This is a genomic window from Psychrobacter immobilis (genome assembly GCF_904846235.1).
Taxonomy (GTDB): Bacteria; Pseudomonadota; Gammaproteobacteria; order Pseudomonadales; family Moraxellaceae; genus Psychrobacter; species Psychrobacter immobilis_C.
Window position 1 is genome coordinate 57,672 of record NZ_CAJGZN010000012.1, and the last position, 57,671, is coordinate 115,342.

Sequence of the window (57,671 nt, forward strand, 5' to 3'; positions counted from 1 at the left end):
TCGTCGTTAGAGGCTAAGAGCAGTCTCTATGAGTGGCCAATAACGCGCTGACATCATGGCTTTGCTTGGCCTTGGCACCGCGAGAGACAGTGGCGATACCAACACCTAATTGCTCTGAGATATCACGCTGGGTGATGCCACGATCTAGTAAGTCAAAAATGCGAATACGATTGGCAATGTCATGCTGTTCTTTATCGGTCAGCAGGGCACTGAGCAGCTTTTCGATATCTGCGCTATCAGTACAGTTGGTCAAATGTTTCACTAAACTTTGATAAGGATCGGTAGTCATAATAGGTAATTTTAGCCAAAGAAAATAGATAGGTCGCTTGTTGAGCGATTTTTCGCTGAGAGCTATCTTGTTTCAGTATTCTAGTACAGTAGTACAAGAAAAACAAGTGATGAGTTAAGTTAATAGCAGGCTGCTGTAGAAGTGATGATTTTTAAGCCTTGTTTATACAGATTCAACTCGTAGTCATTGTCATATTTGATAGCATATTTATAGTTGGTACCAAGCGTTGCTGTGTTTCCTTGGCATACTAAGCACTAGAATTGAGAATGTATAATATTAATTATTGCCAAATTGTTAATACTTAGTTATTATGCCTCTCATTATTTAAACGCTAATTATTATCATTAACATTAATCATGTTATTCGCACGATGAGTTAAGTGTTTTAAGGTATTTAATCTTCTGGTAGGCACTATGTTAAGGGTTGTTTGACGACAATTTTTAAAAATAATTCTAAAACTTCTAATTTCTGACAGTAAACAAAGTGAGTAAATGTGTTATGCGCGAAGTAAAGTTATCTAGTCAATTGACAGTATTGTCTATCGGTGTCGCCGCTGTATTGTGGACGCAAGCTGCCAGTGCTGCAACGGCGGCAGATATGCCAAACACGACATTACAGACTATCACTGTAACAGCGAATAGCTCAGTACGTGACGCTGTACAAGAAGACTCTGTCTACATAGATGACTACACCCCAGCTGCACAAGCCAGCCATTTGAGCGATTTTCTGGACGTTGTGCCAGGGGTAAGCGTGGGCGGTACCTCATCGGTCAACCAACGTATTCGTGTACGTGGTCTTGATGATACCAACCTAAAAGTTACGATTGATGGCGCACGTCAAGAAGGCGCGTTGTTCTACCATATGGGTGATGTCACTATTGATCCAGATCTGCTAAAACAAGCAGAAGTATCAGTGGGCAATAACTCAGTGACGCTAGGCAATGATGCTATCGGCGGTGCGGTTGCTTTTGAGACAGTCGACGCGGCAGATTTACTCAAGCCAGGTCAAAAGGTAGGTGCTAAGCTGCATACAGGTTATGCTAGCAACAATGATGAACTGCTAACTTCAGCTACTGTGTATGGTGCGCCAACAGAAAATATTGATTTACTGGCTTATTATGGCAAACGCAATGCGGACGCTGGTGAAGACGGTAAAGGCCGTAAAATCCAAACGGAAGATAGCGAAGGCGAAAACATTCTATTAAAAGCCGGTGCTTATGTCGGTAGTGACCATCATGTAGGCGCTAGCTTTAGCCGTACCGAAAACAAAGGCAAGTTCCCATTACGTCCAGATTTTCCTGCTGGTGGCTGGAACCCAATCATCCCGCAGGAAGTCAAACGCGATACCTATGCGCTTGACTACGCTTACAGTCCTGCCAACCAATTGGTCAATGTAGACGCCAATGTATATCAGACCAGCACGCAGATTTTGCGTAACTCTGATGGCGTACCTGGGTTTGAGTTTGATGCAGAAGTCCAAACCACAGGCGCAAAAGTACAAAACACCAGTATTATCGATAGCAGTATCATTAACGGTGTACCAGGGGTTCATAAGTTAATCGCTGGGGTTGAGCATTACAAAAAAGAATCTGACTATAGCAGTGTTCAACGAGGTACAACTATACCAGTTGCTGGTACAGATGAAGCAACCAATACTTCTGTGTATCTAGAAGACCAATGGCAAATGGGTAAGCTTAGCTTAACGCCAGGCATCCGTTATGACCGTTATGAGTCTCCAGAGTATGTATCAGCTGGCAAGACTTATGACAATGTCGTTGGCGCATTGGCTGCTAGCTATGAGATTGCACCGCGCACCCAGCTATTTGCAAGCTATACTCAGTTATTTAATGGTCCAGATCTTAGCCAAACGATTTTTAACACTGATGGCGCTGATACGTATGTGAACAATGACCTAAAAGCAGAAGAAGGTGACAATGCAGAAGTCGGTATTGCTACAACGCTGCGTGGTCTGACTATGGCTGATGACTCTTTAAAATTAAGTGCTAAGTACTTTGAAACCAATATCGAAAACTATATTGAGTTTGTACGTGCAGGTGGTAGTAGAACTGGCATGAATTGCACAACTGGGCAACTAGGTACAAGTGCTGCCCCTGAAGCCTGCCAAGGTGTCATCAATAATGATGAAGATTTCAAAATCAAAGGTGTAGAGCTATCAGCCGATTATCGCGCAGATAACTTCAACATGGGTCTAAGCTATGCTCGTGCACGTAGCAAAGGCGAAGATACAGGTTACAATATCTCTTCTGTCAGTGGCAGTGGCTCTGAGTCTGGCGATAAGTACATGGTCAACTTGGGTTACGCTCCAACCAATACTACTGAGCTTGGCTGGCGCAGTACTTATGTCGCCGATGTGACACTGAATACCGCTGGTGATGACAACGAAAAACCAGGCTATGATGTGCACGATATCTTCATGACTTACACGCCAACTCAAATCGAAGGTTTGAAGGCCACGCTAGGTGTATACAACATCTTTGATGAGACTTATGCAAGCCATGCGTCACGTAACTCTATCGATGATGCCTATACTGATTTTGAAATGGGACGTAATATCAAAACGTCTTTAACTTATCAGTTCTAATCTAGCTTATCGAATTTAAGTCTAATCGTACTTATAAAGTCAGCTGTCTTATACGGGAGCTGGCTTTTTTTACGAGATTTTTGAGAGTGCGATTTATCTAAGAGTAGATGTTAAGTTGCTCGTTTGGTAGAAGGTGAAGCTACCGTATAAATAGCATATGAGTTAAATCGTATGCGAGTCGTATGCGAGCACTATGCCAATACTCTAAACAACAGCGAGCTATCATCGAAGCTCATTTATATCTTTCAAATTATCAGGAAATGATTGTGAATGAATACGGGCATAGAGTAATCAAACGTCGAAATTCTGAAGCTGACGCATAATGTTTTTAACTGGCCGAATTATCATATTGGAAATATCGACAAGGTTTGACAGTGTAGCGCTTATACAACTGAAACTAACAGGCATTTCTATAAATATATTGAGCATCCATTAAACCGTTAACTGAACCACATATAAGAATGCAAACATTAATGATAATAATTATCATTAATGTTTGCATTCTTATATGTATCTTGCTAAAGTGTGTTTCGTTCATTACAGAACAGTTAATAGCTCTTTGCTCTATTCTATTTATAGAGACTTTTTTACGCTAAATATTTAATTCGTTGACTAATGACAGTTACAGCGTCATCAAACTTTTAACCCTACTCAGTACATACCCTTATTCGTTTACTCTCAATAGCTAAGCCTCTTGGCGATATTTTAGTCATGTTTTTATAACACATATATTTACGGACACGTCTATCCGACAATCGTATGTCAATTTTAGACGTTTATTTATGTGTACTTGCACCGAGAATGCATCCGAAGCATTGCATAAAAAGTGGCTAAAACCATTCACTGACGATGAGATAAACAGGTATTAACGAAATTGTACGCTTCAAGGAATATTACTTATGTCAAACCAATCAGGTTGCTCTGATTTCTCAGTCATCACTTCTCCAAAAAAACTTCAACGCGTCGTGACTGGTAAGCTTTTACTAAGTATCGCTGTGACTTCTATTCTTAGTAGTACCGCTTTTGCTGCCGAGGGTGATGAGGTAGCTGTGCAAGGGGCGACCGACCAAGAAGCTGTGCCTACAGCTACATTGGATACAATTGTGGTGCGGGCAGCAAGGGACGAGCTAGAACAAGCGGCTGGGCTGTCTATTATTAGTGAAGAAGCCATCGAAAAAGCATCAGTTTCTAATGATATTTCAGAGATTGTACGTAAGATGCCAGGTGTGAATTTGTCGGGTTCATCAACGTCAGGTCAGCGTGGTAACCAACGTCAAATTGATTTGCGCGGTATGGGGCCAAACAATACACTTATCTTAATCGACGGTCGTCCTGTCACTTCTCGCAATTCCTCACGACCTAGTCGTGGGAGTGAGCAAGACACGCGTGGTGACTCGCAGTGGGTACCACCAGGCGCTATCGAAAGCATCGAAGTATTGCGTGGTCCAGCAGCAGCCCGTTATGGCTCTGGTAGTATGGGCGGTGTGGTAAATATCATTACTAAGAGTCCGACTGAGCCAGAGTTTTCTATCAGTGGTCACTATGAGGCACCAGAGAGCGATCTAGAAGGCAGTAGCTGGCGTACCAATATCAATATGGCAGGTGCATTGACGGATAAACTGTCCTCGCGTACCACTCTTGGTTATCACGATAGTGAAGGCGATGATCCTTATATCAATGCCAAAGATGCACAGATTGTTGACGGGCGCAGTGGTCCGGCTGCCTCGGTAGCGGCAGGTACTGAAGGTGTCGAAAATATCGATGTGCGCCAATTGTTTGAATACGCGATGGATGCGATGAATACGGTCGGTTTTGAAGTGAATTATAGCCGTCAAGAAAACCGCTGGGCGGGTGATTCATTGTTCCAAACCGTGAACCAAAATTTGTTAGATGAGTTAGAAGGTGAAACAACGAGCAAAATGCAACGCTATGGCGCGGCGATCACGCATCGCGGTGAGTATGATGACGCTAGTAGTAACAGTTTCATTGAGTATACTCGGACAGTTAATGAGCGTTTGGGTGAAGGTAGTGCGGGTGGTGGCGAAGGACAGATTGTCATACCTGACGATGGCGAAGATTTTGAGTGGACAGAGGCGACTTACGATACGCTAAATGCCAAATCAGAATGGGATATTTACTTTGATCGTCATACCTTGACTGCTGGTGCAGAGTTTCGCGGCGAAAAGCTAGATAACCCCGTGGTATCTGATTTGGCATTTGCAGATGGTTTTGATTTTGGTGATGTAGAGACCGATCCTGAACAGCGTGATCCAACTTCAGATGCTTACCTCATAGGTGCATATCTAGAAGATAACTACGAGATCACACCTGACTGGTATGTGACTCCAGGTCTACGCTTCGACTATCATAGCGAGGCTGGTAGTAATTGGTCGCCTAGTATCAATACTACTTGGCACTTTAGTCCTGATTGGTCAGTGAAAGGCGGCGTCAGTCGTGCGTTTAAAGCCCCTTCATTATATCAGCTTGATCCAAACTATATTTACTATACTGGTGGCAATGGTTGTCCATCTTGGGTACCTGCTGATGAAAGAGGTTGCCATGTATTAGGGAACCCTGACCTAGAAAATGAGACATCTTGGAATAAAGAGATCACCTTTACTTATGATGATGGTACTGGGCTAAATGCTGGTTTGACTTATTACCACAATACCTATGATAACCGCATTGGCGCTGGTACAGATCGTGTGGCGGTAGATACAGCGACAAATCGTTCTATCTTTCAATGGGACAATCAAGGTGAAGCAATTGTCGAAGGTTTAGAAGGTTTTGTACAAGTACCAGTCACTGACAATGTTTCATGGTCTACCAATATCACCGGTAACATCCGCTCAGAGCGAAAAGACAATGGCGAGCCATTATCGCTCATTCCTAAGTTCACTGTGAACACGGGTGTGGATTGGGATATTACGCCTCGCTGGAATGCCGACTTTGATGTGAGCTACTATGGCACGATTGAAGCCCCTACGATTTCAGTTACGACTGGAGAAGATAGTGGTGACCCGTTGCTTGATCGCGAACCGTATGCCATTGCCAATGTGAGCACTCGCTATGATCTGACAAAATCGATTACTGTTGGTGCTGGTATCAAAAACTTGTTTGATGAGGGTGTTTATCGTGAGGGTACCGCTACGAACGCAGGTGCACGTACGTTCAATGAACCTGGTCGTACTTATGTGTTCGACGTTAGCGTTGATTTTTAGGAGGTAGACGCAGAGTTTGTTAAGTTAGAAAAAGGTCTGAGCTATTTGCTTAGACCTTTTGTGTTGTTAGGGCAGGTTCTCATGTTCAAAATAAGCCCATGTCCCCGTAAATATTTTTAATAATTCAATAACTTACTATCACAATATAACAGCAGATTTATTTATGTCATTTAATTTTCGCTATAGCTGTCTTTGGATTCACCGTTATACGGGGCTCGCCATGGCAGTTTTTTTAATTATCACTGGTATTACTGGCACATTATTGGCATTTCATGACGAGCTAGACGATGTCTTCAACCATAAACTGGCTCAGGTTGAGAAACAAAACGCATCACATCTGCCTATTGCCGAGCTTCATGACAAGGTCATCAGTGCGTACCCTCAATATGCTTTTTCTAGCATGCCAACCTCGATAACAGCAGAGAGGTCAGCCGTATTTTCGGTAGATAGAGCACGAGGAAAAGCCGCCCAAAACCAACCAAAAGCACCGTTTCAACAAGTTTATGTCCATCCTTATACTGGCGATATTATTGGTACTCGTGATAGAGATGAGTGGGCATGGCACAACACCATGTGGAAAGTGTTTTGGTTACATCGCGATTTATTACTGGGTGATATTGGGAAATTGCTATTAGGGATTGTCGCGCTCGTGTGGACGATTAATTGCTTTATTGGCTTTTACTTAACGTTTCCTAGAGCGATCAAGAAAAAAGCACAGAACCAAACCTCGCCTAAAAAACGTGCCTCCTTTTTTAAACGCTGGTTACCAGCGTGGAAAATCCGTACCAAAAGTAATATGTTTAAATTGAATTATGATCTACATCATGCTTTTGGATTATGGCTTTGGGGGATCTTATTCGTCATCGCGTGGTCGAGTGTTGGTTTTAACCTAAGAGAGGTCTATCAACCTGTGATGCATGCTGTCGTAGGTCTTGAAGGCAGAGAGGAAAGACAGGAGAACTCAAGAAAACCATCAGAAAAAGCAGAGCAGGCGTCTGGTGCAGAAACAGCGACTAGGGTTAAGGCTGTAAACAATGAGGTTGTCGATGTCGAGTCTGTTGATGTGGTCAACAAAGCCAATAGCATTGCCTATTTAAGTGAGCAGGCAAACACCGCTGCCCAAAGCAAGGGTATGCTAGTACGAGAGTTTTTAGGCATACGTTGGATTGAGGATGAGGGTCAATGGCAGCTGCGCTTTAAGACAGATAAGGACATTGGTAAAAAAGGCGGTGCATCATCCATCACGGTCAATGCAAAAACGGGTAGCGTTGAACAGGTAAACTTCGGCTACCAGAACTCATCATTCGGTAGCAAAACCAACAATTGGTTGTTGACCTTACATATGGGTCATATTAGCCATGGCATCGGCCACTTACTGTATCAAATATTTTTAGCATTGGTAGGTTTGGCTGTGACAGTGTTGTCAGTTACGGGCGTCTATCTGTGGTGGAAAGGGCGTCAAAGTCGATTGAAGGCGTTGCAAAAGGGTAGGTAATATTGCCAGATTTCTAAGGTAGGCTTTTAATTCAGTAAATAGCTATGTACTGCATTAAAGGCATACCCTAGTTATCACTTGAATTGCAAAAATATTGTGTATGCTATCAGGACAGTAAAAATAAAGGAAGAAAATCTCTCACCTAGCATGACCCATTCATGCCATGTATTATTTTCATCGCAGTTCTTTGTGTAATCTACTGAAGAGATGTTTTGAGTAAAATCTATAGGAATAACCACCAATCTTAAAGCATATAAAGTGATTCCTAACCAAAAAAAGGTATTTGATATCTCCTTATTTAGAGCATAATAAATAAACAGGCAAAGGCTAATCGCTAAAATTAATAGAGATAGGTTCTTGTAGTTTATCCATCGATTATTTAATAGCGCTCTATGCATCTATAACTTCTTTTATTATTTGCAAAGTTCTTTATTTAAACCGTATCAACAATCACTGGACGACCCTGATGACTTAGGACAGTGACATCGACGTTGTATAAATCTTTCATCGTCTCTTTAGTAATAACATCAGCAGGGCGCCCTACAGCGGTCACTTGTCCTGCTTTCATCGTAACCACTGTATCCGCAAACTGTGCCGCTTGGTTGATATCATGCAGGACGATTACCACGGTTTTTTGCTGATTGTGGCTAAGCTGACGTAGCTCACGCATCAGCCGACCAGCATGATACATATCTAGGTTGTTCAGTGGCTCATCGAGCAATAGATAGGGTGTATCTTGGCAGACAATCATGGCGATCAGCACGCGCTGACGCTGTCCACCTGATAGCGTTGACAAGAAGCGCTCGGCAAGTGGCTCAAGCTCAAAGCGCTCGAGGATTGCCTGTACTTTTTGCTGATCGTCAGCGGTCGGTTGTCCTTGATGATAAGGGTAACGACCAAACATCAGTAGCTCATGTACGCGCAGTCGTCCTTGTACATGATTGTCTTGCCCAAGCATCGCGACCGTCTTGGCTAGTGTCCGCGCCTGACAGCTGACAATATCACGTTCCTCATTATCTACAGCGAAGCTCACATACCCAGATTGTAGCGGCTGCAGGCGAGCCATAACAGAAAACAACGTAGACTTCCCAGCACCATTAGGCCCAATCAAAGCAATCACCTGCGCCGTTGGTAGGGACAACGTAATGTCATGCAAGATTTGTTGTTTGCCAATATGGTGAGAGATATTATTCAGTTTAATCATAGTCAGTCTTATTTAAAAAAGTCTTAGGTTTTTCTTGATGAACAGCATCAGCTAAATAAACAATGTCAGCTAAGTAGTCATAACGAACGACGCTGAGACATAAATATCAATGCTAAGAACATCAATCCGCCCGCCAGCTCTATCACCACTGACAATACGCCTGCCATATCTAGCACTTGCTCAAAGATAGTCTGACCCAATACTAAGCAAATCATAGCGACCAAGCTGACCAATATCAGCCGCTCGGTGTGATACATATGTCGAGCGATACGATTGGTCAATGCACAAACCAATAAACCAAAGAAAGTCACTGGACCGACCAGTGCAGTGGCTGTGGCGACTAGCACTGCGATGACAGTTAATAGACCAAATGCTAAACGTTGATAGTTGATACCAAGGTTGAGGGCTTGTGCTTGTCCGAGCATCAATACATCGCACTGATAACGCCAGCGCCACACAAATATCGCAGTGATGGCACAGATAAATAAGCTGATGCCCAGCAGCTGAGGGTTGACCGTATTGAACTGCGCGTAGCTAGCGGACTGTACGACCACAAAATCGTCAGGGTTAATCAGCCGTGCAATGAGTGCGGATAAGCTGCGAAACAACACACCAAAGATAACGCCCACCAATATTAGCCGCGTCAGATCCTGACTACTTTTAGAAAATAATAGCTTAAATAATAATAAAGATGCCCCAAACATCAGGACAATCTCTAGCGTGAACTTGGCAATAGGATCGAGACTGGTAAAGCTAATCGCACCTAAAAAGAAAACCAGCAAGCTCTGCAACAGAACATAGAGTGAATCAAATCCAAGTAGGGAGGGCGTTAGAATTGGATTGTGAGTCAACGTCTGAAACAGTAGCGTCGACACGCCAATCGCATAGCCAACCACCATCAGTGCCAGCAGTTTTTTGCCGCGTAATGGTAGCGCAAAGTCCCAATAGCCATTGACATTGAGTGTCATAAACAAGGTCATTGAGATAAGTAGAATAATAGCTGCTATGGATTTCGGATGGGCAGCTATCCAGGCCCAAAGCTTTGCCAACTGACCTTGTGCAGCGGCTGAATACTGACCATCTGTTGAAGATGAGTTATCTACCGCTGTGCTGGTTCTGGTAGCGTCAGTCTTGGTGGAAGTAAGCTTAGTTGATGAGAACATACAAAAATCCTATGGTGCCAAGCTTATCTAATAAGGCAAAAAATGAACGACGGTAAGCGAGTGTTGAAAATTAATACATAGTTAGTGAACATGGTGCTACTGCTCAGCTGGCGCACGTAATAACAGCCATAAAAACAGCACCGTACCAACCACACCAAAAATAGTGGCGACCGGTACTTCAAATGGATAGCGAATAGAGCGCCCGATAATATCGCATAGCAGTACGGCTGAAGCACCAAGTAGGGCCACTGCTGGCAAGCTGCGACGCAACTTATCTCCCATTAGACGGCTCACAATGTTTGGTACGACCAGCCCAATAAAAGGAATCATGCCCACAGTCACGACCACGACAGCGCTCATCATGGCTACCATACCCACGCCAATCCAAGTGACTTGACGCTTACTAATACCCAAGTTTAAGGCGATATTGTCACCCAAACCAACGATGGTCAGCTTGTCAGCAATAATATAAGCCAGCACACACAGTCCACCCGTGAGCCACAACAGCTCATAGCGCCCTGCCAATACGCCCGAAAAATCTCCAAACTGCCAAACACTCAGCATCTGTAGTGATTCGGTTTGATAGGCGATAAAGGTAGTGACGGCTTCAATAATGCCGCCAAAGACAATGCCAATCAGTGGAATCATCAAAAAATCAGTGGGCGGAATGCGGTGAATGAGCAGCATAAATAGCATCATGCCAAAAACGGCAGCGATGGTTGCCACGCCCATTTTTACAATGAGCGCACTGGCAGGGAACAGCAGACTGACCACTAGCAAACCAAGTGCAGCGCTCTGAGTTGCACCAACCATAGATGGCTCTACAAAGCGATTTTTTAATACTACTTGGATAATCATCCCAGCCACTGCCATTGCAATACCAGTCAAAATAATGGCGATGGTACGCGGTATGCGGCTCACCAATAGCAGCGAGCTATCAGAATTAGCACTCTGAGTCAGAAGACTCTGCAAGATACCTGACCACGAAAAGTCGGCCACACCAATAGATAAGCTCAATAACACCAAAAGCCCCATAAGAATGAGGCTTGCTGTATTGATGAACCATGGTGGTATGACAGTACGTCGATGTAACGCATTGCCAGTACCGCTCTGCCAGCTTGACGCTGATGGAGCAGTACTGGATTTGAGCCTAGCATGAGTACGGGGTGAAAATAACGACATAATCTCTACTGGCTTAAAAATGAGCAGGGTTAACGGTAATAATTACCTACTTGTACAACAATCGTTTTTATCACTAACGACATTATTTAGCGTTAGTAAAAGCATCTTTAATCGTCGTTAGATCCTGCATCCACTGGTAGTAACCGCCAAATGCTAAGTAAGAATCTGGGCTCAAATAAACCACTTGCTGCTTGCTCCATGCATTGCTCTGGGCAACCAGTGGATTGTCCAATACGGCCTTGGCACCAATACCGTCTTCACCAATTGCGGCACTGCGGTCGATGACAAATAACCAATCTGGATTGGCTTTTTGGATGTATTCAAACGATATCGGCTGACCATGAGGCGCATCGGCAATTTTGTCATCTGCCATTGGCACACCTAACACAGTATGGATAAAACCATAGCGAGACTTGTCACCATAGGCTGACATTTTGTTGCCATTAACCATGACGACTAGGCCCGTGCCTTTATTTTCTTTTGTTAGACTCTTGGTCTCAGTGATGAGTCCATCGATGTTCTGTTGTAGCTTAGCGGCTTGATCGCTTTTACCAAACAATGCACCTAGATCATGCAGGCGCTGCTTGCTTGACTCATAGATATTTGCTGTATCAATACTCATATCCAATGTCGGCGCGATACTTGATAGCTCGTCGTATTTTTCTGCCATACGTGAACCGACCAAAATAGCTTGTGGCTGCATTGCATTCAACGCTTCAAGATCCGGCTCAAACACAGTACCTACCGATTTTGGATCAGGCTGTGTTTCTGAATGTAGATTCTTTAGTAATAGACCACCAGGCATACCATCGACCGCCACATCTAGTGCAGCCAAATCTTGCATCAATGTCATGTCATAAACGACAAGTGGCGATGGGTTCATAGCCAGCTCAACATCACCTTTTACGGTATTGACCATGATTTTTTCAGCAGATACAGCGTCGTTATTAGCAACGTTCTGTGATTCATCAGCCGTTGGGTTTTCGGTTTTAGCGTCTGCTGGTTCAGAGTCATTTGATTCAGGCGAGCTACATCCTGCCACTACCGTAGCTAATAACGCTGTCATGGCAGCAGTCAATAATGGACGTTTGAAAAAAGAGGCGGTAGATCTGCTAGATAATAAGGGTGTCGGCATAATGAACTCGGTCTATCAAAAAATGTTTAAGCAATTGTCTAAAATAATTGCAAATGAATAACGCTAAAAATATTAAGTCTGAAAGTTGCTTGAGATAAAAAGCATAAAATAAATAGTCTACTTAGTACCAATTACTAACTTTTTATACGAATAGTTTTTATAAAAATAGTATGGGTAGACAGTACAGCGGTTATAATAAAGTAGTTGAGACTCATTATCAATATAAATGATAATGGTTTTTATTAACAGCACTTGTTATATTAAACGCAACGTATCATTTGATGTAAAGATAAGATTCATAGTAGTGATGTATAAAAGTAGGTAACGTTCATAGAAATAAGCGTTCTGATAAATAAGGCTACTAAGCAATGTCACGTGTCAGAGATGTATTAAATAGCGAAAATATTGTAAATTATTATTGATAATAATTATCGTTTGCATTATTATCTACGCCATTCTACTCTGAGTAATAAACATTAGGCTGTTATGAGTTCAACGGATTTAGACGCGCCACCACTTAAGTCGTTATTGCTAGCTATTGTTGCAGTACTAGGACTCCATGTGCTTGCCGCAATTGCACTAGTGGCAATAAAAACGCCTGAACTCAAACCTGAGCCAAAAAAAGAGATGTCACCACTTGAGATAAAGTTTGTGTCATTACCGGCAAAAACGGTCTCAACTGAAGTAGAAAAACAAACAGTCACAGCCAAAAAAGAAGTACAGCCTGAGGTACAAGTTCAGCCAGCGCCGCAACCTGAACCAAAGCCTAAAGAGCCGGTTAAACAACCAACAGAGACACCAGTAAAACCAAAAGAGCCTATTGTAAAAAATGTAGAGCCGAAAGTGACGCCTGTGATAGCGTCAGAAAAGCCTCGTCCTGATACCAGTCAAAAAGTAGCCCCAAAAGAGCCGCTACCGAAACCAAAGGTTGATAACTCAGCAGCTGAAGCACAACGTCAAGCAGCTGCCCAAGCTGAATCAGAGCGTCAAGCTAGAAAAGCTGAGCAAGAGGCGCAAGCTAGGGCAGAGCAAGAAGCCAAAAGGGTCGCTGATGCCAAAGCTGCCGCTCAAGCGAAGGCTGCTGCAGAGGCCGCCGCTACACAAGCAAGAGCTGAGGCGGAAACAGCAGCTGCTTTAGCACAGAGCAATGAGCCTGTGAGCTTTACTGCTAGCTCAGCCAACTGGGCATCTGCGCCAAACTTTAGTTTCCCTGAGCGCGCCGCACGTAGAGCCCGTTCTGGTGATACGCTCAACGTTGTCTTGGTATTACGAGTCAACAAGCAAGGCGGTATCGATAACGTGCGAGTTGCTCAATCATCAGGTAATCCGCTAGTAGACAAAGAAGCCCGACGTCAAGTTCGATCTGGCAAGTTCAAACCCTTTACTAAGAATGGCGTACCCGTGGTAGGTGATGTAACTCTACCGATCAGTTACGCGGTTCCTTGATAGCTCACATTTTATAACAACGTATTTATTAATCATTTTTCATTATAAAACTAAACATGATATTTACCTCAGTATCATGTAATGGCATTACACATTAAGGAGTCTGACATGGACTTTATGCAATACTGGCAGATCAGCGACATGGTGACAAAAACGTTGTTCTTTTTGTTGCTTGCGTTATCTATTCTCTCTTGGGTGACAGGTATCGTCCGCGTATTGCAAAGCCGTAAGCTGGCGACCAATGTAGCAGATGATTTGAGTCAGCAATTACAAGCCAAACAGTCTGACTTGGCTGGTACTGATGCTGCCACTCGCCGCTTGGTGACTGAGCAGACTTTGCTCAAGCATATCGGTCGCTATCGCTTTGCTAGTGAGCGCGGTCTGCCTATTCTTGGTACGACGGCAGCGATTGCACCGTTCATTGGCTTGTTTGGTACGGTATGGGGTATTTTCCATGCCTTACACAACATCGGTATGAGTGGTCAGGCAGGATTGGGGCAGGTTGCAGGACCAGTCGGTGAAGCACTGATTATGACAGGTCTTGGCATTGCAGTAGCGATTCCAGCTGTGGTGTTTTATAACCTTGCAGTACGTATCAATCGTCGCATAATGTATCAAGCCAACGACAGAGCGCATGATCTATTGGCGCAATCAACGGGTCTTGTGGATACTACCAAGGTAACTGCGAGCCATGCTGCTAGTGCCTCACAAGTGCACGCTGCACCAAGCAGTCGTTCAACAACCAGCGAGACGCAGCATACCAGCAACTACAGTAATTCTGTACCAAAGCAGCTATAGATAGTATTAATTCTACAGATACTGATTCTGTAAACGCTAGGTCTGTAAAGGCTCAAACGACAAGTCGAAAAACCGTCAAAAAACGGCTTGGCTGTGTGAAAATAACCAAAAGCATTGAGAGTAACTATGGCATTTCAATTGGGTGATGATGACGTACGAAGCATGGATGAGATGAACCTCATTCCGCTTATCGATATCATGCTGGTATTGATGATTATATTTTTATTGACAGCGACCGTGCTGAATCCGACGGTGCCTTTAGATTTGCCAGAGACCAGTGCCGCGCTTAATGAGACGCCGCCAGAAGCGATCCAAGTCAGTATTGATAAAGATGCGGGGATATTCTGGGATAGCGACCCAATCAGCATGGAAGAATTAGAGACACGCTTGCAGCAACAAGGCGCGACTGGTAAGAATCCAGCGGTACAGTTACGTGCAGATAAAGAAGGTAAGTACGATACGGTCGCTCAAGTCTTAGCAGCGGCAAGTAACGCTGGACTGACCAAAATCGCATTTGTGAATGAATAGTTTAGTAGCTAAATACTGAAAAGCTTAAGCATTGAATAGTTTAAGCACTGTGAGTCAGTGCTAATAGGTTTAGCCCTATAGTAGAAAACTGGCTAGATAAACCAATAGCCCAACCAGTAAAACAACCAGAACCGCTATAATAAAAACAATTAAAATAATAAAATTTTCTCCAACCTCATTAACTACTTAAACCTCAAATTAAGTCGTTAGTGAGGTTTTCTTTTTTTACCAACCATAGCCAAACGGACGATAGCCATAACCGAAGCCTGCATGTCTGTAGCCAAATGGGTAAGGAGAGCGTAAGTAGTCGAGATCGCGCTGACGGAGATAGTAGTAGCGCCCTTGAGAGTAAGCTTCTTCTAACTTCTCAATACCTTCTAATGGACAAACAGGTTGCCAGTCATAGCCTTCGCGACCGAGCTTATAAGCGCTCAGCTCGGTACAGTAGTTTTTGAGACCTTGTTGGCGGCCTTGTTCCCATTGGATACGGTTAGGACTAGCTCCGCCAACACTGGCGCAGCTATTGGTATAGTGACCGAAGTAAGCACCTGAACGTCCTTGCGAGCCATCAGCATAGCCGACTTCTTGCCAATTACTGCTTTGACATTGCTGCGGCGTTAGGCTCTGAGTCGTGGCACAGCCTGATAATGTCAGTACGACCGCGCCAAGTAGCGATAGACTCATGCCTGTTTTGCTCGAGACTTTACTTGTCAGCTTGCGAGCGTGATAAGCGTCCGATGAGTTTGACTTAATAAGATAATTCATAATAAACCTGCGCGCGTTTAAAATTATGGTTTATCATAGCACTTTTTTGCGCTAACCACTTTTCGTATCTGGTTTTTATAGCGTGCTGTGTTCGGTAAATTTGTATACGCTAAATAACTGATTTAATAGCGTAACTTGCTAAATTGTCATATGCTTTAAAAGCACTCGTTGCACCGCGATTGGACGACAACGCTTGATTTTTAATGGTTCGTGCTCATTATAAGCCCCTATATATCGTTGTTTGTTATCGTGCTAATCGCAAATTTATATGTACTATTTATAAATAACGGTTCATTAGCGATATTTATCGCTATATCTCTTAGTATCTTTTTCATTTAGTCAAAAGGCCAGACCATCATGGGAACATTGATTGGCGTTATCATTGTACTATTCGTATTAGGGAGTATGATGGCGCTCAAACCGAACGGTATCGATCAGCGTTTAGATAAGCTGCGTATGACCGCGCGTCGTTTACAGCTCAATCCAAAACTCGTTTCGTGCCCTGATTGGATCAAAGGCCGTGATAATGAGTATGGCCGCGGTATGCTTGGACAATACTGCCTGATATTTGAAGACACTAAACTGCCGCATACCCGTTATCAAGTGATTGATGGACAGTGGCGACCAGACAGCAGTTTTGTTGATACCAGTACAGATGATAAGACGCTTACTATTCCCAGTGCGATTCGTTCTAGTCAAATCAGCAATAATCCAGTAGTCAAAAAGACTGATTTTAGCTTGGATCAAATGCCGTTAGAGCTACCAGTAAGTATCGAACCGTTTGTAAAAGGGCTATTGACCAAGGCCAATAGCATTATTATTTATTGGGAAGATATTGCTTATGTACGTCCAGCATCTAACCCAACGTACCATCAAAAACGGATCGAAGCGGACTTATTAGTGCTCAAAGAAAACCTTGAGAAATGGGCGCTACAGATGCAAAAACAAGCATAAACCTAGTAAAGCGTTTTTTCGTCTCCATTAAAGGGCAATATGCAAGCGGTTTGTCATATTCAAATTATTTAAAGTTGACAGTTTAACGCTTAGCAGTGTAACGTCTTTATAACTATATCTTTATTTTATGGTTATTATTTGTTTTATAACCTTTTTTATCAGCAGCGATTATTACTATAAATAGCTGAACCATGGTCAAACCGTGAGTATTAGCTTCCATAAATTGCCGTGCTGCTGAATTTAACCTTACTTTTAATTTACTTATATTATGGTGTCGTCAAACATGGCAAAAACCACAACCAAAAAAAGTCCAGCACCAGCTGCTGACAGCCCAAAGGGTAAGTCTTTGGTGATTGTAGAATCACCAGCCAAGGCAAAAACGATTAATAAATACCTTGGTGATGACTTTATCGTACGCTCAAGTATCGGTCACGTCCGTGATTTGCCGGTCAGTGCGAGCAAAAGCGCAAAGAAAGCAACAACCGCTAAAAAAGATGACAGTCTGACCAAAGAAGAAAAAGCGCAGCAAGCATTGGTACGCCGCATGGGTGTAGATCCAGAGCATGACTGGGCAGCAGTCTACGAAGTACTGCCAAACAAAACCAAAGTCATCAAAGAGCTTAAAGCATTAGCCAAAGACGCTGACAAAATCTATCTGGCAACGGATATGGATAGAGAAGGGGAAGCGATTGCTTGGCATTTAAAAGAAGTCATTGGCGGCCCTGATAGCAAGTATCAACGTGTGGTCTTTAACGAGATTACCAAGTCAGCTATTCAAAGTGCGTTTAAGCAGCCTTCGAAATTAGACATTGACCGCGTGAACGCGCAGCAAGCGCGTCGGTTCTTGGACCGTGTTGTCGGCTTTATGGTATCGCCACTATTATGGCAAAAGATTGCCCGAGGACTGTCGGCAGGTCGTGTACAGTCAGTCGCTATGCGCTTGGTCGTCGAGCGTGAGCATGAAATCCGAGCGTTCATCCCAGAAGAGTACTGGCAAATCCATGCGGACACGCACATTGCTAATGGAAAAAAAGACGCTGAGCAAATCGGTATACGCTTAGAGGCGACCAAACAAGGTGGCAAAACTCTAAAGCTTGGTAATAAAGAGCAGACCGATAAAGTCTTAGAGGTGCTCAAAGCAAGCGATTTTATCGTTAAAGAGCGTGAAGAGAAACCAACGCAATCACGTCCAAGCGCGCCCTTTATCACCTCAACTTTGCAGCAAGCCGCCAGTACGCGCTTAGGGTTCTCTGTTAAGAAAACCATGATCTTAGCGCAGCGTCTATACGAAGCAGGTCATATTACTTATATGCGTACTGACTCGACATTTTTATCAGGCGACGCGCTTGCTGCTGTCCGTGGTCATATCGAAGATAGCTATGGCGCAAAATATGTGCCAGAAAAACCAAATTTCTATGGTAACAAGCAGGGCGCACAAGAGGCGCATGAAGCGATTCGTCCTTCTAACGTCAATATGAAGTCAACACAGCTCAAAGGTGTTGAACGTGATGCAATACGTCTATACGAGCTAATCTGGCGTCAATTTGTGGCGTGTCAGATGTTACCTGCCAAATATCTATCAGTGAACCTGTTTGTAGGCGCAGATGATATCGAGCTAAAAGCCCGCGGTCGTACCATGGTATTTGATGGCTACACAAGAGTCATGCCACCAGCCAAAACTGATGATACCTTACTCCCTGATGTTAAAAAAGGCGATAAGTTAAACCTAGATAAGCTAGATCCAAGTCAGCATTTTACTAAGCCTGCGCCCCGCTATACTGAAGCAAGCCTAGTAAAAGAGCTTGAGAAGAAAGGCATTGGTCGTCCATCGACGTATGCTTCAATTATCTCAACCATTCAAGATCGCGGCTATGTGAAGCTTGAGAATAAGCGTCTGTTTGCCGAAAAAATGGGTGATATCGTTACTGATAGATTGACAGCTAGCTTTCCAGATTTAATGGATTATACCTTTACTGCTGCGTTAGAGGACAAGCTCGATCATGTGGCAGAAGGTGATCAAGATTGGAAAGATGTGCTTGATAATTTCTATGGCGAGTTTAAAACCACTCTAGAGCGTGCCAAAGAAAAAGACGGCATGCGTCCAAACGATCCGACCGATGTACCAGATGTCCACTGTGATATCTGTGATCGTCCGATGCAGCTGCGCACAGGCTCAACAGGTGTATTCTTAGGTTGTACTGGCTATAACTTACCACCAAAAGAGCGCTGTAAAGGCACCAAAAATCTAATGCCAGTCGAAGCATTCGCCAATCTAGATGATGCGGAAGGTGATGACGAAGCGGCAGAAGTTAAAGATTTGATGGAGAAAAAACGCTGTCCGAAATGTGGCACGGCGATGAATGGTTACATCGTAGATGGTGGCCTCAAACTACACATTTGCGGTAACAACCCTGATTGCGATGGTTATATCCTAGAAGAAGGTAAGTTTGAAGTTCCTGGCTCAGATGCACCAACCATTGACTGTAACAAGTGCGATGGGCAGATGGAGCTTAAAACAGGACGCTTTGGCCCGTATTTTGCTTGCCAGAACTGTGATAACACGCGCAAGGTACTAAAAACAGGCGAAGCAGCGCCGCCACGTATGGATCCAATCCATATGCCAGAGCTAAAGTCGACCAAGCATGATGATTATTTCATTTTGCGTGAAGGGGCGGCTGGGATGTTCTTAGCAGCGTCTAAGTTCCCGAAAGTGCGTGAGACACGTCCGCCAAAGCTGGCTGAGCTACGAGAAATTAAAGACAAGATGGAGGACAAGTTCCAGTATCTGTTTGCAGGACCAGATGAAGATCCTGAAGGTAACCACCCAACCATCTTGCGCTGGTCACGTAAGAAAAAAGAGCAGTATATCGGCTCTGAGAAAAACGGCAAGGCCACACGTTGGGGTGTTTACTGGCGTAATGGTGAATGGGTAGAGGAGTAACTATTAGTTAAAACTAATATAGTGCTTTTATAGCGTCAGACTCATTTAATGTACTATAGGTACAATTTACATTTGTCTTTCTTGTATTGGCTTCAACAAACCTAATAGTTACTTCCAATAAAAAACCCTCTTATAATTTAAGAGGGTTTTTTTGTGCTTATAATATTTCTTTTAAGCTATTTCTTTCAAACTATTTTACGTTTACAAACCTAGTCTAAGTTCATAAATTAGGACAGTATTAGTTTTTTACGATGATACCGCAACCAATACGATCGCCTGCATTACCTGAAGGCTGACTGGTATAGTCGTCAACGCCAGCATGTACGATAAAGGCCAAACGATTTACGCTGTATTTGCCTGCTTCAGTCGCTGCGATTTTCTTGTTCACATAGTTAATAGTAGCAACACCGTCTTCATTGGCAGTTAAGTTTGGCAAGTCACCAGCATGACCATTCATATCATCTGGATTAGAGTGTGGCTTGTTGTCTGGGTTGAAGTGACCGCCTGCTGCTTTACCCATAACGTCACAGCTGCCTGTTTCGTGGATATGTAATGAGACAGTTCTACCTGGCTGTAGGTTAGTAAGTTTACCGTAAACTTGGACGCCGCCATCAACTGGACGTAAGAAAACTTGACCAACTTCTTTCTTCTTGCCATCTACTGTTTGTATGGTTGATTTTAATGTCGGTTGTGCTAAAGGATTACCCGTTTGCATTTGACTTTCTACCGTTTGGCAACCAGTCATTGCTAACGCTGAACCGCATAATAGGGTACTTGCAAGTAATGTCTTATTCATCATTATCTCCAATTGTTTGAGTTGTTATTTTTAATCTTCATTAAAGCCACGAATATCTATCGTTATTGTTCTATAAAAATCGGCGTCAATATTCGTTAACATCGGAGTCAGTATAGCCAAGCTAACTCTATAGTTATTCATCAAATGCGCAACAATCAGTTAATAAATGTAAGTATCGTATGGGTTTGAAAAACGAACTAAGATAAATGATTTTCAAAATTAAATGGCTTTAAATGCGTGAGAAACCTACTAAGAAGGCTATGAACTGCAAGCAAATGAATAACAAACAGGTATAAAAAAGCCGCTCACCATAGTGATGAGCGGCTTCCTAATCTATAGAACTGGCTTAATAAAGGTTCAATTAATTGTGCAGTGCTTTACCAGAGGTTTTATCAACAGTCACTTTGGCAGGTTTGATTGGCGTTGGCATACTGACCAAAGCAACCTTTAAGATTTCTTCAATCGTCGCGACTGGCTGAATGGTTAGGCCTTCTTTCACGTTATCAGGGATATCAGCCAGATCACGCTCATTGGTCGCTGGAATCAAGACGTGCTTGATACCGCCACGATGTGCCGCCAGCAACTTCTCTTTGAGACCGCCGATACGTAGGATCTTACCGCGTAAGGTAATCTCACCTGTCATCGCAATATCTGGACGGATAGCGATACCTGTCAACGCAGAGACGAGCGCTGTCGTCAGTGCACCACCAGCAGATGGGCCGTCTTTTGGCGTGGCACCTTCTGGCATATGGACATGGACGTCTGTTGTTTTAAATGTCTCGTAGTCGATACCTAAGCTGTCACCGCGAGCACGAACCACGCTCATGGCTGCGCGAATCGACTCTTTCATTACATCGCCGAGTGAACCGGTAAAGCTAAGCTCGCCTTTACCTTTCATACCGACCGCTTCGATGGTCAATAGCTCGCCGCCGACTTGTGTCCAAGCAAGACCAGTAATACGACCAATCTCAGGCTCTTCTTCAGCCAGACCGTAGTCATACTGATGCACACCTAGATAGTCATCGATGTTTTTGTCATCGACGGTCACTAGCTGACGTTCTGCTTTTTTCGGAGCGCGAGCACCATGAGTTTCAACCGAACCGCGGACCACTTTACGGCAGATTTTGTTCACTTCACGTTCAAGGTTACGCACACCTGCTTCACGCGTATAGCTACGCACGATGCTGTGCAATGCTGCTTCAACAATCTCAATTTCGCCTTCTTTGAGACCATTTTGCTTAATCGCTTTTGGCACTAGGTATTTCTGTGCGATATTAACTTTTTCTTCTTCGGTATAACCAGGCAAGCGGATGACTTCCATACGGTCAAGCAGTGCAGGTGGAATATCCATACTATTAGCAGTACAGATAAACATTACTTGCGACAGATCTAAGTCCATATCTAAATAATGGTCGTTGAACGTATCGTTCTGTGATGGATCCAATACTTCAAGCAATGCTGACGCTGGATCACCGCGGAAGTCTTGCGCCATCTTATCGATTTCATCCAATAAAAACAGCGGGTTTTTGACTTCTACTTTTGCAAGTGACTGAACGATTTTACCTGGCATCGCACCGATATAGGTACGGCGATGACCACGAATCTCTGCTTCATCACGTACGCCACCAAGCGCCATACGCACAAACTTACGACCAGTGGCACGGGCGATAGATTCACCCAATGAGGTTTTACCGACACCTGGAGGACCGACGAGACATAGAATTGGACCACGAAGTTTCTTCACGCGTGATTGCACGGCGAGGTACTCTAAGATGCGGTCTTTTACATCTTGCAAACCATAATGGTCTTCGTCTAATACTGTTTTGGCTTTGTCTAGATTGATAGATACTTTGGTCGTCGCATTCCACGGCGTGTCCAAAATCCATTCAATATAGTTGCGCACCACTGATGATTCACTTGACGCAGGTGGCATCATTTTGAGCTTTTTGAATTCTTGCTCAGCTTTTTTGCGCACGTCTTCTGGCAAGTCAGCATCTTCTAAACGCTGCTCTAGCTCAGCCACATCATCTTCACCGTCGAACGCGCCGTCATTCATATCTGACAGCTCATTTTTGATGGCTTTCATCTTCTCATTTAAGAAGTATTCGCGCTGATTGTCTTCCATTTGCTGACGGACAGCATCTTGGATATCTTGTTCGATATTTTGCTCAGCACTTTGCTTGACTAGATATTCAGTCAAAGTATTGATATGCGTTTTGATATCGTCTTCTTCTAGGAAAGACTGCTTGATATCAAGATCCATCGACACACGAGTTGAGATGAAATAAACCAACTCAAGCAAGTCGTCAATACGTTTGGCCACACGAGTCAGCTCACGTGCATTACGAAGTCGCGCATCTGCATAGCTTTCGAATAATGTAGTTAATGCTTGAATGGTGTTTTTCTGTTGACTCTCATCCATGCTGACGTCAAGATCGGCACGCTCAAATCTCGCCATCAATAAATCATCATGGCCTTCTATATTATCGACACGAGCGCGGTATTGACCTTCGATCAATACTTTGATGCAGTTCTCATCGCTGTCATGTGGCATGGTGCTGACGATGCGGCACACCGTACCGTACTGATACAAGTTATCTTGATCAATATCTTCGGTCAGTGAGTCTTTTTGCGCGACTACCAATACTTTGTTGCCATACTCAGCCTGTGCCAACTCAACCGCTTTCACCGATGGTGCGCGTCCCACAAACAATGCAATCTGCATATGTGGATAGACGACAACGTCGCGTAATGCTAGCAGTGGCAGATAGCTTTCATCTTCATTGTCTTTGACAGCGTTAGACGAGGCATTTAACGCATCCGTAGATGCGCTTTCTGTCTCATTGTTCGCATCAGCACTGATGTTAGCGTCAGTGTCAGTATTTGCATCAGACGTCGTGTCAGTGTTAAGGGCAGATGATACATCGATGTCGATGTTGTCTTTATCAATATTATGTTCACTCATATGTTTTTCCTCGTTCCCCAGACTTGTAAAGTCAAGTTCGTGGTTCATGTTTAGATAAATGGTGCTCACGAAAAAAATTGCAAGGCTGAATGGTGAAGTCGTCTGCTTATCTTTGTTAAATAGTTATCTGAGTGCTCAGTTATTAATGCAATTAATCTCATCAATGATGTGTCTTCAGTGATGGCATTGGTCTATGAAGGATACGACAGTCAGCAAATATAAAGAGGATTTGGTCGATGTAGATGAAACTTGCGTGCTTGTGTGGATATCTACTCGGTTCTATACGTAGGCTTTATACCCAAAATAAGGTAAACTGGCGCGCGTCTAAAACAGGCTCTACTATTAAGATGTTTTAGACAACCGAGCGCTATTCATCAGTTTCAATATTCATAGGTCTCAATACGACCAAAGTATAAAGAACAAGGGGCAACACATGGCCATCAATGCAGTATTGCTAGCAGTTATTATCATGCTAGGACTGTCACTTTCGCGAGTGCACGTGGTGCTCAGTTTATTAATCGGGGCGCTGGCAGGTGGACTGCTAGCAGGGCTTGGTATTACTGATACGCTCAATGCTTTTCAAGAAGGCATCCGTAATGGCGCAGAGATTGCGTTGTCGTATGCACTGCTTGGGGCGTTTGCGGTAGCGATTGCTCATTCGGGATTACCACAATCGTTGGCAGGCGCGGTTATCAAGCGTATTGATGCTGCTGGTACGAGTGGCATGATTAAGTACATGCTATTTGCAGGCCTCATTACCATGAGCTGCTTTAGCCAAAACTTAATCCCTATTCATATTGCCTTTATTCCGCTACTGGTACCGCCATTACTACTAGCATTCAATCGCATGCAGATTGATAGACGCCTAATTGCTTGTCTGATTACGTTTGGACTGGTCACCACCTATATGTTTATTCCTTATGGTTTTGGTGATATCTACCTCAATCAGATTATGCTAAAAAACGTGGGTGAAGCGGGTATTGATGTTGCCAATATCTCTGTGGTGCAAGCCATGGCAATTCCTGCGTTGGGCATGCTAATTGGTTTGCTGGTTGCTGTATTTATCAGCTACCGTAAGCCACGTGCGTATCAGCAGATTGCGTTAGATCAGCAAGCGCATGATGCAGTAGTAGAAGGTGATGCATTAAGCAAAACGGCTGCTGGCGCACAGTCGCAAAGCAAGCTAAAGACGCTGGTTGCACTTGCTGCTATCGTGACTGCTTTTGTGGTGCAGCTATATACTGATTCGCTACTACTGGGCTCAATGTTTGGCTTCGGTGTGTTCATGGCCACGGGCGTGGTGAAGTGGCGTGATGCTGATGGCGTCTTTAATGACGGTATCAAACTGATGGCGATGATTGGCTTTATTATGATTACCGCGCAAGGCTTTGCTGAAGTAATGAAAGCGACTGAGCAGATTCAGCCATTGGTCGATGGAGCAGCGTCACTGTTTGCTGGTAATAAAGCGATGGCGGCATTTATTATGCTATTGATTGGTTTGATTGTGACTATGGGTATCGGTTCTTCATTTTCGACCATTCCTATTTTGGCTGCGATTTATGTACCGCTGTGTATTTCATTAGGGTTCTCGCCGTTGGCTACTGTGGCGATTATCGGTACGGCTGGCGCGCTAGGTGATGCGGGTTCGCCTGCGTCAGATTCGACATTGGGGCCAACCTCTGGTCTAAACATCGACGGTCAACATGACCATATCAAAGACAGTGTGATACCAACATTTTTGCATTACAATATTCCGCTACTGGCATTTGGTTGGATTGCAGCGATGGTGCTTTGATTAGTGTTAATAGAAAACATGCACCCAAAGCAAACTACCGACAAATAAAATCTCGCCAACAGTTGCTACTACTGAATCCTCTGTGAATGAGCCAAGTGTTAATACGATTAAGCTTAGCAGCAATAGAAACACTCCTAAAAAGAAGAAGCTGTTTTTAGTCCATGAGGTCTCTGGCTTATTGATAGGCAATCTTAGTAAAATAATTGCAAATATCAATAAGCCTATTAAGCAGACGACTAAGGCAAGATACAAAAGTTGTAGATCTGAAGTTAAAGGATAAATATATAAATACTGACCTATAAGTTGTGTCGCTGATAAGATGATGACAAGCATAGTCACTATAGAGAGTAATCTAAAGCGATATAACTGAAATCTTGAAACCAAATCGTATGAGCAATGCGGGCATCGATAACCGCCACTACTATGTTGATCAAGATGCATTACTATTTTGATGCGATTGGGTAGGTGTTGATTGCAATATGAGCAGTTCATTAATCACTATCACCCTCACCAAAATCCCCAATCTTACCACTTAAACTATCCAAAAAAGCATCACTGTCAGCCAGCAACTCATTTAAGCGTTTCTCATTAATTACCCTTGCCAACTCAACAGAACTAAAGGCTTGTTCTTGACTGTAGTACAGCATTTCCCTAGCGTTATCATTCCCTAATGCTTGCAAATACGTATCAACACTATCAGCGCTAGATGCTTTGTCGTTGGGTATTTTGATCTGATTTCTTTTAAACCACCTTATGCCGCTTGGCGTAATTAATCCGTCTAATGGCACATCCCATGGCTGACGCACTAATTGTTCAATCACTTGAAAGTCATAGCACCAGCCAATTTTTAACGGCCTTAAAGCCCCTGATCGATAGCTTTTGCCAAGCGTTGTATCATAAAAGCCGCCACCCATACCCATACGGTTGCCATGCTTATCGACCGCGACTAACGGGCAAATAATCAAGTCTAATTCTGTCGCCCATAGCAATGCGCGGCTGTGATTTTGTTTCATACCAAGCTGATGAACATGAGTAGGGATATTGACCAGTTTTGAATGATAGACAGGGACAAAACGCAATCGTTTATCATTATTGCCATTGCTGGTACGACCAAGAGAACCCACAACTGGTAAATAAGGTAAATAGCCTAAGCGCTTGCACCAATCTAACAGTGGCTGAGTGGGTAGCTCACCAAAGCCATCATAGTACAGTCCAACACGCGCATGTGCTGGCAATCGCTGCTGTAGCTTAGACAGATGAAAGCTTGCAGACTGAGCAAACTGTCTACGTTCACCATCAGTTAGTTGGCGGCGTTGGCGAGTAAAGTGCCGTCTAGGCGGGTTACTGATGACAGATTTAGATGTTTCAGCGTTTTTTGAGTCCGAATTATTTGGATCAAGGTTGTTTGAGTCAAAGTTATTTGGCTCAGGTCGTATTGGTTTAGGGTGCATAGTTTCAGAGTGCATAATTTTAGAGTGCATAGATATCTTATCCAATGAAGTATCAGATTGGTGGTGACAGACGTTTTTAGACATTCGTTTTTAGGCATCGCTCAAGGCTATTTGTGAATATTCAACACGCCTTAGTCATGCTATCATAACGCCACTTTACATCGTATTTCCGTTTATGTGCAGCAGCTGTTGCACTTTTTATCGTTCAGTTATTTAACAACAAACCAGTAAAGAGGGTAGTTATGTCGACACAGAATCAGGCAACTCGTACCGAAAAAGACACCATGGGCAACGTGGAAGTCCCAGCTGACGCTTATTGGGGTGCGCAAACTCAGCGTAGCCGCGAAAACTTCAAAATCGGTGGCGAGACATTGCCGCGTCCAATGATTGAAGCGATGGCACTGGTCAAAAAAGCCGCTGCGATTACCAATGCAAGCCTAGAGCGTATCGAAGGCGACAAGCGTGATCTCATCGTACAAGCCGCTGACGAAATCATCAATGGTGGTCTGGTCGATCAGTTCCCATTGGTCGTATGGCAGACAGGTTCTGGCACTCAGTCAAACATGAACATGAACGAAGTATTGGCCAACCGTGCCAACGAAATCGCTGGTTCTGAGCGCGGCAGCTACACGCCAATTCACCCAAATGACCATGTCAACCATGCACAGTCTACCAACGACAGCTTCCCAACGGCGATTCGTGTGGCTGCTGCTCGTCAGATCAACAGCTTATTGATCCCAGCGGTCCAAGCATTGCGCGATACTTTGGACAAAAAAGCAAAAGAATTCGATAGCATCGTAAAAATCGGTCGTACGCATTTGCAAGACGCCACGCCATTGACCCTAGGCCAAGAGTTCAGCGGCTATGTGAGCCAACTTGACCATGCATTGACTCGTATCGACAACGCGCTACAAGGTCTATATGAATTGCCACTAGGCGGTACTGCGGTTGGTACTGGTCTAAACGCCCACCCTGATTATGCGGTAAAATCAGCTGAGCAACTAGCGACTTTGACTGGCTTGCCATTCGTTACGTCACCAAACAAATTTGAAGCATTAGCGGCTCGTGATGCAGAAGTATTTGCGTCAGGCGCACTAAAAACACTAGCGGGCAGCTTAAACAAAATCGCTAACGACGTACGTTGGTTGGCATCTGGCCCTCGTTGTGGTCTGGGTGAGTTGACGATTCCTGAAAATGAGCCAGGCTCTTCTATCATGCCAGGCAAAGTAAACCCAACGCAGTCAGAAGCAATGACCATGGTTGTCGCTCAGGTTATGGGTAACGACACCACTATCAGTATGGCTGGCGCATCAGGCAACTTTGAGCTAAACGTGTATAAGCCAGTTATCGCGTTTAACTTGTTGCAATCTATCAAGCTGCTTGGCGATGCTTGCAACAGCTTCAACGAAAACTGTGCCGTTGGTATCGAGCCAGTAAAAGACAAAATTGATGATTTCTTGCACAATTCATTGATGCTAGTAACGTCATTGAACCGTCATGTTGGTTATGAAAATGCAGCTAAAATCGCTAAGACTGCTTATAAAGAAAACAAAACGTTGAAGCAAGTTGCGGTTGAGCTAGAGCTACTAACTGAAGCGCAGTTTGATGAGTGGGTCATTCCTGCTGATATGGTACATCCTAAGTAAGCAGTAGACCAAGTAGTGACCTGCTACGGCGTTAGGCTCGCTTAATGTACGATAAGTGCCATTTTCACTCGTCTTTCTGTTAGCAGCGTCATATTTATGCCACTAAAAGCTTAGAAATAAAAAGACCTTGTCACTTCTTATATGAGAATGTGGCAAGGTCTTTTTTTTGTTCTATAGATTTATTTTTGCAAATATTGAACATTCTTTCTAAGAAAGCCCTAAGAAATAATATTTAACTGAATACTAATGAAGTAAAATGAATACAAGCTCAAGCTCTTATACTATTAGTTTAAAGTTCATAGTAGATTTTATCTTTCTATCTAACAAAACCCCAATCTTTATATCATTACCTTCGTTAGTACAATCAATACTTACACTATCATGTTGAATCTCTTCAATATTTGCTAAAAAATACTTTGGAATATGGTTATCAGAATTAACTAGAATTTTTGAACTCTTATTAATTATTTTACCTTCTGTCTGGAAACATAAGACCTTATTTCTAAATATATCAATAACATCCAACTCTTCTAAGGTCTGGGCGTAGAAGGTACTCAAATAATTATCTTGTATTAATTCGCATAATGATTCGCAATATATTTTCATATAATCAATGTGTTCAAATAATATGGACTTGTCTATTAGTTCAATACTTCTGACACCATGAGCAATATCATTTCTTATTTCACATATATACTCTAATTTTTCAAAAATTACACTATTAGGTTTTGACGACGCATCAACTATATTATCTTTAATATATGTTTTTAAAGGTTCATAATTTCTTACTATAGTTGATACGTCTTTTATTCCAACCTCTGAGAAATAAGAATTAACTATAGCTATTTTGAAATTAGCATTATGATTTTTAAATGCATCAATATTAACTATTGAGAAGTCTTCATTTATATTTTTATGAAGTGTCTCAATTAAATCCTCTGCTTTAAAGTTTCTATTTTTTCTATAATCAATTTGCTTTATTATTTCTAAAGTCTTATTCAAATTACTTCTCTTGATGTCCTCTGGTAGTAGTTTATAATTTGAAATTAATGAGCAAATTAAGCTTAAGTATTTAGCAAGCAGCTGTTCGACAAAATTTTCATAAGCACCATATATAGATATTATATGTGAATTAAAGTCGAATTGTTTTATTTTGGAGGTAGTTAAGTATTTAAGAGTAGAGTGTGGCTCACCCTGTTCGATTTTTGCTTGATTTATATAGCTTCTATTCTGAAAGTCTATATATAGCTTGAGCAAATCCATTTCTTTATGGAATTCATTAAGTATACTAATCATTTATAAAGCTTTTAATATAATTATCCAAAATTTCAATTCGCGCTAAAACTTTAGTTTTATTTGTATCACGGCCTTTGAATGCATCATATTCTTGTTTATGAAAATCCTCTAACCCATTAATTATATCTTCCCTTTTATTCAATATCTTATCTTTGTTAGGTAAGTTTCTTGTAAGAACCTGCATTAAAGGATCATAGAGAATTTTAGTAGGTCTTTCATAATGAAACCACTTTGTCTCTCTTTTTCTATGGAGCCAAAATGCCTTCACATCGAATAACTCGTAGGCAAATCTAATAGTCTTTTGAAATACGTCTTCAAGATTAACAATAACTGAGTTATCAAATTGCTCATTTCCTTTCTTAAGAAAATCATCCAAAAACATTTCCATAGTATTGCCTTGCCATTGCTCAATTTGGCGATATGCAAAGAACCGTAATACTAATTCTGCATCAGACATATCTTTAAAATATTTATCATCAATTACTTCTTGACGAGCTTCTCCAGTCTCAATCTCTATTGTATCAGGTTCTGGTATGTCCCATAATCTACAGAAATACTTATTTCGGGATAAGCTAATTGTAAGATAATTCAGAGGGCCAGGGTATAATGCATTTCTAATTTCTTGAGGTTTTAATTTTTCACCACCGCTATTAATTCTTTCAAAAACAAGTTGCTTTAGTCTATTAGCTTCCGCTTCTGACTTAGCAGTTTCTTGTAATAAAATTATGGATGAAATATATCTTCTATCAATACCTTTTTTGATTTGTTCAGGTAGTTCAGAGTACTTTAAGTCATTAATCTCCTTCCATTCGACTAAGTTCTGAAGTTTAAATTCATCTTTGTAGAACTGGGAAATAGCTGTTAGTCGTTGGAGTCCATCCATTACTTCATACACAGAGTATTCTTTTTCATATAGAAAAATAGGTGGAATTGGGACGTTCATAATAAAAGATTCGATAAGTCTAGATTTTCTTGTTACATCCCATCTATGACGCCGTTGAAATTCAGGATTAAGTATATAGTCATCACTATTGACCATGTTAACGACTGCTGTAAGCGGGTATCGGGCTTGTTCAGTGACAATTCTAACCTCGCCTTTTATATATTTTTCATTAATAGCATCATGGCTAAAGATTAGATTATCATTCGTGCTCTTAGGAATTAAATCTACTTCTTCATTATTGTATAAGTTTGTAGTCATTTTTATATATTCCGCTTTAGCTTTTAAACAATGGATTTAATAGTAACTAATTTGCAACCGTAATAGCGTAACCTATTGAAAATTAATAATAAAACTAGTTAGGTGTATTTACTTGCTAATACTTATTAAAAATAACCTTATCACGTTAAAAAAGCCGAGAAAAATGCTCAGCCCTTTCATATGAAATCTATTAGAAACCTCAAAACTTATAAAGCAAACCAAGCGTTGTCGCTGCTTCAGTACGTGAGTCGACCATTGGGCTATCGTACTGCTCATTTGGTACATAGCTTACGCTTTGATTGGCAAATCCTGCCCAGCGCTCATTAAAGTCATAGTTGGCACTGATATTGATATACGGATTCAGGCTTGAGTTGGATTTATAAGCAGCAACACCTGTCTCTGCTGACTCTTCTTCACTGACGCCATAATAGTATTCGTTGTAGTCAGCATCATGATACTCAAAACCAATGCTTGGATAGACGGTGAGCTTGTCTTTGGTGATTCGAGCAAGATACGTCAAGCGAGCTGTATTGCCACCGCTACGATCGAGCACATCCGTACCGAACTGCGCGCGAAAGCCGCCGATAGGGGTGCGGCGTTGATAGCTAAGACCAGCCTCTGCTGATGCCTTACGTTCATCAAGCCCTTGAAGCGCGCCATTGGCATCATCAGGATCGAACTCGCTACCTGCTAGATTGGCATAGGCCGACAACTGATTGACGCCATCATTGATTGCATAGACACCTGCTTGCGCGCCGCGCAAATACACTCGATTGTTGTCATAAAACGCCCCTGGCAGCACACGCACTTCAGTGTTGTCTTCGAGATCGTAGGCTGAATTGACCGCCATGACATTGACCCCAACGCTGAACTCAGCGTCCTTGTCAGTCGGTAAGTTTTCATTAAAAATAGCAGCGTTAGACAAGCTAGCGACACTGAGTAGAGCAGTAGCGGTTAACGCACTAACCATAGTACGTGTAGTGATGTTAGGGAGCGCGGCAAGATTTAACATAATTGGGTCTCGTAAGTGAGTATAAATAACTGAGTGGTGCGATTAAGCAAAACGTGTTTAAAATGGGAAGCAATAAAACGAATCAGTATGCGGTTTTCGGCAGCTATATAGCAATGATAGATAACTATGAGCATTTACTCAATGGCTTTTAGTACTTGTAGTAATTGCTGGTGAATATCTTGCCACCACCAGACAAAACCAATACTGATAAGTAACATCGCAAGCCATGGTAAGAGCTGCCAAATAATGGAGGGTTTTTTAAGTGCTTCGGGTTCAATACTATTATGAACAGTGCCATTGTTTAACGGTGAATTGTTAGCAGTAACGCTTTCAGCATATATGTCTGCCGTATTCGTTTCATTGTTAGCAACCACAGTATCTTGCTCAGTCGAATCAGAATTAAGATAAGGCGATTGTTCGATAGGAGTGGCATTATACGGACTTTGATTATCATGTCGTTCACGATATTGACCGCTATACTGACTATCATAGGGTATGTTGTCGTGAGCACTGTATGAATATTTGGTTTGATAAGCATTTAATGTGCGCTGCTGCTGAATAGCCGCGTTTTGTATAGCAACGGCTAGACGCTGACGGTAGCCAATCGCAAAAGCCAATGCAATCACTAGTCCTGTGATCGCGCCGCCGATATGACCAGCATTATCGATACCCGGTACGGCAAAGCCATAAACCAAGTTGATCGCCATGATGATGATCAAGCTCTTGAGATTGAGTACCATGCCATTGACCGATATTTTAAACAGGGCAGCGATCAGTAACGCCGCACCGATACCCATGATACCACCAGAAGCTCCCGCTGATAGGCCGGGCTGTCCTGTTCCTTCTATGATACTTTGCCATGTGACATAGTTATTGAGCAAGTTGCCACCGATGGCTGCCAACAAAAACAATGCCAAAAACTTGGCTGAGCCAAACATCGGCTCGGCAATCTGCCCAAAGAAATACATGGCAAAGCCATTAAATAGTAGATGCATGAGACCAATGTGCAAAAACGCACTACTGGCCAAGCGCCATGGGTCATCCATCATCGTTAAGGGTAAGGCGTTGGCACCCCATTTAACTAACGCTTCAGTTGACGGGTTATTGGCATCGACGCCCGTGACTAGCTGCATGACAAATAGCCCGATAAAGCTGGCTAATAGCAGGGTAGTGACGGGCGCTGTTTTTAATAATTGTTGAATGGTCATAAAGGCTAACTGTCATCAAAAAGTTATAGAGACAGTATAAAGGGTATGAGCAAATTATGTTATGTGTAGCCGGTTTTAAACGTTGATTGTTCTACAATCAGCCGCTCTAAAAACGACCCACTTTGAGGTTTTCATACGTGCCTTTTACCAAGATATTATCCGTGACAGTATTGATATCGGTATGACCAGAGAATGCCATAGATATATCACACTCTTTATAGATAATCTCAAGCGCGCGGCGCACCCCGTCTTCACCATACGCTCCCAATCCGTAGAGAAAAGCGCGACCGATCATCGTGCCTTTTGCGCCCAATGCGATAGCCTTTAGTACATCTTGACCAGAGCGAACGCCACTGTCTAGCCATACCTCGATATCGCTGTTTTCGGCTTGTACTGCCTGTACGATGTCTGCGAGGGCAGAGATAGAAGATAACGCGCCATCCAATTGACGACCGCCATGGTTTGAGACGACTAAGGCATCCGCGCCACTGCGAGCCGCCATAATAGCATCTTCAGGCTCCATGATACCTTTTATGATAAGTTTACCGCCCCACATGTCTTTGATACGCGCCACATCGTCCCAGCTCAGACGCGGATCGAATTGCTCTGCCGTCCAAGCAGAGAGTGATGACAGATCCTCAACATTTTGTGCATGACCGACGATATTACCAAACGTGCGACGTTTGGTGCCCAGCATATTCATACACCATTGCGGCTTGGTCATGAGGTTGATCATATTGCTTAGTGTTGGCTTAGGCGGTGCGGATAGACCATTTTTGATGTCTTTGTGACGTTGTCCAAGCACTTGTAAGTCGGCGGTCAAGATAAGTGCTGAGCAATTGGCCTCTTTGGCACGGCGAATCAGATTGGCCATAAAGTCTTGATCGCGCATCACGTACAGCTGAAACCAAAACGGCTTACTAGTATGAGTGGCGACATCTTCGATAGAGCAAATGCTCATGGTCGATAGTGAAAAGGGCACGCCGAATTTTTCAGCGGCGCGTGCGGCATGTATCTCACCATCTGCCCACATCATGCCGGTAAACCCCGTTGGGGCGATGGCTACAGGCATCTTGACTGGCTCACCGATCATACTCGTTGCCAGACTGCGGTTATCCATATCGACCAATACGCGCTGGCGCAGCTTGATACGGTCAAAGTCAGTCTCGTTATTACGATAGGTGGTCTCAGTCCACGAGCCTGAATCGACATAGTCATAGAACATACGCGGCACTTTACGCTCAGCAACGCGGCGCAGATCTTCGATTTCGGTGATTTTAGTTAAGTCTTTCATAGGTTTATCTCTTATTGCTGTTATGTTTTAACTAGAAGGCAACCTTAACCTAACGCTACTAGATCTAGTTTAATAGCGTCAGCTTGCCTGATTATCGTCCATTCAGTTTTCTACGGGAAAATTTGCCACAAAAAGACATCAGTCCAAAGAATGTTATGGGCCAGAGAACGGCTAAAGCCCACCACCATATTTGACCGAAGATGATAGCCATACCGATCAAACCTGCTTGCACGACATAATAAATCATCGCTAGCAGTGTTTTGCGAATCACATAGCCTTCTTTATCCACCAAGCCGACTACTGCGCAAGCAGCTACCACATTATGCACCGAAATCATGTTACCAGCCGCACCACCCACAGCTTGCAAGGCTATTACTTGTGCTGCAAGGTCGCTATTGAGTCCGATCTGATTGGCTGTTGACCATTGAAAATATGAAAACATCATATTGCTAATAGTATTTGAACCGGCGATGAAAGCACCCATTGCCCCAATCCATGGAGACACTAGCGGCCACGCATTTTGAAAAGCATCGGCAGCACTTTCAGCCAGTAATATTGGCATAGCCGGTAGCGCAGTAGCGACTTCAGCGGCTGAGCCTGAATTAATGAATACTTGTACCATAGGCACCGAGAATAGCAAAGCTGGTGCGGCAGCAACCATGGTCTTTGCCGAGTTACTCCAACTGCGCTTTACCGCTTGGCTATTCATTTTGAACAGTAAAATACATAATAAAGAAGTAATAATTAGAATGCTACCAGGAGAATAGGCGAGCTGTATCTTACTAGAGATTGTTGTACCAAAAAGATTAGTAAGGCTAATGGTTGTTAAATCCCCTACCAGAAAAGCTTTGAGTGGTGCAATCACTCGAGTTATGACCAATAAGGCAATCACAATGAAATAGGGCGAAAATGCACGAATTAAAGAGAACTTTGGGGTTGCTGAATCATCATATTTTACCTCGTCTAAAGTACCCAGCCAGTCTTTGTCCCATTTTGCGCGAGGGGCAAAATCAAAAGTATCTTTAGGCATCAAAAAACCACGCTTAGCAGCGGGAAGTACAATTAACAACCCAATGAAACCGCCAATGAGTGAAGGGAACTCAGGCCCTAGAAATTTAGCAACCAAAAAATAAGGAATAGTAAAGCAAAGACCTGCAAAAATGGCAAATGGCCATACTTTAAGCCCTTCTATGAAGGAGCGTTTTTCACCAAAGAACCTTGTCAAAAAAGCACTTAAAATTAAAGGTATCAAAAACCCAATAAGCGCATGTACAAGGCCTACGTTAGCTGTAATCTGTAATAAATAATTTTCGGCAGTAGTAGGGGCAATGGACTGTGCTAAATCTTGTTTATCAGTAATACCAGACCAAACGCCAAGTAGTAGAGGCGTACCAACTGCACCGAATGATACGGGTGTAGATTGAATGATAAGAATAACCATGACCGATGCCATCGCTGGAAAGCCTAAAGCCAACAACAGCGGAGCACCCACTGCAGATGGTGTTCCGAATCCTGATGAACCTTCTACTAAAGAGCAGAACAACCATGCCACAATGATCGCTTGGACGCGCCTATCAGGTGAAATATCCATAAAGCCCTTACGTATGGCGACAAGAGCGCCGCTTTCTTTCAGCGTATTCAGCAGTAAAATAGCTGCGAATACAATGAATAAAATAGTAAGTGCCACAATAATCCCATTAACAGTAGCAGCCGCTACCTGAGCACCACTAGCGTGCCAAATGAAAAAGGCTAGCAGAGCTGTCACCAAATAGGCAATACTCATAGATATCTTAGCTGGCAGGCGCATAACTATGAGTAGTATGAATACAACGAGAATTGGCGCTAAGGCTAAGAAAGTGTACATAATTAACAGTCCTTATTGTTATTAACAGTCCTTATTGTTGTGTATACCAGCTTATTTTTTACTGGTTTTAAAGTCATACTAAGTTATTACTATAGTCGATACACTCTAAAAATGTCATAGCGCTACTGGGATGAATTTTGCGCAGCCTCTGGGAACGCAGCACGCAAGTAAAATTTATACCAGTAGCGCGTTTAAATCCATAACAGTTTTACATTCAGCTAACTATATTTATTAAGGCGTGTTAAACACGCCCTAATAGTTGCTCTTAGGTGCTTTCGCTGAGAATTGTATGTATATGATTTAACAGAGTGCAAGGTTAGAGAGTTGAGATTATTGATCAGTAAATCATTAGCATTAGTATAATCAATTTACCAAACAGAATATAAAAGTAGTCTAGCAAATATTGAAATACCATACTAGCTAAAATTAGCGGTAGATATTCTAATATAAGAAATTTAAAAGCTCTATAACATCAAAACAAAGTGCCGTTAGTTGTGAGCTAACAGTTGCTGTAAATCCATGACTGAAAATGGATAGTCTAATCGTTTTGATGGAGTCAAAATCACAGGGATAGACGTGGCAAAATCCATCATAAGCGCCTCATCAAATTCTGCAATATCGACATTTTGGTAAGTGATTGGCTGTACCGACTGAAACTGTGCAAGTATTTGCTCAGCGATATCACACAAATGACAACCAGAGGTGCCCAGTAGCCACCATTGATTGTTATTTTCAGTGCTGTTTAGGCTTGTGCTTGCTGCAATAACACGCGCTCGTAATACTTCTATATTATCATCGTACATGGGTAATCTCTTATCTTCATACTGATTGCAAAGCGCTGATGCTCAGCACGCGCTTATCTAAAACATAAAATACTTTAAAGGTCATTACATCATAAAGAAGTGGGGTAAATAATGACAGCGATTGTGAGATTAGGTAAGATGACCTGCTATTGATCATTATTAATGACGAATGCTCAGCAGTTAATGATTGGCTATAAATGGCCCGTTTATAATCATCGATTCTTAGTTGATGTCTCATAGTCATTAATAGAGTATCTACCTTATCTTATTACTTTTTTAACCACTCGGATATCGCGCATGGCAAGTTTTGGCACATTTATCAAACGTCTGTTATTGGCAATTATGCTATTGGTTGTCGCATTCCATATATTGGTCGTTGGGCTACTATTAATTTGGAAAACACAGCCAATTAACAACAGCATGTTTATGTTGACGCATCGCCTAACGGGCGGCACAGTCACTCAGACATGGGCTGAATATGATGCGATTGCCAAATCTGCCAAGCAAGCGGCGATTGTGAGTGAAGACTCGACGTTTAGTCAGCACAGTGGTTTTGATTTTAAAGGTATCAAAGCCGCACAAAAGAAAAATGAAGAGACAGGCAAAATGTCTGCTGGCGGTTCAACGATTACTCAGCAATTGGCAAAGAACTTGTTCCTAACCTCGCATCGCTCTTATGTGCGTAAAGCTGAAGAGGCTATCATCACTGTGATGATTGAGACGCTATGGGACAAGCAGCGAATTATGACCGCTTACCTAAATGTGGCGGAGTTTGGTAATGGTATCTATGGTATAGACGCGGCAGCGCATCACTATTTTGATAAGTCTGCGGCCAATCTAAACCGAGATGAGTCAGCGCTTCTGATTGCAATGCTTACCAATCCAAAGTACTACGAAGACAATCAAGGCGATAAGCGTTTACGTAACAAGCAACGTATTATCAAAAAACGCATGAAAAATGCCGTATTACCGCAAGCAGCTTCATAAATATAAAGCATGAGGGCTGGGCTAGGGCGTGTCCTCATTTTAAAAATGGTGATAAAAATGAGATAAATTGCCGTCAAACAAGGAAAGTAGTGCAGATAATATCGAGATATTGACCAACTATTTGACGATGTTTGGCAAAATTTAGCTGTTTTTAACCCATTTAGAGGACACTCGTTTGAATTGAGGACACGCCCTAGATTATAGGATCAGATGTTGTAGGCTCGGCTATTTCGAATAAGAATAGGACAGGCCCTAGAAAAGACAGAACGATAAAAGATGATGGCGTATCGATAACGCAAAAGGAGTAGTGACGTGGTAGAGATAACTAACAATCAGGGCAGTGGTGATGTTAACGATATGATCGACGTTAATAATGTTGAAGATGGCGCTAACGACAATATTGATAAAGAGATTAATGTAGATAATAGCCCAAATAATTTAGCAGAAATTGAATGGCAACGCTCAGAAGACGGCAGCTATTCACCCAGCAGTTATATCAATCGAGATTTGTCTTTATTACAGTTTCATCTGCGTGTATTGGCGCAGGCAGCCAGTCCTCGTCACCCACTGCTTGAGCGCTTGTTTTTTCTCATTATTTTTTCATCCAATCTTGATGAATTCTTTGAGATACGTGTCGCTGGCATCATGCAAAAACTCAACATCGGTGATGTATCGACCAGTGCTCATGGCATGCGTCCTAGCGAAGTGCTAAACGAGATATCTATTATCACTCATGCTGCAATCAGCGAGCAGTATCGTATTCTCAATGAAGATATTTTGCCCGCTCTTGCGCTCGAGGATATCCGCTACCTAAAACGTGATGAGCTCAATGCCGAGCAGTCTGCATGGATGAAGCGTTATTTTACCGAGCAAGTTGTACCAGTATTGACACCGATTAGCATTGATCCTGCGCATCCATTCCCGCGTTTGGTCAATAAAAGCTTAAACTTTATTGCCACTTTAGAAGGCAAAGACGCCTTTGGACGTGATATTAACTTAGCGATTGTTCCAGCGCCGCGCAGTCTGCCGCGTGTGATTCGTCTGCCAGATGAGCTAACTGGTGGCAAAGAGCATCATGTGATGCTATCCGCTATCATTCATGAGCATATCGGTGAGCTATTCCCTGGAATGAGTGTGACAGGTTGTCACCAATTTAGGCTGACACGTAATGCCGATTTAGATTTGGCCGATGATGTCGAAGATATTGCCAAAGCACTAGAAGGCGAGCTTGAAAACCGCCGCTTCGGTGATAAAGTACGTCTTGAGGTAACGACTGATTGTCCGACGCATATCAGTGAGTACTTGCTCAATGAGTTTGAACTGCATGACAATCAGCTATACCGTGTCAATGGCCCCGTCAATCTGACGCGCTTGCTGTTTGATTTTAATATCCCAGCGCTGCGCTATCAGCCGTTTACCCACGCCATACCCAAAGCATTTCGCCGAGAGATGGACAAGTCAGACAAATCGACCAGTATGTTTGCTGCCATGCGCAAAAGCGATGTGCTCGTGCATCATCCGTTTCATGCATTTTCTCCCATTATCAATTTGCTTTGGCAGGCAGCTAGCGACCCCAAAGTATTGGCAATCAAGCAGACACTATACCGCTCAGGTACCAACTCAGAGATCGTTAAGGCACTGGCCGCCGCCGCTCGTAATGGCAAAGAAGTCACGGCCGTCATCGAGTTGCGTGCGCGTTTTGACGAAGCCTCTAATATTGCCGTTGCTAACTATTTGCAAGAGGCAGGCGCGGTCGTAGTTTACGGCATTGTCGGCTACAAAACCCATGCCAAGCTCATGCTAATCGTACGCCGCGAGGACGATCGAATCCGTCGTTATGTTCATTTAGGCACTGGTAACTATCACGCGGCCAATGCCAAAGTCTATACGGACTATGGTCTGTTTAGCGCCGATCCTGATATCTCAGAAGATGTTCACAAGATATTCCAAGAGTTAACCGGCATGGGTAAGCCTGCCAACCTCAAAAAACTATTACATGCACCGTTTACTTTGCATGAGAAGTTGATGAGCTTTATCGATGATGAAATCACTCATGCCAAAGCGGGCAAACGTTCTCATATCATTATCAAGGCCAATGCGTTAACTGAGCGCCGTCTCATTGATAAATTATACGATGCCTCGCAGGCAGGCGTTAATATTGAATTAATTCTGCGGTCGATGTGTTGTTTACGTCCACAAGTAAAAGGACTCTCTGAAAACATTACTGTGCGCTCTGTTATCGGTCGGTTTTTGGAGCATACGCGCGTTTATTATTTTTATAACGATGGTGATGAGCGTCTATACTGCGGTAGTGCAGACTGGATGGATCGTAACCTATTCCATCGTGTAGAAGTGGCGTTCCCGATTGAGAATAAAAAGCTATTTAAGCAGATTTATCAGGATGGCTTAATTAGCTACTTACAGGATAATACGCAAGCGTGGACACTTGATGGCACTGGCGTTTGGCAGCAGTTACAGCCAGCAGCAGGTGAGGAGCCACACGTCGCACAAGAGCATTTATTAAAAACGATTAATCGTGTCGAAGAGTCTAGCTAATTCTTAAAAGCACCTTTAGGCGATAATCAGCTATTCAATTATCTATCTGACCAAGCACTGGTAAATACTGGTGCTTGGTTTTTTGTGCTCACCAACCGCAAAAGTTACAAACTGACTTGCAACCTCACAATTATTCACATATTGATACGGCAGTACACTGGTGCATTACCCAAGGTCATACCTATAATTAATATCAATTCTGACGCTACTTGATAAGTATTGGTTACTCATTTGGGCGTTGGTACAGTCTTGAAACATATATCGATTTAATGTTTTAAAACCATGTAATCAAATCATAAGAATAGGAAATAAATCATGAGTACTACTAACGATGACAATTCAGATATCAAGCAAGCTGCAGAACAGGTAAATGGTCAGGAAGTTGAGAAGAACTTAGCAGAGAATAAAAAGGTTGATGCTCCTGAATCATTAAGCGAAGAAGAGCAAACGCCTTTTATCGATGATGATCTACGTACTGATAAGTAATCTACGACATCAAACATCAAACATCGAATTAATAATAACAAATAATAAAGCGAGGGATACGCCATGACTATGCAAGAACCAGTAGTAACAGACACAGAAGAAAAGGTAATCGTGGATGACCCTGCTGCTAATGAGTTAGAAAACCCTAAAGATAGCTATGCAGGGCGCAAGCACAAGCCTGAAATCGATGGCCCTGAGCAAGACTCACAAGAGACCGACGAAGTTTATGCTGATCCACGTAAAGAAGAGAATCTTCCAGCTGGTGGCAAGAACGCAGCAGAACTAAGTGCCTACGACTTGAGCCAAAAAGGTAACGAGTAAAGGACTATAGATAACAGCGGGCTAACCAAATCGATAAAATTATAAATATAAAAGAGGATATGATAATGCAAGCCAAAGACTCAGCAATAGACAAGGCAAAGATACTAGGATCTGACGATCATAATGCAATTGAGAAAAATACCACTGAGAACAAAGGAACTGATACTTTTGATGAATCTGTGGTCGACTCAGAACACGTAAATGATAATGACAATCCAGCGCGCCAACCAGATCGCCGTGATCAAGAAGGAAGTACTGCATTTGACGATAATATTAATGAAGATACTGTCGGTAGTGCAGCACCAAAGAGTGAGGGTATTAATGATTTAAATCGTTATGCCAATATTGATAACGCACAAACCCGTATCTTAAATCCTGATGAAAAAGATTAGATAGGTGTAAATCTCAAAAGATATATAGTGTTTCTTGGGTTAGACGAGTAATTATCATAGTAGGGAGTACCAATGAATAACTCACATAACGAAAGCGTCAATAACGATCATAATTTGAAAGATGCAGATGACAATAATGGTATTGTTCCTGATGATGCATTACAGAAAGCAAATCCAGCCGCAGCAGAAAAGGCTACAGAAGATCATGATCCGCATAATGTCGCCAAGAGCAACAAACAGTATGACAGTCCATTGATGGAAGATAAAAAGTAAGAACTCACTACATCAATAGCTATTAGTATTTGTACATAAATAGGCATTTGCACATAGATAAAAAGGCACTGTGTTTGATACGAGTTATATACTCTTACCAAACACAGTGCCTTTTTTGCTTACTATATTTTTACTTTCTACATTATATAGATAGTAGGTTTAGGTAAAGAGTGGGCTTTAAGCAGGTGTACCACTATGAAAACGTAGCTCAGCATCTGGGCTAATTATTAATTCAGCCTCTACTTCCTTAAAGAAAGCAACTCGCTCATCGATATTCTCATCTGACAATGATTGAGCAAGCGCGAGATAATCCTCGAAATGACGGCTCTCTGACTTGAGTAGATAACGATAATATTTTGCTAAGCGTTCATCATCGATGACTTCGGCCAATGCTGCAAAACGCTCACAAGAGCGCGCCTCAATAAATGCCCCAATTATTAATACATCAACCATCGCTGCTGGCTCGTAAGTGCGTTTATGCTTCAACATACCTTTGGCGTAGCGTCCAGCACTTAGATATTTCCATTCCTGCCCACGCTCATTCATGATACCCAGTACTTGCTCGTAGTGCAGCATCTCTTCTCGTATCAGCTGTGCAAGTTTACGCTGCAAGTCATAAGAGAACTCATAACGAAATATCAAATTCATTGCAGTGCCAGCGGCCTTTTTTTCGCAGTTAGCATGGTCTTGAATAATCATAGGTAGGTTTGCAATCGCGGCATCTACCCAAGATTGCGTGGTTCGAGCACCTAAAAAGTTATAAACAGGAGATAAATCTACTTTTATAGGAGTACGTAAATGCGTAATATCGATGCTATCCTCTTCAGGCAGCTCTTTTTCGATTAGATCTTTTTCTGCACTATTATTTACAGTTTGAGAGATATTTTCTTCGACAGAATTTTTCTCGATATTATCGTTATCTATCGTATTTGCTGTCGATTGTAATGTCGTGAGGTCTTGTTGATTGATAGTCATAGTCTAAGGAAGCTTTATTTATGAATAGTAATACCAGTAATTATATCGTTAGTCTGACCTAGATACGATGCTAAATAACCGACAGTCACCAATAGGTATTTATTAATAGATAACGGTTAAGCATAATTAAAGGTATCAATGATTACTTACTGTTTATATTAATTTTGCTGCATCTAATTTCTAGATGATGATTATAGCTCCTAGAGTAGGCCACTTATAGACTATCATTATTAAACAGCCTAAGTATTTACTTAGTGAATGGTGTTTCCTTGTTAATTTTATTATTTGATAGTAGGATGAGATTTTGCTATTTAAGCATTTCGTCTTACTTTTATGATTCACTATTAGTAAAGAGTAAACCTGATATCAATAGATTGCCTTTTACTAGAACATCAAATTTGTAGATATATATTCTTAGAAAAACTAGAGAATCAAAGATTCCACAACGAATGAGATATGAACATTTAAACCTCATAAGATTAAAAAATCTTAAACAGTTACTGTCACAACTCAGTATTAGTACCCCTCACGAACAGATAAGGATAACAATATGAGCCAGTCTTCTAACACCAATCGTATTCAAAAAGGCAGTCTTGCCATCGATCAGCAGTTATATGACTTTATTGAAAACGAAGTACTACCGAAAGTCGGTGTGGATTCAGACGATTATTGGTCAGGTTTCGAAAAGGTTATTAAAGAGTTTACCCCGCGCAATAAAGCACTATTGGAAACTCGTGACAAGATCCAAGCACAGATTGATCAGTGGCATCTAGATAATCCTGCAAAAGATGGCGAAATCGATTATCCAGCTTATAAGACATTCCTGCAAGAGATTGGTTATTTGCTACCTGAAGGCGAAGCATTTACGGTTGATACCAAAAACGTCGATGATGAAATTGCGCACATCGCAGGGCCGCAGCTAGTCGTACCAGTTCGTAACGCTCGTTATGCGCTTAACGCGACCAATGCGCGATGGGGTAGCTTATACGATGCTTTGTACGGCACCGATGTTATCAGTAGTGACAATGGCCAAGAAGCGGGTGGTAGCTATAATCCTACTCGCGGCGCTGCTGTTGTCGCTTACGCCAAAGCGTTCTTAGATAAGCACTTTACATTAGCATCAGGTTCTTACAATGATGTGACTGGTTTTAAAGTAGTCGATAGCAAGCTAGAAGTCGTACAAGGTGATAGCAGTACCGAGCTAAAAGATATGGCTAAGTTTGTTGGCTTTGTCGGGGAAGCTGAAGCTCCTACAGGAGTACTGTTAAAGAACAACGGTTTGCATGCTGAGATTCAAATCGACAGTAGTCATCCAGTGGGTAAAGACGATCCAGCGAATATCAAAGATGTACTGCTTGAATCTGCCATGACAGCTATTCAGGATTGTGAAGATTCAGTCGCTGCGGTAGATGCAGAAGAAAAAGTCGAAGTCTATCGTAATTGGCTTGGCTTGATGAATAGCGACCTACAAGAAACCTTTGAAAAAGGCGGCAAAACGCGTACACGTAAGCAAAACCCAGATCGTGAATATAACACGCCAGATGGTGGCAAGCTGATCTTGCCAGGTCGTTCGCTATTATTAATCCGTAATGTCGGTCACTTAATGCAGAACCCTGCGATCTTAGTTGATTTGGGCGATGGTCAAGAGCAAATATTTGAAGGCTTAATGGATGGTTTAATCACGCCACTATTATCACTTAATGATATTAAAGGCAAAAACGAGCTATCAAATTCGCGTCAAGGCTCAATGTATATCGTGAAGCCAAAAATGCATGGTCCTGAAGAAGTCAAAATGGCCAATGACTTATTTAATGCATCTGAAGACCTGTTAGGTCTAGAGCGCAATACGCTCAAAATCGGCATCATGGACGAAGAGCGCCGTATGACGGTCAACTTAAAAGAAGCAATCCGCCAAGCCAAAGAGCGAGTTATCTTTATTAACACCGGCTTCTTAGATCGTACTGGTGATGAGATGCATACCAGCATGAATGCAGGTCCATTTGTACCAAAAGGCGAGATGAAGTCGCAAGCATGGCAGCCTGCTTACGAGCAGTGGAACGTCGATATCGGTCTAGAGACAGGCCTACAAGGTCGCGCGCAAATTGGTAAAGGTATGTGGGCTAAGCCTGATGAAATGAAAGAGATGATGGATACTAAGGCTGCTCATCCTAAATCTGGCGCTAGCACTGCGTGGGTGCCATCACCAACGGGCGCTACCTTGCATAGCATACACTATCATCAAGTGAGCGTAGCTGATGTACAAGACACGCTAAAATCACGCGAGCGTGCTAGCTTGGATGACATCTTGACCATTCCATTAGCGAAAAATACCGATTGGACTGATGAAGAAAAGCAGCAAGAGCTTGAAAACAATGCTCAAGGTATCTTGGGTTATGTCGTACGCTGGGTAAATCAAGGCGTTGGTTGCTCCAAGGTGCCTGATATCAATGATGTCGGTCTCATGGAAGATCGTGCTACTTTGCGTATCTCAAGCCAACATATTGCTAATTGGTTGCATCATGGCGTGGTTAGTGAGCAGCAAGTGATGGATACGATGAAACGCATGGCCAAGGTCGTCGATGAGCAGAATGCAGGCGATAATGACTATCAATCAATGGCAGATAACTTTGATAGCTCTTATGCATTCAAAGCCGCCTGCGATCTAGTATTCAAAGGACGCGCACAGCCTAGTGGTTATACTGAGCCATTGTTGCATCAAGCACGTTTGGATCTCAAAGCAAACGCTTAGAACAATAGACCAAATATGACAGGTATCTAAGCATATTTGATGAGCAAGTATGCCAGTCAGTCTTGCTCGTTTGTAACTACCAAATGTGTCAAACATAAGTCAGAAACTGTCTTATGAGCGCTATTTGTGATAAATAAATAGCGCTCTTTTTTGGTATATTACTTAGTATCTATTATGTGCGTTTAAGACTATTAGTAACGGTATTAACCAATATTATTCGTATCTAATTGAGTAAATAGAAGTTTTTTCACAATCGTTCAAATATAAGAAATCATCTGTTATTCGATAACGCGTGTATCGAAAAAGCAAAAAAATATGTTGCAAATTATGTCAAAGTTGTTATGCTTGTATTCGAAGTATGAGTTTGGTAACGGATGTTACGCACGGAGCAATAAAGACCAAACGTTACATGGCAGTTGCGTTGTTTAATCCCAGTCATGTGTGTCATGGTTTTTTACCTTACTGTAATAGAAATTCGCCACACTTGTTTCTGACTAATCTCGGTAGCCAGTTACACATTATATCTTTGAGGATTTGTGACGATACCATTATGGGCGCCAGCTAATCACAGCTTGCTCATTACTACAATTGTAAAGTGGAGATACCCCATGAAAAAACTACTTTTAGCGACAGCAATCGCCGCCCTATCTGTATCTGCAGCACAGGCAGCACCTACCGTTTATGGTAAAGTATTCGTTACTACTGATTACGTTAATGCTGAAATTGATGGTCAGAATATGGATAATAATAACAGAATTAATGAAGACAACGGTTCATTACAAGTTAATTCTAATCTTTCACGTTTAGGCTTCAGAGGCTCTGAAGCGATAACGGCCAACACTGACGTAATTTACCAATTAGAGTACGGCGTTAAAGTTGATGATAGTGGTAGCGATAACATTGGCTTCAAAAGTCGTGATACTTATTTAGGTTTAAAAAATAAAGACTTCGGTGAATTCCGCTTTGGTCGTAACTACACAGTCATTGACTATATCAATAACGTATCAGTTAATGAAGGTTATTGGGATAATCTTGGCTCTAGTACTCTGAACAACAACGACAGCTTTGCTAATATTTTGACCCCGACCGTTGGTAACCGTATCAATAATTCAATCGTTTGGAAAGCGCCTAAATACAATGACCTACCATTAGCGCTTGCGCTGATGTATGGTGCTGATGAAGACTTTATATCTGAGAGTGATCGTGACGCAGGCTATGGTGCCTCATTGATGTTTGATCCAGGTACAGGCATTACCGCTGGTATTGCTTATGAGCAAGACATGAGTGTTAGTGGTGATATTATCCGTGGCAGTGCTAGCGTCGATTTAGGTAAATATATCGCAGCTCCTGTAAAGTTAGGCGTTCTATATCAAGAAGCTGACTATGCCGGTACTACTACTGCAACAGAGGACGGTTTAGTGGTGAGTGCTGAAATGGGTCTTTCGAATTTTGCCCGTCCAGCCTCTGTTTATATTCAGTATGACAAAACCGACAATATCAGTGGTCTTGAGAATAATGACTCAAATCAAGTCGTTGTAGGTGGCAAATATGCGTTTAAAAATAATATGATCGCTCATGCCTATGCTGGTCTAAATTCAGCGGAATTAAACAATGGTCGTTTTGGTTCGAGAGACGAAGACGGCAATGTTAATGAAATCGACTTACGTGGTGATATTGATGTACTCGCTATCGGAGGAGGGATAGAATACTTATTTTAGTCTGAACCTTTAAACATCTAGTGTGTTCAAAAACTCATCCTTCGGAGTGAGTTTTTTTATGCGATAAAAAGATACAGTCTAAAATTAAGTAATGCGAATAGTTACAGGTATGTAAATTTTGTTTTTTCATCTTACTGTCATATTGGATTGCTATATTTATGTCTGACTAGTTCAGTAACTCTTTATATATCAGCTAACCTTAACCAATTTATCAAAAAAATTGTAAAGTGGAGATGTCTTTTGAAAAAACTATTTTTAGCCTCATCAGTCGCAATGCTATTAGTATCTACAGCTCAAGCGGCACCGACTGTTTATGGCAAAGCATTTGTTACCGCCAACTATGTCAATGCTTCATTCGAACGAGAAGCTATGGACGATAGTAGTATAAGCATTAATGAAGACAACAGTTCAGTAGAAATCGCATCAAAATCTTCACGTATTGGTTTCAAAGGTTCTGAAGCCATGACTGCCAATACTGATGTGATCTACCAATTAGAGTATGGAATCAAGGTTGATGATAGTGGCAGCAGTAACATCGGTTTTAAAAGCCGTGATACTTATCTGGGTCTAAAGAATAAAGACCTTGGCGAATTCCGCTTTGGTCGTAACTACTCAGTCGTTGATTATATCGATAATGTCACGGTCAATGAAGGTTACTGGGACAATGTGGGTGCTAGTAGTTTAAGCAAAAATACACTAGCCAATGCTTTAACCTTAGCTGATGGTTACCGAGTTAATAACTCTATCGTCTGGAAAGCGCCTAAATACAATGAGTTACCATTAGAGCTTGCGTTGCAGTATGGTGCTGATGAAGACTTTATATCTGACGATAATAGTCGTGACAGCGGCTATGGTGCCTCATTACTATTTAATCCAGGCAATGGCTTTACGGCTGGTGTTGCTTATCAGAGTGATCTGGCTACTAAAAATCCCAGTAGTACTAATACGGGCGGCGATATGATCCGTGGGACGGCTACTGTCGATCTAAGTAATTATGTTGCTTATCCAGTAAAAGTGGGCGCTCTATACCAACAAGCTGATTTTGATGATACTAATGAAACTGAAAAAGGATTGATATTAAGTGCTGAGATGGGTCTAAGTAACCTCGCTCGTCCAGCCTCAATATATGCACAGTACAATAAAACGGATAACTTAAGAGGCATTAATGAAAATAATTCAGATCAAATCGTCGTAGGCGGTAAATATAGCTTTAGAAAGAATATAATTGCACATGCTTATGTCGGTAATAACACTGCAGACTTAAAAAATGATCTTTTCATTGCTGGTCAAGATGACGGTGATAAAGATATTCTTGTCAGAGCGCGTGGTGATGCTAGCGTCTTCGTGGTCGGTGCTGGTCTAGAATACAAATTCTAATCTAAACATTAGAAAACGTATTATAAAAAACTCATCCTTCGGGGTGAGTTTTTTTGTTGTGACCTTTTTAAAGCCGCAGTGGGTTATAATAGCTACGTATTTACGATGATTACGCACTTATGACAATTAAGCGTTAAAAACTGAGTGTTTTAAAGAGTTTGTGCTTTTGCCCTATATTTTGTAGCGTATTTTTAGTAAAATCCTTCTTTACCAATTACCGACAGAGTACTATGACCAAGTTTATATTTGTGACCGGTGGGGTAGTGTCCTCACTAGGAAAAGGTATTACCGCAGCCTCTCTTGCCGCAGTGCTTGAAGCACGCGGCGTGAGCGTGACGATGACCAAAATGGATCCGTATATCAACGTCGATCCAGGTACGATGAGCCCATTTCAACATGGCGAAGTGTTCGTCACCGAAGACGGCGCTGAGACCGATTTGGATTTAGGCTACTATGAGCGCTTCTTACGCCACTCTAAGATGAGTAAGAGCAACAACTTCACCAGTGGTCGTATCTATCAAAACGTTTTGAATAAAGAGCGCCGCGGTGAATATTTGGGTGGTACGGTACAGGTGATTCCGCATATCACTGATGAAATCAAAAGTAAAATTCTTGCCAGTGGCGAAGGCTATGATATCGCCATTATCGAGATTGGCGGTACGGTCGGTGATATCGAGTCACTTCCTTTTATGGAAGCGGTACGCCAAATGCAAGTAGAGCTTGGACGCAATCGCGCTATGCTGATGCATCTAACGCTGGTGCCTTATATCGCTAGTGCAGGTGAAACCAAAACCAAACCTACCCAGCATTCGGTAAAAGAGTTACGTTCTATCGGTCTGCAGCCAGATATCTTGATCTGCCGCTCTGACCACCATATCTCGCAAGACAACCGCCGCAAGATTGCGCTGTTTACCAATGTCGAAGAGCGCGCAGTCATCATGTGTGAAGATGCCCAAAGCATCTATCAAATCCCGCGCACCCTACATGAGCAAGATCTTGACGATCTCATCTGTGAGCGTTTTGGTCTTGACGTCCCTGAAGCGGATTTGAGCGATTGGGACAAAGTGGTCGAAGCCCAGCTCAACCCTCAAGCGGTAGTGACGGTTGCGATGGTCGGCAAATACGTCGAGCTTCCAGATGCTTATAAGTCGATCAACGAAGCGTTGCTACATGCCGGTATCGTGCATCAGTCAGATGTCAAAATTGACTATATCGATGCTGAGCTACTAGAGACGGACGATGAGCTGTATGCGCGTCTAAACGACGCCGATGCGATTTTGGTCCCAGGTGGTTTTGGTGAGCGCGGTACCACTGGTAAAATGAGAGCCATCACTTACGCCCGCGAAAATAAAGTGCCGTATCTGGGTATCTGTCTGGGTATGCAGTTGGCGGTGATTGAATATGCCCGTAATGTGCTGCATATCGATGCCAACTCTTCTGAGTTTCATCGTACTACCGCTGAGCCTATCATTGGTCTGATCACTGAATGGCTAGATGAGCGCGGCGAGCTACAGATTCGTAGCGATGACTCAGACCTCGGTGGCACTATGCGTTTAGGCGCGCAGCAAGCGGAACTGGTGGCTGGTAGTAAGCTTGCGCAAATCTATGGTTCAACCAATATCACTGAGCGTCATCGTCATCGTTATGAGATGAATAACCGTTATATCGAGCCATTAGAGCAAGCAGGTATGACGATATCAGGCTATTCTGCCAAGCAGCATTTGGTTGAGTCGGTTGAGATTCCTAACCATCCTTGGTTTATCGCCGTACAGTTCCATCCTGAATTTACCAGCTCGCCACGCGGTGGTCATCCACTGTTTAACAGCTTTGTTAAAGCAGCAAGAAACTATAGCGATAACAAATAAGCATTATCGTACGACAGCTTGGTAATTATAAAAAAGACTGATCTTCGGATTGGTCTTTTTTTGTTTAATTCAGGCTGTTTGTTGTTATTAATCAGCAATCATCTTTACTAATGACGTCTAATTACGCTTGCATACTTTTTTTAATCAGCCTATCGGTTACAATATGGGATAGACATATTAATAACAAAATAAGAGGTAATGGCTTCATGGACAACTTATTGACCGCACAATCACATATCACGCTCAACACTCCTAACAACGATACGATTAACATTGGTAACGACCAGCCTTTTGTATTGTTCGGCGGTATGAATGTTTTAGAGTCTAAAGAGTTGGCATTTGAGATCGCTGAGCAGTATGTTGATATCTGCAAGCGCTTGGGTATCGGCTATGTTTTCAAAGCGAGCTTTGATAAAGCCAACCGCTCAAGTTTGCATTCGTATCGTGGGCCCGGTTTAGAGCAGGGTATCGATTGGCTAGGTCAGATCAAAGAAAAATTCCAAGTACCGATTATCACTGATGTGCATGAACCACATCAAGCAGCACCAGTCGCTGAAGTGGCTGATATTATTCAGTTACCTGCATTTTTGTCACGTCAGACAGATCTAGTGCATGCGATGGCAAAAACAGATGCCATTATTAATATCAAAAAGGCGCAGTTTTTGGCCCCTCATGAGATGCGTCATATCGTCAATAAGTGCTTAGAGGGTGGTAATGATAAATTGATACTTTGTGAGCGTGGTAGTGCCTTTGGATATAATAATCTGGTTGTGGATATGCTTGGTTTTGATACCATGAAGCAGATGGATATCCCCGTATTCTTTGACGTGACGCATAGTTTACAACAGCCAGGTGCACGTAGTGATAGTGCTGGTGGCCGTCGTGAGCAGATTACAACGCTTGCCCGTGCAGGTATGGCTACAGGGTTGGCAGGGTTGTTTTTAGAAGCGCATCCAAACCCAGAAACTGCAAAATGTGATGGTCCATGTGCGCTGCGTATGAGCCAACTAGAGCCATTTTTACGTCAGCTTAAGCAAATTGATGATTTGGTCAAAGGTTTTGAAGTATTGGATACTCATTGATACGGTACGTGATAAGAGGGCTATACAATGGCAATTCAGATGGCGCAAGTAAGCATCGAAAATATTGACGATGAAGAAGGCTTAGATAGCGTAATGACCGCGCTTAAAAACATCTCAGGCGTGATGGCTATCAATTTGGATCCCGAGCATAATGTCGCAACGGTGAGCTATGATGATACAAATACTAGTATCCATGCCTTGACGGCGGCGATTAGTATGGTGGACTATGTAACTCAGCCATTTCCGATTGACTCACCGCAGAACCCGCATCATAACGACTAGACATTACAAATGGCTATTGTTATAAACTTGTCGATGAGCTCTTTTACGTTTTTATTAACAAGTTACTGTTTCGTTAATAGCATCTCGTTAATAAAGCAACAACCAAACGGTCTTGTTGTCGAGGGTAATAGAGCTTATGCTTATTTAATGTAGCTTTGGTAGTTGCTCTTACTTTGATAACTTAAAAAATATCAAAGTAAGTATTAACAGAATCACTATTAGAGTTGCTCATTACTAATAAAAATAAGGAGCCCAATATGGCAGATCAAACACGTATTATTAAAATTGACGGTATGACTTGTGGCGGATGCGTAGCAAGCGTACATACGGCAACAGCCGATATTGATGGATTAGAAACTATTACCGTTGACCTCGCTGATAACCTAGCGACGATAACCTTTGATGATAGCAAAACCAGTGCAGAGGCTATTGCTTCAGCTATTGACGATGCGGGATTTGAGGCGACAGTTGCTAACTCATAAATCTCATCTTCTATGTAAAAAACCAGCTAACATGTTATTACAAGCATGATAGCTGGTTTTTTAATGATTAACGATTACGAGTATTCAGTCTCGATACTTTGATACTTTGATACTTTGATACATGGCTACTTTGTCTAAAATGCTCATACTGAATACGATATAACCTAATTGCTTTATTTGAATTTTTTGCCTACCCACTGATATTTTATCGTGGTTCCTACGAATTTATAGGCACCATGACGAGTTTTATTTATGAACGATACCACCCGTACTACCAAAGATGAGTCTTATGATGTCGAAACTGATGTTGAGTCCAACACGCCACTGACACCGCAACGAGCGCATCTGCAATTAGCGATTGATGGCATGACTTGTCAGGCCTGCGCCTCAAGAATCGAGAAGGTGCTTAATAAAAAGCCTTCGGTGTACGAGGTAAGTGTGAGTTTTGCTGGCGAGACTGCCAATGTTGATTATGATCCAACCCAGACGACGCCCGAACAGGTGACAGAGTGGGTGAATAAAACGGGCTTTGTGGCTAATGTGCAGGCAGCCGATAGCTTATTTGCTCAGACTGAGGAAGATACCGCCACTCAATACCCATGGCGTTTGATCGGATTATGGGTTTGTTTGGTGCCGTTTTTGGTGGGTATGGTAGGTATGTTGGCGGGTTTTGGTATGGCGTGGATGCCGCCAGTCTGGGTGCAATTTATTTTAGCGACTGTAGTACAGTTTGGCTTGGCGTTACCTTTTTATAAGAGCGCATGGGCATCTATAAAAGGTGGCCTTGCCAATATGGATGTGCTAGTGGTCATTGGTACCGTGACGATATGGGCGTATTCGACTTATCTATGGCTCACGCACGGCGATGGTACTTTAAACAGTCTTTTGCAAAGTGGGCATCTGGGCGGACACGGTGCGAGTAATAGCCCAGCCGTATATTTTGAAGCAGGGGTGATGGTCATTGCCTTTGTGCGTACAGGTAAGTATCTTGAGGAACGTACCAAGAAGCACAGCCTAAACAGTATTGATTTATTATTGTCATTGACACCTGATGAAGTAGAGCAGCGACAGCCAAATGGTGAATTTCATAATATTGCGTTGTCTGATGTGCAAGTGGATGACGTCTTACGTGCAAAACAAGGTAGCCGCGTCGCTACAGATGGTACCGTCATAGAAGGCAGCGGTTGGTGCGTGGAGAGTCATTTAACTGGTGAGTCGGTAGCCCTCAAAAAAGAGCAAGGCGATGGATTACTGGCAGGCGCTTTGGTAGAGAATGGCAGTCTGCTATACCGTGTCAGTGCGAAGGGCAGCGACACGAAACTCGGCGATATGGTACAAGCGTTGAGTGATGCACAAGGCTCAAAAGCCAATCTAGCGCGTCTCGCGGATCGAGTAACGGCTATTTTTGTCCCCGTAGTAGTAACGATTGCGTTGGTTACTTTTGGGGTCACATGGTGGCTAACAGGTATGGTTGATACTGCCCTAATGCATGCCGTATCAGTATTGGTCATTGCTTGTCCTTGTGCGCTTGGTTTGGCCACGCCAGCGGCGATCATGGCTGGTATGGGTGTTGCCGCGCGTCATGGTGTTTGGTTCAAGGATGCACAAAGTCTTGAGGCAGCAGGCAATATCGATACGGTAGTGCTCGATAAAACAGGCACATTGACGATTGGTAAACCTACTATCGTCGATCATGTCATGGTGGATAAATCGCTTGCTGTGGATGATGTATTGCAGATTGCGGCCAGTGTCGAGGCGCATGCCAGTCATCCATTAGCAACTGCTCTGGTAAACACAGCTAAAGACCGCCAATTAAATCTATTTAATGTGACTGATATTAGTGTGATAAAAGGCGCTGGTATACAAGCAAATATCGAAGGTCTTGGGCTGATAAAAGTGGGTACGGCAGAGTTTGCGAACTTGACGTTGCCAAGATTTATGCCAAAAGTATGGCAAATTGCCAGTACCGTTGCGATTAGTATCAATGATGAGCCACTAGGTGCGTTTGCACTAGCCGATGACTTAAAGGCAGATACGCCGCAAGCAATCGCTGCACTACAAGATGCGGGTATCAATGTCATTTTGATGAGTGGTGATAAGCAGTCCGTCGTCGATCATGTAGCAGGGCAGTTGGGTATTGATAAGGCTTATGGCAAGATGAGCCCGCGTGACAAGGCCAGTCAAATTGCACTATTGCAAACTGCTGGTCATAAGGTGGCGATGGCAGGAGACGGCGTCAACGATGCGCCAGCGATGGCTACTGCCGATGCCAGCTTTGCGATGTTTGAGGGAACTGATGTCGCTCAGCATAGTGCCTCTGCACGGCTAATGGGTGAGTCGCTCATGCATATCGATGCGGCACAAAAAATCGCTCAAGCAACGCTACGCAATATCAAGCAAAATCTGTTTTTTGCCTTTATTTATAACTGTCTTGGTATTCCGCTTGCTGCATTCGGGTTTTTGAATCCGATGATTGCCGCCGCTGCTATGGCGCTTAGCTCCATCTCAGTACTCATGAATGCACTACGATTGACACGGTTTAAGACAGAGGTTGAGTTAGATAATACGGTATCAATCTCTCATACGGATAATAAACGCATAGCGAAATCGTAGCTATCATATTTGCTTAGGTATTCTACAAATATAAAAGAGGCAACCATCGCATATATGTATCTATAAGATTGTTTTTATGACTGCAAGTCGGTGTAAGATAAGGGAAGTTTGGTAAAATATATGCTATGATGCCAAGCACTATAGCCGACTATTAATCTGCTCCATACACCTCTAATCGTTAGGCAACGATAGCCACAAGATAGAAAGGTATGCAGGGTTTTTAGGACTATGCGCTATATGATATTTTGCTTTATCTTTTTTGTATGCTAGCTGCCGTTATTTATCTCACAAACTTGGCATGACCAAAGGAATTAACAGACATTATGTACGCTGAAGAAACCAACAACGTCACCGCAATTAAAGACATTCGCGCTCGTGAAATTTTAGACTCGCGCGGCAACCCAACTATCGAAGCTGATGTTATTTTAGCTGACGGTACCGTCGGCCGTGCTGCTGCTCCAAGTGGCGCATCAACAGGCTCACGTGAAGCGCTTGAGCTACGTGATGGCGACAAGACCCGCTTTATGGGTAAAGGCGTCAAAAAAGCCGTTTCTAATGTCAATAGTCAAATCCGCAGTGCCTTGATTGACAAAGATGTGACTGAGCAACAGGCTATTGATGATGCCATGATTGCGCTAGATGGTACAGAAAACAAAGAAAGCTTGGGTGCTAACGCCATGCTAGCTGTGTCACTTGCGACGGCCAAAGCGGCAGCCAAGTCACAGAATCTGCCATTGCATCAATACATCGCCAATCTACGTAATCAAACGTCGTTGACCATGCCTGTGCCGATGATGAACATCTTGAACGGTGGCGAGCACGCGGACAACACGGTTGATATTCAAGAGTTTATGATTGAGCCTGTGGGCTTCACAAGCTTCTCAGAAGCGCTGCGTGCTGGTACAGAAATTTTCCATAGCTTAAAGTCTGTGTTGAAATCACAAGGTCTCAACACTGCCGTTGGTGATGAAGGTGGTTTTGCACCAAACCTACGTAGCAACGAAGAAGCCATCACGGTTATCATGCAAGCGATTGAACAAGTCGGCTACAAAGCTGGTGAAGATATTCATCTTGCGCTAGATTGTGCAGCTAGTGAATTTTACAAAAACGGTCAATACGTCTTGGCAGGTGAAGGTAATAAAGCCTTTGATAGCCAAGGGTTCTCAGATTATCTAGTTGGGCTGGCACGTCAGTATCCGATTATCTCTATCGAAGATGGTCTTGATGAGTCGGATTGGGATGGTTGGAAGTATTTGACCGAGCAGATTGGCGATAAAGTCCAATTGGTTGGTGATGATTTGTTTGTAACCAATCCTACAATCTTGCAAGAAGGTATTGATAAGCATATTGCCAATGCTATTTTGATTAAATTTAATCAAATTGGCACCTTGTCAGAAACGCTAGATGCGATTTATATGGCTAAGAAAAATGGCTATGCAACCATCATTTCACATCGTTCAGGTGAAACGGAAGACAGCACCATTGCAGACTTGGCAGTTGGTACAGCGGCAGGCCAGATCAAAACTGGCTCACTATGTCGTTCAGACCGCGTAGCGAAGTACAACCAATTGCTACGTATCGAGCAGCAAGTACGTGCAAGCTATCGTGGCCGTGAAGAGTTTATCGGTCTACGTGGCTAAGAGTCTGACTGGATCTTTGGCGCGTAATATGCGTTAAGTAATATACGCTAAAAAGCCTAGACTCATCAGCTGAAGTCAATATTTGGGCGATATATAATCATTTATATATCGCCTAATCAGCTCAAACTTTACTATCCTCTTTTATACCGTTTGGCGTTATCACCTTATGAAATATTTTAGCCAATTTATACTACTTGCTTTAGCCGTTGCAGTGCTTTTAGGGTTGCAATATCAGTATTGGTTGGGTGAAAATGGCCGCTTTGAACACAACAAGTTGACGGCTCAAATCGAAGAGCAACAACGTTTGAATGACAATCAAGTTGCAGCAAACAACTTACTACGCACCGATGTTCAAGATTTAAAAACGGGACTTGAGGCCGTAGAAGAGCATGCTCGCTTAGATTTAGGTTTAATCAAACCCAATGAGACTTTTGTCCAAGTATCCACCGCACCAACCACGCACAGCAACTATTAGCTTTTATAAATACATTAGCTTTCACGAATACACTAATTTTTACGACATGAATTAATTTTCATGATGCAGCATCATAATGTTGTTATCTGACATCATTCATCATACTTAACACCTGCTTTATTCCTCTTTACATATACTGTCATGGGCTCAAACCATGAGTACACCACTATGAATACAACCCCTAATATACATGCCATGATCGTCGCAGCTGGTCGCGGTAGCCGTTTTGGTGCGTCTATTGCCAAGCAATATACAATGCTAGAAGGTCAGACGCTGTTGCAGCATAGCGTGGCACGACTTGCTTGTAGTGATTACATCGATAGGTGTCTATTGGTCATATCAGCC

44 protein-coding genes (1 of these 44 only partly in view) are annotated in these 57,671 nt (G+C 42.7%); 27 read left to right on the top strand and 17 right to left on the bottom strand.

Features of this window, described 5'->3' with window-relative positions:
• Positions 1–13: 13 nt before the first annotated feature.
• Entirely contained in the window at positions 14–289 is a 276-nt protein-coding gene (locus JMX07_RS09285) for a Trp family transcriptional regulator (RefSeq protein ID WP_114700514.1), read from the bottom strand.
• Positions 290–787: 498 nt separating this feature from the next.
• Between JMX07_RS09285 and JMX07_RS09290 the strand changes: the two genes are divergently transcribed.
• From JMX07_RS09290 to JMX07_RS09300, 3 genes are all read left to right on the top strand, one after another.
• A complete protein-coding gene (locus tag JMX07_RS09290) occupies positions 788–2,890 on the top strand; it encodes a TonB-dependent receptor domain-containing protein (RefSeq protein ID WP_201607595.1) in 2,103 nt (700 codons plus the stop codon).
• An 899-nt stretch (positions 2,891–3,789) separates the two neighbouring features.
• Positions 3,790–6,111, top strand: a complete 2,322-nt coding sequence (locus tag JMX07_RS09295; RefSeq protein ID WP_201607596.1) for a FepA family TonB-dependent siderophore receptor — start codon at positions 3,790–3,792, stop codon at positions 6,109–6,111.
• A 220-nt stretch (positions 6,112–6,331) separates the two neighbouring features.
• Positions 6,332–7,606, top strand: a complete 1,275-nt coding sequence (locus JMX07_RS09300) for a PepSY-associated TM helix domain-containing protein (RefSeq protein WP_413786672.1) — start codon at positions 6,332–6,334, stop codon at positions 7,604–7,606.
• A 433-nt stretch (positions 7,607–8,039) separates the two neighbouring features.
• Here JMX07_RS09300 and JMX07_RS09305 read toward each other — a convergent pair whose 3' ends face one another.
• The 4 genes from JMX07_RS09305 to JMX07_RS09320 form a co-directional block, all read right to left on the bottom strand.
• Complete coding sequence (locus JMX07_RS09305; RefSeq protein ID WP_201607598.1) at positions 8,040–8,810, bottom strand: ABC transporter ATP-binding protein; 771 nt, start codon at positions 8,808–8,810, stop codon at positions 8,040–8,042.
• 77 nt (positions 8,811–8,887) lie between these two features.
• A complete protein-coding gene (locus JMX07_RS09310) occupies positions 8,888–9,973 on the bottom strand; it encodes an iron chelate uptake ABC transporter family permease subunit (RefSeq protein ID WP_201607599.1) in 1,086 nt (361 codons plus the stop codon).
• A 96-nt stretch (positions 9,974–10,069) separates the two neighbouring features.
• On the bottom strand, positions 10,070–11,155 hold the full coding sequence (locus tag JMX07_RS09315) for an ABC transporter permease (protein WP_371548481.1): 1,086 nt from the start codon (positions 11,153–11,155) through the stop codon (positions 10,070–10,072).
• A gap of 82 nt (positions 11,156–11,237) precedes the next feature.
• A complete protein-coding gene (locus JMX07_RS09320; protein ID WP_165598517.1) occupies positions 11,238–12,290 on the bottom strand; it encodes a siderophore ABC transporter substrate-binding protein in 1,053 nt (350 codons plus the stop codon).
• 486 nt (positions 12,291–12,776) lie between these two features.
• Here JMX07_RS09320 and JMX07_RS09325 point away from each other — a divergent pair, with 486 nt between their 5' ends.
• From JMX07_RS09325 to JMX07_RS09335, 3 genes are all read left to right on the top strand, one after another.
• On the top strand, positions 12,777–13,736 hold the full coding sequence (locus tag JMX07_RS09325) for an energy transducer TonB (protein ID WP_201607601.1): 960 nt from the start codon (positions 12,777–12,779) through the stop codon (positions 13,734–13,736).
• A 108-nt stretch (positions 13,737–13,844) separates the two neighbouring features.
• A complete protein-coding gene (locus JMX07_RS09330) occupies positions 13,845–14,534 on the top strand; it encodes a MotA/TolQ/ExbB proton channel family protein (protein WP_201607602.1) in 690 nt (229 codons plus the stop codon).
• 126 nt (positions 14,535–14,660) lie between these two features.
• Entirely contained in the window at positions 14,661–15,062 is a 402-nt protein-coding gene (locus JMX07_RS09335; protein ID WP_025651314.1) for an ExbD/TolR family protein, read from the top strand.
• Between the two features lie 225 nt (positions 15,063–15,287).
• Here the strand turns inward: JMX07_RS09335 and JMX07_RS09340 are convergent, their stop codons facing one another.
• Positions 15,288–15,827 (bottom strand): DUF2799 domain-containing protein, encoded by a 540-nt coding sequence (locus JMX07_RS09340; protein ID WP_227684749.1) that lies wholly within the window; start codon positions 15,825–15,827, stop codon positions 15,288–15,290.
• Positions 15,828–16,184: 357 nt separating this feature from the next.
• On the opposite strand from JMX07_RS09340, the gene JMX07_RS09345 reads away from it, so the two are divergent.
• On the top strand, positions 16,185–16,781 hold the full coding sequence (locus JMX07_RS09345) for a hypothetical protein (RefSeq protein ID WP_201607603.1): 597 nt from the start codon (positions 16,185–16,187) through the stop codon (positions 16,779–16,781).
• A gap of 283 nt (positions 16,782–17,064) precedes the next feature.
• Positions 17,065–19,722: a type I DNA topoisomerase gene (topA, locus tag JMX07_RS09350; protein WP_201607604.1), complete on the top strand. Its 2,658-nt coding sequence runs from the start codon at positions 17,065–17,067 to the stop codon at positions 19,720–19,722.
• 238 nt (positions 19,723–19,960) lie between these two features.
• On the opposite strand, the gene JMX07_RS09355 is transcribed toward topA, so the two are convergent.
• Positions 19,961–20,521, bottom strand: coding sequence for a superoxide dismutase family protein (locus JMX07_RS09355; RefSeq protein WP_227684750.1), 561 nt, complete (start codon positions 20,519–20,521; stop codon positions 19,961–19,963).
• 358 nt (positions 20,522–20,879) lie between these two features.
• Entirely contained in the window at positions 20,880–23,483 is a 2,604-nt protein-coding gene (gene lon, locus JMX07_RS09360; RefSeq protein ID WP_227684751.1) for an endopeptidase La, read from the bottom strand.
• A 433-nt stretch (positions 23,484–23,916) separates the two neighbouring features.
• Here lon and JMX07_RS09365 point away from each other — a divergent pair, with 433 nt between their 5' ends.
• A complete protein-coding gene (locus JMX07_RS09365) occupies positions 23,917–25,278 on the top strand; it encodes a Na+/H+ antiporter family protein (protein ID WP_227684752.1) in 1,362 nt (453 codons plus the stop codon).
• 491 nt (positions 25,279–25,769) lie between these two features.
• Here the strand turns inward: JMX07_RS09365 and JMX07_RS09370 are convergent, their stop codons facing one another.
• Positions 25,770–26,759 (bottom strand): 5-formyltetrahydrofolate cyclo-ligase, encoded by a 990-nt coding sequence (locus JMX07_RS09370; protein ID WP_227684753.1) that lies wholly within the window; start codon positions 26,757–26,759, stop codon positions 25,770–25,772.
• Between the two features lie 212 nt (positions 26,760–26,971).
• On the opposite strand from JMX07_RS09370, the gene fumC reads away from it, so the two are divergent.
• On the top strand, positions 26,972–28,375 hold the full coding sequence (gene fumC, locus JMX07_RS09375; protein WP_201607605.1) for a class II fumarate hydratase: 1,404 nt from the start codon (positions 26,972–26,974) through the stop codon (positions 28,373–28,375).
• A 276-nt stretch (positions 28,376–28,651) separates the two neighbouring features.
• Here fumC and JMX07_RS09380 read toward each other — a convergent pair whose 3' ends face one another.
• The 7 genes from JMX07_RS09380 to JMX07_RS09410 form a co-directional block, all read right to left on the bottom strand.
• Entirely contained in the window at positions 28,652–29,671 is a 1,020-nt protein-coding gene (locus JMX07_RS09380; RefSeq protein WP_201607606.1) for a HEPN domain-containing protein, read from the bottom strand.
• Positions 29,664–30,872: a DUF262 domain-containing protein gene (locus JMX07_RS09385; protein WP_201607607.1), complete on the bottom strand. Its 1,209-nt coding sequence runs from the start codon at positions 30,870–30,872 to the stop codon at positions 29,664–29,666. The genes JMX07_RS09380 and JMX07_RS09385 overlap by 8 nt, the downstream gene beginning before the upstream one ends.
• 199 nt (positions 30,873–31,071) lie before the next feature.
• Positions 31,072–31,884 (bottom strand): MipA/OmpV family protein, encoded by an 813-nt coding sequence (locus JMX07_RS09390; protein WP_201607609.1) that lies wholly within the window; start codon positions 31,882–31,884, stop codon positions 31,072–31,074.
• A gap of 134 nt (positions 31,885–32,018) precedes the next feature.
• A complete protein-coding gene (locus JMX07_RS09395; RefSeq protein ID WP_201607610.1) occupies positions 32,019–33,092 on the bottom strand; it encodes a rhomboid family intramembrane serine protease in 1,074 nt (357 codons plus the stop codon).
• Positions 33,093–33,198: 106 nt separating this feature from the next.
• Positions 33,199–34,386 carry an alpha-hydroxy acid oxidase gene (locus JMX07_RS09400; RefSeq protein WP_201607611.1) on the bottom strand — a complete coding sequence of 396 codons (1,188 nt, stop codon included), beginning with the start codon at positions 34,384–34,386 and terminating at the stop codon, positions 33,199–33,201.
• A 91-nt stretch (positions 34,387–34,477) separates the two neighbouring features.
• On the bottom strand, positions 34,478–36,250 hold the full coding sequence (locus tag JMX07_RS09405) for an L-lactate permease (protein ID WP_093071257.1): 1,773 nt from the start codon (positions 36,248–36,250) through the stop codon (positions 34,478–34,480).
• Between the two features lie 488 nt (positions 36,251–36,738).
• Positions 36,739–37,053 (bottom strand): glutaredoxin family protein, encoded by a 315-nt coding sequence (locus JMX07_RS09410; protein ID WP_201607612.1) that lies wholly within the window; start codon positions 37,051–37,053, stop codon positions 36,739–36,741.
• A gap of 297 nt (positions 37,054–37,350) precedes the next feature.
• Between JMX07_RS09410 and mtgA the strand changes: the two genes are divergently transcribed.
• The 6 genes from mtgA to JMX07_RS09440 all read left to right on the top strand — a co-directional run bounded on the left by mtgA (position 37,351) and on the right by JMX07_RS09440 (position 42,068).
• Positions 37,351–38,040: a monofunctional biosynthetic peptidoglycan transglycosylase gene (mtgA, locus tag JMX07_RS09415; protein WP_201607613.1), complete on the top strand. Its 690-nt coding sequence runs from the start codon at positions 37,351–37,353 to the stop codon at positions 38,038–38,040.
• 357 nt (positions 38,041–38,397) lie between these two features.
• A complete protein-coding gene (gene ppk1 / locus JMX07_RS09420) occupies positions 38,398–40,596 on the top strand; it encodes a polyphosphate kinase 1 (RefSeq protein WP_201607631.1) in 2,199 nt (732 codons plus the stop codon).
• Between the two features lie 315 nt (positions 40,597–40,911).
• Positions 40,912–41,082, top strand: a complete 171-nt coding sequence (locus JMX07_RS09425) for a hypothetical protein (protein ID WP_185156594.1) — start codon at positions 40,912–40,914, stop codon at positions 41,080–41,082.
• Positions 41,083–41,145: 63 nt separating this feature from the next.
• Complete coding sequence (locus JMX07_RS09430; protein ID WP_227677011.1) at positions 41,146–41,403, top strand: hypothetical protein; 258 nt, start codon at positions 41,146–41,148, stop codon at positions 41,401–41,403.
• Positions 41,404–41,468: 65 nt separating this feature from the next.
• Positions 41,469–41,795: a hypothetical protein gene (locus JMX07_RS09435; RefSeq protein WP_227679310.1), complete on the top strand. Its 327-nt coding sequence runs from the start codon at positions 41,469–41,471 to the stop codon at positions 41,793–41,795.
• Positions 41,796–41,867: 72 nt separating this feature from the next.
• Positions 41,868–42,068: a hypothetical protein gene (locus tag JMX07_RS09440; protein WP_201607614.1), complete on the top strand. Its 201-nt coding sequence runs from the start codon at positions 41,868–41,870 to the stop codon at positions 42,066–42,068.
• 177 nt (positions 42,069–42,245) lie between these two features.
• On the opposite strand, the gene JMX07_RS09445 is transcribed toward JMX07_RS09440, so the two are convergent.
• Positions 42,246–43,043 carry a tRNA-(ms[2]io[6]A)-hydroxylase gene (locus JMX07_RS09445; protein WP_201607615.1) on the bottom strand — a complete coding sequence of 266 codons (798 nt, stop codon included), beginning with the start codon at positions 43,041–43,043 and terminating at the stop codon, positions 42,246–42,248.
• A 550-nt stretch (positions 43,044–43,593) separates the two neighbouring features.
• Here JMX07_RS09445 and JMX07_RS09450 point away from each other — a divergent pair.
• The 11 genes from JMX07_RS09450 to ispD all read left to right on the top strand — a co-directional run.
• Positions 43,594–45,792 (top strand): malate synthase G, encoded by a 2,199-nt coding sequence (locus JMX07_RS09450; protein WP_201607617.1) that lies wholly within the window; start codon positions 43,594–43,596, stop codon positions 45,790–45,792.
• Positions 45,793–46,400: 608 nt separating this feature from the next.
• Positions 46,401–47,510, top strand: coding sequence for a porin (locus JMX07_RS09455; protein ID WP_201607619.1), 1,110 nt, complete (start codon positions 46,401–46,403; stop codon positions 47,508–47,510).
• Between the two features lie 240 nt (positions 47,511–47,750).
• Complete coding sequence (locus JMX07_RS09460; protein WP_068036869.1) at positions 47,751–48,887, top strand: porin; 1,137 nt, start codon at positions 47,751–47,753, stop codon at positions 48,885–48,887.
• 230 nt (positions 48,888–49,117) lie between these two features.
• A complete protein-coding gene (locus JMX07_RS09465) occupies positions 49,118–50,752 on the top strand; it encodes a CTP synthase (RefSeq protein WP_201607620.1) in 1,635 nt (544 codons plus the stop codon).
• A gap of 206 nt (positions 50,753–50,958) precedes the next feature.
• A complete protein-coding gene (kdsA, locus tag JMX07_RS09470) occupies positions 50,959–51,834 on the top strand; it encodes a 3-deoxy-8-phosphooctulonate synthase (protein ID WP_201607621.1) in 876 nt (291 codons plus the stop codon).
• A gap of 27 nt (positions 51,835–51,861) precedes the next feature.
• Complete coding sequence (locus JMX07_RS09475; protein ID WP_201607622.1) at positions 51,862–52,116, top strand: heavy-metal-associated domain-containing protein; 255 nt, start codon at positions 51,862–51,864, stop codon at positions 52,114–52,116.
• A 257-nt stretch (positions 52,117–52,373) separates the two neighbouring features.
• A complete protein-coding gene (locus JMX07_RS09480) occupies positions 52,374–52,598 on the top strand; it encodes a heavy-metal-associated domain-containing protein (RefSeq protein ID WP_057761178.1) in 225 nt (74 codons plus the stop codon).
• Between the two features lie 252 nt (positions 52,599–52,850).
• The gene (locus JMX07_RS09485; RefSeq protein ID WP_201607623.1) at positions 52,851–55,211 is read left to right on the top strand and encodes a heavy metal translocating P-type ATPase; all 2,361 of its coding nucleotides are present in this window, start codon (positions 52,851–52,853) and stop codon (positions 55,209–55,211) included.
• Positions 55,212–55,534: 323 nt separating this feature from the next.
• Positions 55,535–56,851 (top strand): phosphopyruvate hydratase, encoded by a 1,317-nt coding sequence (eno, locus tag JMX07_RS09490; protein ID WP_201548211.1) that lies wholly within the window; start codon positions 55,535–55,537, stop codon positions 56,849–56,851.
• A 166-nt stretch (positions 56,852–57,017) separates the two neighbouring features.
• On the top strand, positions 57,018–57,326 hold the full coding sequence (locus JMX07_RS09495; protein WP_057761172.1) for an FtsB family cell division protein: 309 nt from the start codon (positions 57,018–57,020) through the stop codon (positions 57,324–57,326).
• A 168-nt stretch (positions 57,327–57,494) separates the two neighbouring features.
• Positions 57,495–57,671, top strand: partial view of a 2-C-methyl-D-erythritol 4-phosphate cytidylyltransferase gene (ispD, locus tag JMX07_RS09500; RefSeq protein WP_227684754.1) — the beginning only. 552 nt of this gene lie beyond the right edge of the window; the window shows 177 of its 729 coding nt (coding positions 1–177); the start codon lies at positions 57,495–57,497; its stop codon lies off the right edge, out of view.

Coding starts and splice junctions, on each gene's coding strand:
- JMX07_RS09290 (WP_201607595.1), top strand. CDS start 788: ATGCGCGAAGTAAAGTTATCTAGTCAATTGACAGTATTGTCTATCGGT.
- JMX07_RS09345 (WP_201607603.1), top strand. CDS start 16,185: ATGGGAACATTGATTGGCGTTATCATTGTACTATTCGTATTAGGGAGT.
- JMX07_RS09315 (WP_371548481.1), bottom strand. CDS start 11,155: ATGTCGTTATTTTCACCCCGTACTCATGCTAGGCTCAAATCCAGTACT.
- kdsA (WP_201607621.1), top strand. CDS start 50,959: ATGGACAACTTATTGACCGCACAATCACATATCACGCTCAACACTCCT.
- JMX07_RS09385 (WP_201607607.1), bottom strand. CDS start 30,872: ATGACTACAAACTTATACAATAATGAAGAAGTAGATTTAATTCCTAAG.
- eno (WP_201548211.1), top strand. CDS start 55,535: ATGTACGCTGAAGAAACCAACAACGTCACCGCAATTAAAGACATTCGC.
- fumC (WP_201607605.1), top strand. CDS start 26,972: ATGTCGACACAGAATCAGGCAACTCGTACCGAAAAAGACACCATGGGC.
- JMX07_RS09485 (WP_201607623.1), top strand. CDS start 52,851: ATGAACGATACCACCCGTACTACCAAAGATGAGTCTTATGATGTCGAA.
- ppk1 (WP_201607631.1), top strand. CDS start 38,398: ATGATCGACGTTAATAATGTTGAAGATGGCGCTAACGACAATATTGAT.
- JMX07_RS09305 (WP_201607598.1), bottom strand. CDS start 8,810: ATGATTAAACTGAATAATATCTCTCACCATATTGGCAAACAACAAATC.
- JMX07_RS09440 (WP_201607614.1), top strand. CDS start 41,868: ATGAATAACTCACATAACGAAAGCGTCAATAACGATCATAATTTGAAA.
- JMX07_RS09425 (WP_185156594.1), top strand. CDS start 40,912: ATGAGTACTACTAACGATGACAATTCAGATATCAAGCAAGCTGCAGAA.
- JMX07_RS09320 (WP_165598517.1), bottom strand. CDS start 12,290: ATGCCGACACCCTTATTATCTAGCAGATCTACCGCCTCTTTTTTCAAA.
- JMX07_RS09295 (WP_201607596.1), top strand. CDS start 3,790: ATGTCAAACCAATCAGGTTGCTCTGATTTCTCAGTCATCACTTCTCCA.
- JMX07_RS09405 (WP_093071257.1), bottom strand. CDS start 36,250: ATGTACACTTTCTTAGCCTTAGCGCCAATTCTCGTTGTATTCATACTA.
- JMX07_RS09400 (WP_201607611.1), bottom strand. CDS start 34,386: ATGAAAGACTTAACTAAAATCACCGAAATCGAAGATCTGCGCCGCGTT.
- JMX07_RS09285 (WP_114700514.1), bottom strand. CDS start 289: ATGACTACCGATCCTTATCAAAGTTTAGTGAAACATTTGACCAACTGT.
- JMX07_RS09380 (WP_201607606.1), bottom strand. CDS start 29,671: ATGATTAGTATACTTAATGAATTCCATAAAGAAATGGATTTGCTCAAG.
- JMX07_RS09430 (WP_227677011.1), top strand. CDS start 41,146: ATGACTATGCAAGAACCAGTAGTAACAGACACAGAAGAAAAGGTAATC.
- JMX07_RS09340 (WP_227684749.1), bottom strand. CDS start 15,827: ATGAATTATCTTATTAAGTCAAACTCATCGGACGCTTATCACGCTCGC.
- JMX07_RS09370 (WP_227684753.1), bottom strand. CDS start 26,759: ATGCACTCTAAAATTATGCACTCTGAAACTATGCACCCTAAACCAATA.
- JMX07_RS09455 (WP_201607619.1), top strand. CDS start 46,401: ATGAAAAAACTACTTTTAGCGACAGCAATCGCCGCCCTATCTGTATCT.
- JMX07_RS09445 (WP_201607615.1), bottom strand. CDS start 43,043: ATGACTATCAATCAACAAGACCTCACGACATTACAATCGACAGCAAAT.
- JMX07_RS09355 (WP_227684750.1), bottom strand. CDS start 20,521: ATGATGAATAAGACATTACTTGCAAGTACCCTATTATGCGGTTCAGCG.
- JMX07_RS09335 (WP_025651314.1), top strand. CDS start 14,661: ATGGCATTTCAATTGGGTGATGATGACGTACGAAGCATGGATGAGATG.
- JMX07_RS09330 (WP_201607602.1), top strand. CDS start 13,845: ATGGACTTTATGCAATACTGGCAGATCAGCGACATGGTGACAAAAACG.
- JMX07_RS09435 (WP_227679310.1), top strand. CDS start 41,469: ATGCAAGCCAAAGACTCAGCAATAGACAAGGCAAAGATACTAGGATCT.
- JMX07_RS09310 (WP_201607599.1), bottom strand. CDS start 9,973: ATGTTCTCATCAACTAAGCTTACTTCCACCAAGACTGACGCTACCAGA.
- JMX07_RS09410 (WP_201607612.1), bottom strand. CDS start 37,053: ATGTACGATGATAATATAGAAGTATTACGAGCGCGTGTTATTGCAGCA.
- JMX07_RS09395 (WP_201607610.1), bottom strand. CDS start 33,092: ATGACCATTCAACAATTATTAAAAACAGCGCCCGTCACTACCCTGCTA.
- JMX07_RS09465 (WP_201607620.1), top strand. CDS start 49,118: ATGACCAAGTTTATATTTGTGACCGGTGGGGTAGTGTCCTCACTAGGA.
- topA (WP_201607604.1), top strand. CDS start 17,065: ATGGCAAAAACCACAACCAAAAAAAGTCCAGCACCAGCTGCTGACAGC.
- JMX07_RS09495 (WP_057761172.1), top strand. CDS start 57,018: ATGAAATATTTTAGCCAATTTATACTACTTGCTTTAGCCGTTGCAGTG.
- mtgA (WP_201607613.1), top strand. CDS start 37,351: ATGGCAAGTTTTGGCACATTTATCAAACGTCTGTTATTGGCAATTATG.
- JMX07_RS09390 (WP_201607609.1), bottom strand. CDS start 31,884: ATGTTAAATCTTGCCGCGCTCCCTAACATCACTACACGTACTATGGTT.
- JMX07_RS09300 (WP_413786672.1), top strand. CDS start 6,332: ATGGCAGTTTTTTTAATTATCACTGGTATTACTGGCACATTATTGGCA.
- JMX07_RS09325 (WP_201607601.1), top strand. CDS start 12,777: ATGAGTTCAACGGATTTAGACGCGCCACCACTTAAGTCGTTATTGCTA.
- JMX07_RS09475 (WP_201607622.1), top strand. CDS start 51,862: ATGGCAATTCAGATGGCGCAAGTAAGCATCGAAAATATTGACGATGAA.
- JMX07_RS09365 (WP_227684752.1), top strand. CDS start 23,917: ATGGCCATCAATGCAGTATTGCTAGCAGTTATTATCATGCTAGGACTG.
- lon (WP_227684751.1), bottom strand. CDS start 23,483: ATGAGTGAACATAATATTGATAAAGACAACATCGACATCGATGTATCA.
- JMX07_RS09480 (WP_057761178.1), top strand. CDS start 52,374: ATGGCAGATCAAACACGTATTATTAAAATTGACGGTATGACTTGTGGC.
- JMX07_RS09450 (WP_201607617.1), top strand. CDS start 43,594: ATGAGCCAGTCTTCTAACACCAATCGTATTCAAAAAGGCAGTCTTGCC.